We start from the raw sequence: 55,309 nt of genomic DNA on the forward strand, positions 1-55,309 counted from the left end.
GACGTCGAACGGGTGGCCGTTGGTGGAGGCGCGGGCCTTCTCGCGGATGGCCGCGTAGTTCGCCTTGATCTCGCGCTGGACCTCCGGGCTCATCGGGCCGTTGCGGGCCGGCACGCTGTAATTGGCCGTGCGCTGGAAGACCGTGAGGTGCGCCGCCTGGGCGGCGATCACCGGGGTCGCCTGGATGCCGGTGGAGCCGGTGCCGATCAGGCCGACGCGCTTGCCCGCGAAGTCCACGCCCTCGTGGGGCCAGCGGCCGGTGTGGTACCACTCGCCCGCGAAGCGCTCGAGGCCCTCGATCGCCGGCACGTTCGCGGCCGAGAGGCAGCCCACGGCGGTGATGAGGAACGGAGCCTCGAACCGCTCGCCCGACGCCGTGGTCACGCTCCAGCGGTCGCGCGCCTCGTCGAACGCGGCCCCGGTCACCCGGGTCTCGAACTGGATGTCGCGCAGGAGGTCGAAGCGCTCGGCCACGTGGTTGAGGTAGCGCAGGATCTCCGAATGCTCGGGGTAGCGCTCGGTCCACTCCCAGTCCTGCTCCAGCTCGGGCGAGAACGAGTAGGAGTAGTAGTAGCTCTCGGAATCGCAGCGCGCCCCCGGGTAGCGGTTCCAGTACCACGTGCCCCCGACCCCGTCGGCGGCCTCCAGCACCCGCACCGAGAGCCCGAGCCGGTCGCGCAGGCAGTGGAGCTGGTAGAGGCCCGAGAAGCCGGCCCCGACGATGATCGCGTCGTAGGTCCGGGCGGGACGGGACTCGGAGGTCGGCTGCTGCGCGCGCGTCTGCGCCATGGCGTCTCGTCTCCCTGCGCAGCATGGGCCCGGGGGTCGGCCCGGGATGCCGCATCGCTCTGTCGGCGTTCTTCTCTGGCCGCCTCGCGCCGGGAATCCGGTGCGCGCCGCGACGCCCCGACGCTAACCCGTTGCTCGGGCCGCTTCCATATCCGACACTGCGCACAACATGTGAACGGAATTCACAGGTCTGAGCCGTGGATCGCTTCGGGGAGATGCTCGTCTTCGTGCGGGCGGTGGAGGATGGCGGCTTCTCGGCGGCCGGGCGCAGCCTGACCCTGACGCCCTCGGCGGTGAGCAAGCTGATCGGGCGCCTGGAGAACCGCCTCGGCGTCGCGCTCTTCCACCGCGGGCCGCGCATCCCGGCGCTCACCGCGGAGGGCGAGGCCTTCTACGCCTCGGCGCTGCGGGCGATCGAGGCGGTGGAGGAGGCGGAGGCCTCGGTGTTCGGCGGCAGCGCCGCGAAGGGCACGCTGCGCATCCGCTCGATGCCGACCTTCGCCACGCACCAGCTCGCGCCGCTGGTGCCCGCCTTCCGGCGCCTGCACCCGGCGCTGCGGCTCGACTTCGTGCTCAGCATGGAGCCGGGGAACCTGCTCGACGGGGGCGTCGACGTGGCGATCCATGTCGGCGACCTCGCCGATTCCTCGCTCGTCGCCCACCGCTTCACCTCGACCCGCTGGATCATCTGCGCGGCGCCCGCCTACCTCGCCGAGCGCGGCACGCCGCAGAGCCCGGCGGACCTCGCCGGCCACGAATGCCTGAACTTTCCCACCACCGTGCCGTGGAGCACCTGGGGCGTGCGCGGGCCCGCGGGCGCGCCCGCCCGGCTCAAGCCCGCCGGCAGCGTCGCGGCCAATACCGGGCAGATGCTGCTGGCGATGGCCCGGGCGGGCGCCGGCATCGTGCGGCTCGCCGAGTTCCACATCGTCGAGGATCTGCGGGCGGGCCGGCTGGTCGACCTGTTTCCGGATCAGCAGAGCGAGGCCGAGGACCCGATCTACGCCCTCTACGGCCGCCGCCGGCACCTGAGCCAGCGCATCCGGGTCTTCCTCGACTTCCTGGACCGGTCGTTCTCGCAGGGAACGCCGGCGTGGCGGCGCTCCGCCCAGGAACGGCGCGAGGAGCGGCGGGCGGGACCGCGCGCCGTCAGCGATCCTCCGCCGCCAGCAGCTTGAGGTAGCGGTCGACCTCGGTGTGGTCGGCCTCCTGGCCGAGCCGCGCCAGGGCCTCGCGGGCGAAGCCCACCACCGCGTGCGAGAACGGGGCCGGGCGCTCCAGGGCGTCGGCGAGGTCCACCGCGATGCCGATGTCCTTCGTCATCAGGGCGAGGCCGAAGCCGGAATCGTAGGTCTCCGGCAGGATGAAGGACTTGAGCTTGTTCTCGGTGGTGTTGTTGCGACCGGTCGAGACGTTGAGGATGTCGGTCATCACCGCCGGATCGAGGCCGAAAGCGGCCCCGACCTGCAGCGCCTCGCAGGTGGCGATCAGCCCGGCGGCGGAGACGTAGTTGTTGAGCGCCTTCATGGCGTGGGCCGAGCCGAGGGGGCCGGTCTCGAAGATCGCGCTCCCCATCGCGTCCAGCACCGGCCGGATCCGCGCCAGCAGGGAACCGCCCACCATGATCGAGAGCGTGCCGGCCTCCGCCTTCTTCACCCCGCCGGAGACCGGCGCGTCGGCAAGCGCGAGGCCGGCCTCGGCGAACCGCTCCCCGAGCCGGCGGGTGGAGAGCGGGGCGGAGGAACTCATGTCGATCAGGATCGCGCCCGGCCGCATCGCGCGGATCAGCGGCGCCTCCCCGTCCAGGGCGACGCGCGCGACGGCGGCACCGTCCGGCAGCATGGTGATGACGGCCTGCGCCTCGGCGGCGGCCTCGGCCGCCGAGACGCAGGGGATGCCGCCGGCCTCCGCGAAGGCTGCGAGCGCCCGCTCGGCCGCGTCGTAGCCGCGGACCGCGAAGCCCGCGGCGAGCAGGCGCCGGCCCATCGGCAGGCCCATCCGGCCGAGGCCGATCAGGCCGATGCGGGCCGGCGGCGCGATCGGGGCGGTGTCGGCTTCAGCCACGGGCGTCCTCCCGGATGGATCGTTCTCCCCCCATCAAACGCCGCGCGCGATTGACAGACAAGTGAGGGACGGCCGAGGCTGGTGGGCAACGGGGCATGACCCCGAGGGAGGACGCGGCATGGCCGAGAGCGAGCAATTCGAGAAGGGTCTGGAGGTGCGGCGCGCCGTGCTCGGCCCGGACTACGTCGACGGCAGCCTCGCCCGGGCCGACGAGTTCATGATGGCGTTCCAGCGCATCACCACCGAGTGGTGCTGGGGCTATGCCTGGACCCGGGAGGGCCTCGACCGGCGCACCCGCAGCATGCTGAACCTCGCGATGCTGACGGCGCTGGGCCGGCCGGCCGAACTCAAGCTGCACGTGAAGGGCGCGCTCACCAACGGCGTCACCGTCGACGAGATCCGGGAGATCCTGCTGCACGCGACGGTCTATTGCGGCATTCCCGCGGGGCTCGACGCCTTCAAGGCCGCCCACGAGGTGCTGAAGGCCGAGGGCGCCGTGACGGGCGAGCCGGCCGCCCCGCGCTAAGCAGATTTCGCAAAAGTGGTCGCCGGTTTTGCGATAAAAATCTGCGAAGAAACAAGAACCTAAGCGGACGAAGCGTTGGCTTGCCAACGCAAGTCTGCTTAGACCCCGCGAGGCCCGCGTGGAGACCTACGAGATCCTGGCCCTGCGCTACGCGGTGCACGACCGCCCGGCGCGGGAGAACTTCCTGTTCTGGCCCGAGGGCGACCCGCACGCCGCGATGCCGCTCGACTACTTCGTCTGGGTGGTGCGCAACGCCGCCCGCACGGTCTTGGTCGATACCGGCTTCGGCCCCGAGGCGGCGGCCGCGCACGGCCGCACCCTGCTGGTCCACCCGGCCGAGGGCCTGCGGGCGCTCGGCGTCGACCCGGAGGCGGTGCGGGACGTGATCATCACGCACCTGCACTACGACCACGCGGGCAACCTCGCGGCCTTTCCGAACGCCACCTTCCACCTGCAGGATGCGGAGATGGCCTTCGCGACCGGGCGCTGCATGTGCCATGCCCGGCTGCGCGGCGCCTTCGCGGTGGAGGACGTGGTGGCGATGGTGCGCCACGTCTATGCCGGCCGCGTGCGCTTCACGGATGGGGATGCCGTGCTGTGTCCCGGCCTCTCGGTGCACCGCGTGCCCGGCCACACGCAGGGCCTGCAATGCGTGCGGGTGGCCACCGAGCGGGGCGCCGTGGTGCTCGCCTCCGACGCCGCGCACTACTACGCCAACCTCGAGACCCGGAACCCCTATTCCATCACGGTCGACGTGGCGGCGACGATGGAGAGCTGGGACCGCCTCGCGGCCCTGGCCGACGGCCCCGACCACGTGGTCCCGGGCCACGATCCCCTGGTGATGCAGCGCTATCCGCGCGCCGGGGTGGCCGGCCTCGACGCCGTGCGGCTCGATCTGGCGCCGACCGGGCGCTGAGGCGGGCCGGCTCAGCGCCGGCGGCGCCCCTCGCGCCGGAAGACGCCGACGAGTTCGACGTGCGGCGAGTGCCGGAACTGGTCGAGGGGCACCACCTCGGCGAGCCGGTACCCCCCGGCGAGGAGGAGGCCCGCGTCGCGCGCGAAGGTGCCCGCGTCGCAGGAGACGCCGACCACCACCGGCACCGTCGCCTCGGCGAGCCGCGCCGCCTGCGCCTCAGCCCCGGCCCGGGGCGGGTCGAACACCACGGCGTCGAAGCGGTCGAGTTCGGGCGCGAGCAGCGGGCGGCGGAAGAGGTCGCGGCGCTCGTGCGTGACCGCCCGCAGGCCCGGCGTCGCCCGCGCCGCCCGGTCGAGGGCGGCGAGCGCCCCGGCATCGCCCTCGACCGCGTGCACCGCCCGGGTCTCGGCGAGCCGCAGGCTGAAGGCGCCCGCGCCCGAGAAGAGGTCGGCGACGCGCTTGGCCTCCCCGACGCCCGCCACGACGAGGTCGGCGAGCATCGCCTCGCCGAGCCGCGTCGCCTGCAGGAAGCCGCCCGGCGGCGGCACCAGGGGCGCCCGGCCGGCCGGAACGACCGGCGGGCGGCGCTGCACCAGCACCTCGCCGTGAAGGGACAGGCGCGCGAGGTCGAGGTCGCCCGCGAGCGCCACCAGCGCCTGCCGGGCGCGCGCATCGGCCGGGCCGTGGCCGCGCACGTCCACGTCGAGGCCGCCCGCGGTCGCGGTCGCCTGCACGTCGAGGGGCTTGCCCCCGCCGCCCAGCGGCCGGGCGAGCGCCCGGGCGACCTCCGGAGCGCGGTGCAGGGGGGGCTCCGTGATCGGGCAATGGTCGATGGCGACGAGCGCGTGGCTGCGCGCCGCCATGAAACCGGCCTCGGCGCGCCCGTCGATGCGCCGCACGTGGAACGTCGCCCGCCGCCGGCCGGCCCCGTGCGCATCGCGCAACGGCGCCACCGGGGCGTCGATGCCGGCACGCGACAGCGCGGTGACGACGAGCCCGCGCTTCCAGGCCGCGTAGGGCTCCGGCGCGAGGTGCTGGATGGCGCAGCCGCCGCAGGTGCCGAAATAGGGGCAGAAGGGCGCGACCCGGTCGGGCGAGGGCGCCAGAACCGCGTCGAGCGCGGCCCGCCGCACGCCGCGGCGCTCCTCCGCCGGCCCTACCCGCACCCGCTCCCCCGGCAGCGCCCCGGGCACGTGCAGCCCGTCCGCCGCGACCCCGTCGCCGCGGGCGCCCAGGCGCAGGATCTCGATCCCGTCGCCGCTCATCGCGCCGCCTCCCGCACGGCGCCGAGCAGGAACTCGCGGTTGCCGTCCCCGCCCTCCACGGGCGAGGGGATCAGCCCCACGGGCCGAAAGCCGAGGCTCCGGGCGAGCGCGCGCACCTCCTCGCACACCTCGGCCCGGACCGCCTCGTCGCGCACGATGCCGCCGCGGCCGACCCGCGCCCGCCCGGCCTCGAATTGCGGCTTGATCAGCGCCACGAGGCGGGCGTCGGGCGCCGTGAGGGCGGGCAGCACCGGCAGGACGTGGGCGAGCGAGATGAAGCTCACGTCGACCACCGCGAGGGCGGGCGGGCCGTCGAGGAGGCCGGGGTCGAGGGCGCGCACGTCGGTGGCCTCGTGCAGGGCGACCCGGGGATCCGCCGCGAGGCCGGGGTGGAACTGCCCGCGCCCCACATCGACCGCATGGACCCGCGCCGCGCCCCGGCGCAGCAGCACGTCGGTGAAGCCGCCGGTCGAGGCGCCGATATCGAGGCAGGTGAGCCCCGCGGGATCGATGCCGAAGGCGTCGAGGGCCGCCGCGAGCTTCAGCCCGCCGCGCGAGACGTAGGGGTGGGGCGGGGCGGCCTCGATCCGGGCCGACCGCGCGAGGAGGTCGGAGGGGCGGCGCACCGGTGCGCCGTCCGCCCGCACCAGCCCGGCCGCGATCGCCGCCTGCGCCCGCGCGCGGCTCTCGAAATGGCCCGCCTCCACCAGCAGGCGGTCGGCCCGCAGCCGCTCCCCGTCCGTCATGCCCGTCGCTCTCTCGCCCCCGCTCTCGGCCGGCCGACACCATCCCCTGTCGCGGCCGGCGCACTCCCTTACCTGATGCAGGCCAGGAGAGGAGAGGCGACAGAATGAGGTTCCACCTGTCCGCGGGCGCCGCGCTCTGGACCGCCCTTGGGGCCGCCCTTGGTGCCGCGCTCCCGGCCGCCGCCCAGCCGCAGGCGGCCCTCCAGACCTACGACGCCCCGGTCGTCAACACCAAGGGCGAGCCGATCGGCCGGATCCAGATCCGCGACGGGGCCAACACCCTGGTGATGCGGGTGCTGATCGGGCCGGGCGGCCTGCCGCCGGGCTGGCACGGGATCCATTTCCACGCGGTCGGGACCTGCTCCGACACCGCGAGCTTCGAGCAGTCCAAGGCGCACGTGAACCACGACGGCAGCAAGCACGGCCTGCTCAACCCGGACGGGCCGGACGAGGGCGACCTGCCCAACGTCTACGCCAATCCGGACGGCTCGGTGAATGCCGAGGTGTCGAGCGAGACCCCGCTCACGGGGGAGGGCGGCCTGAAGGACGCGGACGGCTCGGCCCTGGTGATCCATGCCGGCGAGGACGACCACGCGACCCAGCCGATCGGCAATGCGGGCGCGCGCATCGCCTGCGCGGCGATCAAGTGAGGCCGGCGGTCATCGACGATGACCGCCGGTTCTCGATTTCTCCGTCGGATCTTTGATGTGGCATCGACACAGCGGGATGCCTGAACGGCCCGATGCGTCAGCATCCTGGGCCGTTGGGCGTCCTGGGCCGTCGGGCGTCCTGGGCCGTCGGTATGACGGTGCCTCACTTCGAGTGGAAGATCTGCACCAGCGCCGGGGTGAGGATCACCACGAACAGCACCGGCAGGAAGAACAGGATCATCGGCACGGTGAGCTTGGGCGGCAGGGCCGCGGCCTTCTTCTCCGCCTCGGTCATGCGCTGGTCGCGGCTCTCCTGCGCCAGCACCCGCAGCGCCTGGCCGATCGGGGTGCCGTAGCGCTCGGCCTGGATCAGGGCGGTGCTCACCGCCTTGACCGACTCCAGGCCGGTGCGCAGGGCGAGATTCTCGTAGGCGAGGCGCCGCTCGGTCAGGTAGGAGAGCTCCGCCGTCGTCAGCGCCAGCTCCTCGGCCAGCACGATGCACTGGTTGGCCACCTCGACGCTGACCCGCTTGAACGACTGCTCGATGGACATGCCGGATTCGACGCAGATCAGCAGCAGGTCGAGCGCGTCCGGCCAGTTGCGCTTGATCACGGCCTGGCGCTTGCTGGTCTGGTTCCTGAGGAAGATCTCCGGCGCCTTGATGCCGGCATAGACCGCCGCCACCACGATCAGGCAGCGGATGCTCAGCGGCTGATTGAGCACCTTGAGCACGAACATGTAGAAGACGGCGACCAGGAAGAAGCCGACCGGCATCACCAGCCGGAAGAACAGGAACGCCGTCTCGGCCTGCGGGCCGCGGTAGCCCGCCGTCATCAGGCGCTTCTTGGCATCCTCGGTGGCCAGCCAGTTGTCGAGCCTGAAGCGCTCGACCACGCGCTTCATGTAGGCCTTGGGCTGGTGGCGCAGGTTGCCGCGCTGGTTCAGCCGCTCGCGCTCGCGCAGCCGGATGCGGTCGCGCTCCTCGCCGACGCTCTTCATGCGCTTGGCGAGCTGGTCGGGCTCTAGGAAGGGCTGGATCAGCGTGTAGGCGGTCGCCGCCGCGGCGACCCCGGCCAGGATCGAGGCGATGAAGCGCGGGTCGGTGAGATGGGTCAGAAGCGCCAGCATCGGCCGTCTCCGGGGCGGCCCGAGGGGGCGCCCGCCAAGAGCATCCCGTTCGCCGCGGGTTTCACCGGTTCGGCGGCGAACGGGATGCGGAACCAAGAGCCTGAGCGGAACGGCCCCGGGCCGTTCCGCTCAGATGTCGAAGGTGATCATCCGGCGCATGACGACGACGCCGACGAGCATCCACAGGCCGGACAGGACCAGGGCGATCTGGCCCGTCTTCGTGGTCCAGAGCAGCGAGATGTAGGCCGGGCTCGACAGCCAGCACAGGATCGCCACCACGAAGGGCAGCGAGGCGATGATCGCCGCCGAGGCGCGCGCCTCCATGCTCATCGCCGAGACCTTCTCGGCCATCTTGTGGCGCTCGCGAAGCACGCGGGACAGGTTGCCGAGCGCCTCCGAGAGGTTGCCGCCCGCCTTCGACTGGATGCCGATGACGATGGCGAAGAAGTTCACCTCCGGCACCGGCATCCGCTCGTGGAGCTTGGCGCAGGCCTCGGGCAGGGACAGGCCGAGCGCCTGGGCCTCCACGATCTGCCGGAACTCGCTCTTGAGCGGCTCGGGCGACTCCCGGCCGATGATGCGCAGGCAGTCGCCGATCGGCAGGCCGGAGCGGATGCCGCGCACGATCACGTCCATGGCGTTGGGCAGTTCGCGGATGAACCGCGCCACCCGGCGCTTGCGCAGGTAGCCGAGCAGCCACCGCGGCACGCCGAGGCCGGTGGCGAACGCCACCGCCAGGGTGAGGAACAGGTTGCCGGACAGGACCAGCGCGGCGAACGCGCAGACCGCCGCGCCGACCGCACTGTAGATGACGAACGCCTTCTTGGAGAGCGAGAGGCCGGCCTGCACGAGGCGCAGTTCGAGGCTGAGGCGGCTCTTCTTCTTTTCCTTGTCGTCGATCTCCTTGAGGCTCCTGGCGACCTGCTCGCGGCGGTTCACCGCCTGGATTCGCTCGCTCGCCTGCCGGCGGCCGGCCACGGCCTGCTGGCGCTTGGCCACCCGCGCCTCGCTCGGCAGCAGGGGCACGATCACCGCGTAGGCCGCGCACACCGCCGTCACCGCGCACAGCCCGGCGACCATCAGGGTCTTGGGATCGGTCACGTCCGCCTCCCGCTGCAGGGCCGCGCCATCACGTCGCCTCCGCCGGTTCGGCGACCTCGGCCGCGTCGAGGGCGGCGGCGAGCGCCCGCTCCTCGCCGTAGTAGCGGGCGCGATCCCAGAAGCGCGGGCGCCCGATGCCGGTCGAGCGGTGGCGGCCGATCAGTCGGCCGTTCTGGTCCTCGCCCTGGATGTCGTAGACGAACAGGTCCTGGGTGATGATGACGTCGCCCTCCATCCCCATCACCTCGGTGACGTGGGTGATGCGGCGCGAGCCGTCGCGCAGGCGCGCGGCCTGGACGATCACGTCGATCGAGCCGGCGATCATCTCGCGGATGGTCTTGGAGGGCAGGGTGTAGCCGCCCATCGAGATCATCGACTCGATGCGCGACAGGCACTCGCGGGGGGAATTCGCGTGGAGCGTACCCATGGAGCCGTCGTGGCCGGTGTTCATGGCCTGGAGGAGGTCGAACGCCTCCGGGCCGCGCACCTCGCCGACGATGATCCGCTCCGGCCGCATGCGCAGGCAGTTCTTGATCAGGTCGCGCATGGTGATCTGGCCCTGGCCCTCGAGGTTGGGCGGGCGGGTCTCCAGGCGCACCACGTGGGGCTGCTGCAGCTGCAGCTCGGCCGCGTCCTCGCAGGTGATGATGCGCTCGTCATCCTCGATGTAGCGGGTGAGGCAGTTCAGCAGCGTGGTCTTGCCCGAGCCTGTGCCGCCCGACACCACCACGTTGCAGCGCACCCGCCCGATGATCTGCAGGATCTTGGCGCCCTCGGGCGAGATCGATCCGAAACGCACCAGCTGGTCGAGGGTGAGCTTGTCCTTGCGGAACTTGCGGATGGTGAGGGCGGGCCCGTCGATGGCGAGCGGGGGCGCGATGACGTTGACGCGCGAGCCGTCCGGCAGGCGCGCGTCGCAGATCGGCGAGGATTCGTCGACCCGCCGCCCGACCTGGCTGACGATGCGCTGGCAGATGTTCATCAGCTGCTGGTTGTCGCGGAAGCGGACGCTGGTCAGCTGGATCTTGCCCGAGACCTCGATGTAGGTGCGGTTGGCCCCGTTCACCATCACGTCCGCGATGTCGTCGCGGGCGAGCAGCGGCTCCAGGGGACCGTAGCCGAGCACGTCGTTGCAGATGTCGTCGAGCAGGTCCTCCTGCTCGGCGATCGACATCACCACGCTCTTGAGGCCGATGATCTCCGTGACGATGTCGCGGATCTCCTCGCGCGCGGCATCCGCCTCCAGGCGCGCGAGCTGGGCGAGGTCGATCGCCTCGATCAGGGCGCCGAAGATCATGCTCTTGGTGCGGTAATACTCCTCCGAGCGCCCGCTCTCCACGGCCACCGGCACCTCGCGCGCGCGGGCCGTCTCCTGGCCGGGGGCCGTGTCCTGGAACACCGGCGCGGTGGATTCCGCCTGCGGCGGGGGCGCCGGACGCGCTGCCGCGACGGTCTGGACGCTCGCTCCGGGTCTCCTGCCGAACATGGGTGCTGCCGGGCCTTCCGCGGTCGTGGCGATGGACCGCCGGTGGCGGCGGACCGCGGCCCGCCACGACCGGTGCGGGTTCGCGGCCCCGGCCGTCTCCGGCGGCCGGGGGAGGGCCGTCAGCGGACGGGCCTGGGCCGGTTCCGCTGCGGCGCTTGTCTGCGCATCCCGTCCGCCGCCGGACCGATGCGCTGAGGGCGTTGCGCTCAGGACGCCTTGCGGCGGATGAGCTTGGCGAGGAGCGGATCCAGCATGCTGCCCCGCGACCGCTTCACCTCCGTGCGCCCCAGGACGGTGGCGGCGAGGCCCGAGAGGATCTCGTTGGTCTTGTTGCCGGCCTGCACCTCCGAGAGCATCTGGCCGTTGTTGGCGGCGGCGCCGAAGAGCTGGGGCTCGAACGGCACGGCGGCGGCCGCCGTGACGTCGAGCGCCTTGCAGAACTCGGCGACCGCGATCTCGGGCCGCTTGGGCATCCCGACCTGATTGAGGACGAGGCGCGGGGCGCGGTCGTTCGGGCGGGATTGCCGCAGCAGGTCGAACAGGTTGCGGGCGTTGCGCAGCGAGGCGAGCTCGGGGATCGCCACCACCACGATCTCGTCGGCGCCGATCAGGAGCCGCCGGTTCCAGGCCGTCCAGACGTGGGGCACGTCGAGGACGATGCACGGCACCATCGCGCGCAGGATGTCGATCACCCCGTCGAAGGCGCTGTCGCCGAAATCGGCGGTGCGGTCGAGGGTGGCGGGGGCGGCGAGCAGGCTGAGGTTGTCGGTGCACTTCGAGAGCAGGCGGTCGACGAAGTTGGTGTCGATGCGCTCGGGCGCGAACACCGCCTCGGCCACGCCCTGCGGCGGGTCCTGGTTGAAGTTCAGTCCCGCCGTGCCGAAGGCGATGTCGAGGTCGGCGATCACCGTGGAGGTCGCGTGGTCGCGGGCCACCGACCAGGCGAGGTTGTGGGCGAGGGTCGAGGCGCCCACGCCGCCCTTGGCCCCCACCACCGCGACGGTCCGCCCGAGCGGCTCGGCCCCCGGCTCGGCGAAGAGGTCCGAGACCGCCGCGATCATCGCCACGGGATCGATCGGGGCGATCAGGTACTCGCTGACGCCGCGCCGGATGAAGTCGCGGTAGAGCAGCACGTCGTTGACGTGGCCGATGACCACGACCTTGGTGCCCGGGTCGCAGACCTCCGCGAGGGCGTCGAGCTGAGAGAGGGGGTTGCCCCGCCCGCCGTGCAGTTCGAGCACCAAGACGTTCGGGGTCGGCGCGGTGCGGAAGGCCTCCGCGGCGGCGGGGGCGCCCCCCATCTGCACCTTGAGGTGCGCCTTCTGCATGCGGCGGTCCTCCGCCGCGGCCTCGATCACCGCCGCCACGTCCGGGGTCTCGCAGAAGGCCTGGATGGTAATGCGCGGAACCGGGGCGATCACCCGCTCGGTCGTGTCGGTCCTGTCAGGCATGGCTGGCTCGGGCGATCCGGCTCGGGGGAGGGGACACGAGGGGGTGGCGACGACGCGCGGCGAACGCGGCGCGGATCACTGGCCGACCTCATCCTTCACGCTGGCCGAGCCATCCTGCTTCCAAGTGGTTGACGGATCCTTGCCTTTGCGCAGCTCCTGCAGGTCGCGGGTGCGCGAGACGGTGTCGACCCGGCCCTCCTGGCGGCCGCGCACGAGGTCGACCGGGTCGGCGACCTGGCTGGCAACGTTCGACTGCATGGCGCAGCCGAGGTTCCAGTGCGGCGCGTTGCCGAAGCTCGCCGCCGGGTCGCTGACGCCGAGATCGTGCGGCCACAGCCCGCAGGCGCCCGCGACCTTGGCCTGCATGCGCCGGAAGCTCAGGCGCACGGGCGCCGCCACGGACGGGTTGGCGACCGGGTAGGGGGCGACCACGATCTCGCGCGCCGCGATGCCGCGCGAGACGGCCCGCTCGCGCAGGAGCGAGGCCGTGCGGGCGACCGCGGGACCGGGCACCTGCGAGCCGCGCGGCACCTCCAGCACCAGCACGCCGCGGCCGTAGCGGCGGTATTCCAGCAGGAAGGCGTCCACGTCGTCCGCCTGGCGGGGATCGACGTGGCCGAGCCCGGTGACGAAGACGTCGAGGTTGCGCGGCGTGTCGGACAGGACGATCGGGTGGCGCCCCTCCACGGTGGCGGGCAGGGTCGAGCCGGTGGTCGAGACCCGGTTCGAGACGCAGGCGCCGAGCGAGAGGGACAGCAGCGCCAGGGCGGCGGCATGCAGGCCGGGCCGGCGGGCGGGCAGCGAGGAGCGGGCGGGCATCGCGGGAATCCGTGGGCGCGGGGGCATGGAGAGCGGAAGCCGGGTCAGTCGGTGATGAAGCCGAAGCGGCCGCGATAGGTCTTGGCGGCGAGCGGGGCGGCGCCGACCACGCCGTAGAGGCGGTTGAAGCGGCCGAGCAGCACCGCCTGCCCGTCGGTCGCCTCGACGAAGCCGTCGTCCGGCCGCTTGGCCTGCCCGGCCTCCATCGCCTTGGCGATGTAGGGCGTCACCATGATCATCAGCTCGGTCTCGTCGCGCTGGTAGTCGCGGGAGCGGAACAGGGCGCCCAGCACCGGCAGGTTGATCAGGCCGGGCAGGCCGGTGATCGCCTGACGGTTCTTCTGCTGGATCAGGCCGGCGGTCATGATCGTGGCGCCGGAGGCGAGTTCCACCGTCGTCTCCGACTTGCGGACGGTGAAGCCCGGGACCGCCGTCGCCTCGCGACCGACCACGTAGGTGAACGCGTTCTGCTGGTCGATCTCGGTGACGTCGGTGCCGACCCGGATCGAGATGCGGTTCTCGCTCAGCACCACCGGCGTGAAGCTCAGGCTGACGCCGTAGGGCTTGAAGGTGATGCCGGGCAAACAGCTGGGCGTCGCGCCCGCGCCGGAGGCCGTGCAGCTCAGGCCGCCCGGGACCGCGATCTCGCCACCCGCCGTGAACTTCGCCGCCTCGCCGGAGATCGCCGTCAGGGTCGGTTCGGCCAGGACGCGCGAGACGCCGGCCTGCTCGAACGCCTTCAGGGTCGCCTTGAGGCCGCCGCCGGTGAAGTTGCCGTTGGCGTCCACCGACCCGATCACGCCGGTGATCCCGTTGCCGAGGGGGAACCGCCCGGCGTTGAGCGCCAGCGGCGCCGTGTTGTCGAAAGCCAGCCCCGACCACGTGCCGCTGACGTTGATGCCGAACTGCTTGAGGACGGTGCGCGACACCTCGACCACGGTGACGCGCAGCATCACCTGGTCCTTGCCGCGGATCGAGATGTTGTTGATCACCGTGCCGCGGACGGCCCCGCCGGCGCCGCCGAGGCCCACGAAGGCGTTGGCGATGTCGATGGCCTGCTGCGCCTCCGCGGCGGCGTTCACCGTGCCGGTGAGGAGCACGGATTCGCCCGCCGGGCGCACGTCGAAGCGCCCGCCGGGCAGGCTGGTGGCGAGCGTCTGGCGCAGGACGTTGAGGTCGCGCCCGACCGTCACGTCCAGGGCGGCGATCTGCCGGCCCTCGGCATCCATCACGAAGATGGAGGTGGCGCCGTTCTCCACCCCGATGACGAACACCTTGCGGGTGGAGCGCACCACCGCGTTGGCCACCTTGGGATTGGCGACGAACACCTCCTTGGCGTCCCGCGGCAGGTCGATGACCAGCGAGCGGCCCTGCGTCAGGTCGACGCGGCGCGAGACCTCGGCCTCGTTGGGACCGACGGCGAGGATCGGGGCCGGCGTCACCGCGGCGCCCGGCCCCGCGCGGACCGGAGCGGGACCGAGGAGGCCGCCGGCCAGGAAGAGGCCGGCGGCGAGGCCGGAGAGGAGCGGCCGGGAGGCGGGAGCGAGGGTCATGAACGCGGGTGTCCTGGGCGCGGTCGTCGCGAGGGCGGACGGCATCAGCGGCGGGGGGCCTGACGGGCGACGCCGTAGCGCACGACCGTGACCGCGGATTCGGCCTGCGGCTCGGGCGCCTCGGGCTGGGCGCGCCCGGCATCCGCGAGGCTGCGCAGGGCCAGCGAGAGCTGCCCGACCTTCTGGGCCAGGGTGATCTGCTCGGTCTGGGCGGGGCTGAGTTCGAGCGTCGCGGTGTCGCCCGTGACGACGCGCTCGCCGTTGCGCTCCTGCACCGTCTGGCCCACCGCCAGCACCCGCACGTTCGTCAGGATGGTCTCGGAGACCTGCACGTCCGTGCTGGTGGCGCGGGACGCCTCCTCGTCGCGGTAGGTGCGCAGCACATCCACGCGGTCGTTGGGCAGGATGAAGCCGCCGGCGGTGTTGCTGCCGCGGGCATCGATCGAGATCGCCACGGCGCGCATGCCGGTGGGCAGGATCGCCGACAGGAAGCCCGATCCGTTGGCACGGATCAGCTTCTCGCGCCGCATCGGCTCGCCGCCGAGGAAGGGGGAGCGCACGAAGGAGCCGACCGTGTCCTCCAGGGCGTTCGGCGCCTGGGACCGCTGCAGGAAGCCCTCGTTCACCGCCCCCTTGGGCCACGCGAGCCAGCGCATGTCCGCGGCCCGGAGCGTCTGGCCCATCGGCAGGTCGGCGGCGGCGACGAGGACGTCCACCGTGTCGGCCGCGACCGGGGCCGCCGCGACGGGGGCCGGCGGCGGGGGGGGAGGCGAGCCGCTCATCATGTAGAAGGCCAGCAGGCCGGTGACGCCGGCGACGCCGAACAGGAGGGCGCGGGAGGACTTCATGGACGGACCGGTCCGGGCATGACGGCATCGCGCCGCCGACCCGCCGAGATCACCATCCATTCCTCAAATTAAGGTTAACCGTTTCCTGATCGCGACTTGAAGACGCGATCCGGGCGCGCGACTTGGGGGGCGTTCTGGGGGCGTGACTTTGGGCTCGTCGTTCCCGGCCCGGCCGCCCGGGCGGATCGACCCCGGCTCCGCCTGGGTCAGGCCGGAAGGGCGGCGCGCCAGAGGGGCGCCATCGGGCAGACGACGAGCGCGGCCGCGGCGAGCGCGATGCCGTAGGGGATTCCGGTCCGCCGGTCGAGGAGGCGCTGCGCGAAGGGCCAGCCGAGGGCGAAGCCCGGCAGCGGATAGGTCCGGGCGTAGACGATCAGCAGGGTGAGCAGCCCGCCCGCCAGCGAGGCGAGCAGCACGTAATCGGCCAGGACCTCGAAGCCGAGCCACAGGGCGGTCGCCGCCGCGAGTTTGGCGTCGCCTCCGCCGATCCAGCCGAAGGAGAACATCGCGAAGGTGATCAGCAGCGTCAGGGCGCCGGCCGCGACATGGCTGCCCGCCTCGGCCCAGCCCAGGCCGAGCGCGAGCGCGGCGACCGGGAAGGCGGCGACGAGCGCGAGCGACAGGCGGTTGGGGATCGTCATCGTCAGGAGGTCGCTCGCGGCCGCGTAGGCCATGAGGAACGGGAAGACGACGAGGAGCGCGATGCTGGCCATGGGGGCCTCCGGGGCAGGCACGGCACGCGCCGCCACCGCCGAGGGTGCGAAGGAGCGCGGCGGCGGGGCGGCCGAGCGCGCACAGGGTCGGACCGGTCCGGGGCGACCCGGACCGGTCCGACACCTTGGTCGACGAGATCAGCCGCCCGCCGCCGGCGTCCCCGCCCCGATCTTCTCGGCCACAGCGGTGAACATCGCGCTGATGTTGGTGCCGACGCTCGTGGCCGCCGTGATCAGAGCGACCGCGATCAGGGTCGCGAGCAGCCCGTACTCGATCGCAGTGGCGCCGCTCTCGTCCGAGACAAAGCGCTTCATCAGTGTCGTCATCGATCCCCATCCTCGACTGATTGGCCGCATACAATTCCGTCGACATTCGAATACCGTCGTCCGGAACTGTCGTCAGACTAGGCCGGGCGAATTGAGGTTGGGTTAAAGCGACGCTCGAATGTCCGGCGGCACGAGGGAAAGCGGCGCGTGGTTAACGATCCCCAATGGTCGGACGAAGCGACTCCCCTGACCCTGGGGCATGCGGACCGTGCCCGGCCCGGGGCGGGCAGGACGGCGGCCGCGTGTTAGGAGTTCCTCAACCATCCTGCCCTCTTGATGCGGGTCGACCGTATCCTTCGTCGCCCGGGACCCGAGACGATGTGCCCGCAGCCCCGCCGCCCTCGCCGCCACGCCTTGCGCGGCCTCGCCCTGCTTCTCGCCGTGTGGGCGCCGACGAGCGCGGTCGCGCGCGACGAGGCGGGCGCCGCCGGCGCCGTGGTCTCGGTGTCGGTGGACAACGCCAAGATCATCCGCCTGCCCGAGCGGACCGCCACCGTGGTGGTGGGCAACCCGATCATCGCCGACGTCTCGCTGCAGCGGAACGGCATCGTCGTGCTCACCGGCAAGAGCTTCGGCAGCACCAACCTGATCGCCCTCGACGGGACCGGCACCATGCTGGCCGAATCCTTCATCACCGTGCAGGCGGCGGGCTCCTCGGTGGTGACGGTGCAGCGGGGGCTGGAGCGCGAATCCTATTCCTGCACGCCGGCCTGCCAGCCCGCCGTCCAGCTCGGCGACGCGCAGCGCTACTTCAACGAGGTCAGCGGCCAGGCCGGTCAGCGCAACACCATGGCGCAGCAGCGCTGAGCCGGGCGCCCCGGCGCACGCGGCGCCATCCGGGCGTGGACGACCCCGCCCGAGGGCGCGCTGCGCGATCGTGGCAACGCTTCCGCAAGGCTTTGCGCCTAAGCCTCGAAGCCGAGCGGCGCCGATGGATCTGCCGCGCGAGTACCCCCGCATGATTCGGTCCTTCGTGCATCGCCTGCCCGCCCTCGCGCTTCGCCAGGTGCGGCGCTTCGGTCCGGCCCGGAACGGCGTCGTGGCGGTGGAGTTCGGGCTCGTCGCGCTCCCCTTCGTGGGGCTGCTCGCGGCCATCACCGAGACGGCGCTCGCCTTCTTCGCCGCGCAGATGCTCGATGCCACCGTGTCCGACGCCGCCCGCCAGATCTATACCGGGCAGTTCCAGAACTCGCTCAAATCCAATTCGCCGGCCCTGAGCGCCGATGAGACGCTGAAGAAGTTCCGCAAGCTGGTCTGCACCGGCCGGGTGACGATCTTCGATTGCGACAAGCTGAAGATCGACATCCTGCCGGTGTCGAACGATGACAGCTTCAAGCCGAAGAGCCCGATCGACGCGCAGAACAAGACATGGCGCAAGGATTTCGGCACCAACTACACGAAGCCCGAGGCGAGCCAGATCGTCCTGGTGCAGGCGGCGGTGGAATTCCCGGTGTTCTTCAGCGCGATGAACCCGATGACCCTCACCAACGGCATGCGGGTGCTGCAGACGACGGTGGCGTTCAGGACGGAGCCCTACCAGTGATCCTCGGGCGGATGAAGGGACCCCGCGGGAGGGGCGTGGCGGGGATGCGGCGGTCGTTCCCGCGGGCCGCCGACGGCGTGGCGGCGGTGGAATTCGCCATCGTGCTGCCGGTGCTGCTGTGGCTGTACTTCGGGGCGAGCGAACTCGCCCAGTACATCAGCAACAGCCGCAAGGTGACGCTCGCGGCCCGCACCATGGCCGATCTCGTGGCCCGCGACTCCGGCACCATGACGGTCGCGACCCTCGACACGATCATCCGGGCGAGCCGGGCCGTGCTCGCCCCGTTCGATCCGGCGACCGCGACATTCGTGATCAAGGCCGTCGGGGTCTACGGCGCGAACGGGTCGCAGGCCAAGGTCTGCTCCAGCATCGAGAGCGCCGGCACCGACGCCAACCCGCTCTACAAGGCTCCGGCCACGTCGACCGCCCTGCCGCCGGTGCCGGACGCCTACAAGGCCAACGGCGCCCGCTACATCCTCGTCGAGATGACGATGACCTACACCAAGATGCTCGGCCCGTTCTTCGCCCCGGTGCCGCTCAATGCCCTGGAGGAGCGGATCACCTGGCCGGTCCGCGGCGGCACGGCGTTCAACAGCGCCACCGGGAGCCCCGAGATCGTGCTTCCGGGCGGCGCCCCTTGCTCCAAGAACTTCTGAGATCCGCATAGAGCCGCCCGGGCGGAGCCGGCCCCCGGCCGGCCGCTCGCCCGTGATGCCGCCTCGTGCCCGCGGCCGAATCATGGGATCCTCATCATCGGACCCTCGGCGCACGAGGCCTTGCCGGGCGGATGCGCCCGACGGCGTCTCGGCCTTGATGCCCCGCGTGTCCGGGCGGACAACCGGATCCGCGTCCGGACGGAGTCGCGCCACGCCCGGTGGAGGCCTCCTTGCTGCTCTACGAGCATCCCCTCTCGTCCTACGCGCAGAAGGTCAAGATCGTCCTGCGCGAGAAGGGCCTTCCGTTCACGCCCGAACTGCCCGAGAGCTTCGGGACCGGCCGCACCGACGGTCCCTTCGCGGCCGCCAACCCGCGCACCGAGGTCCCGGTGCTGATCGACGGCGGGATCTCGATCTTCGACTCCACGGTAATCCTGGACTACGTCGAGGAGCGCTGGCCCGAGCCTCCGCTGCTGCCGCGCGACCCCGCCGCCCGCGCCGTCGCGCGCCTGACCGAGGAGATCTGCGACACGCAGTACGAGGCGGTGAACTGGGGCTTTGGCGAGGTGCTCTGGTTCCGCCGTGCGACCGGTGCGCTGGCCGACCACCTGAGGGCGGAGGCGGCGGCGCAGACGCGGGTGCTGCAGGCATGGCTCTCCGACCGACTCGGCGCCGCGGAGTGGTTCGGCGGCGACCGCTTCGGCCGGGCGGATGCGGCGGTCGCCCCGATGGTCAACCGCTCGGTGCATTACGGCCTGGGGCCGGCCGCGGGCGGCACGCTCGCCCGCTGGCACGCGCGGGTGCGCGAGCGGCCGTCCGTGGCCGCGACCTTCGCCGAGTTCGACGCGGCGGCGGCCCGCATGGCCGAGGCCGCCGCCCTCTACACCACCGGCGGACGCCGCCGCGAGTATCGCGACCACCGGCTGGAATGGATGATCAAGTCCGGGGGCGTCGAGGTGGTGCTGGCCGGCCTGCGCGACGACACCATCCGCTTCCCCTGGCCGGAGGCCGTGGGCGGGCAGGACTGACCGCGCGGCCCGGAACCCGGGATCGCGGTGTCGCCTCGTGCAAAGCGCAAAAGGGGTAGGCCTTTCGAATCCCGCCGCGCGAACGGCCGGATTCCGCTCTCGCCGCGGCACGGCCACGCAGCCCGGCCGCCGCAGCGGACCGATGGAGGCGGAGACGGGGGCACTCCATCCTGCCCGGATGCGACTGTCGCTCCGCCGGAATGCCTTGATCCGAACGCAATCTTCCGGTTCGCGCGACAACGGCCCGTGCCGGTCGGGAGAAAGACCCTCGATCCCAGCGCGGGATGCCCTCTATTGCCCTGTATCGTTCGGTTAATACATTATTAATCAAAATAAACTGATTTTTCTCACCCAAATATTGACCAGCGCACCCGGGAGTCTCCGTCCAGGCACGCTGACCGGCACGATGAACATCGTCCCTCATCGGATGAATGCGGCATCACAGTCTTGCATCCGTCAGGCGGCGCAGCGAAGCGGTGTTGATCTAGTCGTCGCAATACGTTCCAAGATCATCACCTCATCGTCATACCCAAGCTGGATAGGCTGTTACTTGACAAACCCGATCACAGGCACAATCCTTGCCCGCAATGAGAACAGTCCTGGGGAATTGTCGCTCGCAGCCAAGGCAATTCGACGTCTTGCACCCCTCGCCTGGGCGGGGTGGACCGGGCAGACAGGAACAGCTCGACTTGAGGGCATTCAGATCGATGGCGGATGTCGGCGGCTGCGTTCCACCGGCACGACGATAACAAATGTCCTTGCACAGGGAGTTGGGTGAATGTCGAGCGTGATCGAGCCTCAGTTCGGATTGAACGCGACCGGTGCGGCAAATCCGGGACTGCGGATCCGGTTCAGACCGGCGGCCCTCCCGCGCGTCGCCACCGTGCTGATCGGACCGAGCGGCCTGTACCAGGACGGGCTGATCAGCATCCTCGAAGAGAACGGCTACCTGGCGGTGGACGCGCTCGGCAGCGTCGAGGAGTTCGACCCGGATTCGCAGCCGGAACTCATCCTGCTGACCGAGTTCGCGTGGAGCGAGGAGATGCGGGAGGCGATCCCGCAGCTGCGGCGCATGGCGCCGAAGGCGCGCATCGCGATCCTGGCGGAACCCTCGGACGGGACGATGCTGCGCTCGCTGCTCGATCTGGGCGTGCAGGCCTGTCTCGGCTACCTGACCCAGCCGGAGACGCTGATCAAGTCGCTGAACGTGATCATGAGCGGCAACATCGTGATGCCGATAGAGGTGGTGCCCTATCTCGGCCGGACCGTGCCGCGGGCGCCCGCGCCGCGGCTCCTGGCGCCCCCCGCGGTCGCGGCGCCGGCCCCCGGCACCAGCGAGACGCTGACCGGACGCGAGGTCGAGATCCTCTCCTGCCTCGCCGGCGGCCTGTCGAACAAGCTGATCGCCCGCCGCCTCGCCATCGCGGAGGCCACCGTCAAGATCCACGTCAAGAGCATCCTGCGCAAGACCGGGCTCCAGAACCGGACGCAGGCGGCGATCTGGACCCACCAGCACGGCATCACGCCGGCGGTTCCCTGTGCGGCGCGGGAGTGAGGTCCCCGCCCAAGCCCCTGCGATTCTCCATTCGAGGGCGGGTCTTGGACCGGACGAGCGGCGTCCGGGCGAGCCCCGCCCTTTCGCATGTCCGGGACGGCCCCGAGGACGCAGCGGATGCTCTCGACGCCGGGATCACCGGTTGCGGAGGGGGCCTCGTGCGGGCTCCCGCGGGACGGGCGCCTGGCCTGACCGGCTGCGTCATGCCCCGGGCGCGGGCCACGGCACGGCGCCGAGGGCGATGGCCCAAGTCCTCGTCGGCGGATGCTCTGGCGCCGCCGCAAGCTGTCCAGGAGCCTGTCGGATGCCCCGAGCCGGAGCCTCGATCCTTCGAGGGCCGCGATCCTGCGTTCTCGTGTCCTTCGCCGCGGAGCAGGCTGACGAGCATCGTCCCGCGCTGCGTGGAGACCCGGCGTCGCCGGGCCGATCGCTCCTGTGCCATCGCCGGCCGGCGTCGCATCGCCCGGGTTGCCCGGGCCAGGCGGTCCAGGCGTGCCTCGATCCGCATGGTGATGGACCGGTGATGTCCCGAAGAGACATCCCGGCCCGATCGCCGCCGACGATGGCGTCCTCTGATCCGAGGACGGGCGCGGGCCGTGCAGACCCCGCTTGCAGGGGCCTCAGCGGGCGCCCTTGGCTCCCAGAACCGCCGGCACGGTGGCGAGCAGGATGTAGAGGTCGAGCCAGAGCGACCAGTTGCGGATGTAGTAGGTGTCCTGGCTCTCCTGCACGGCGAGGTCGCCGTCGCTGCGGGCCGAGACCTGCCACAGCCCGGTGAGCCCCGGCGGCACGCTGGTGCGCAGGCGCCGGAAGGCGGGGCCGAAGCTGTCGAGGTGGTAGGACGGGAACGGGCGCGGGCCGACGAGGCTCATGTCGCCGCGCAGCACGTTCCAGAGCTGGGGCAGCTCGTCCAGGCTGCTGCGCCGGATGAAGTGCCCGACCCGGGGCAGGATGCGCGGATCCTGCGCCAGCTTGAAGAAGCGCTGCCACTCGGCGCGCGCCTCCGGGTTGGCGTCGAGGTGGTGGCGCAGCTTCTCGTCGGCGTCGCGGTACATCGTGCGCAGCTTGAGCACGCGGATCGGGCGCCCGTTCCGGCCGACCCGGACCTGCGCGTAGAACGGGCTGCCCGGATCGGCGAGCCAGATCAGCCCGGCCAGGAGCAGGATGAGCGGCGCGACGAGCACGAGGCCGAGACCCGCCGCCGTGACGTCGAGCACCCGCTTCAGCATCAGGTTGCGCGTCCGGTAGAGTTCGCGCCGGATCTCGATCCCGACCGCGCCGCCGAGCGGGCGCACCTGCAGCCACATGGCCTGGAGGTCCTGGATCTGCTGAGCGAGCACCACGCGCATGTCCGGCAGGGCGCCGACCCGGAGTCCGTCGTGGCGCACGAGATCGGCGCAGGAGGAGAAGACCGCCACCTCCGCGGCGGACAGGCCCGCCCCGTCGAGGGATTCGAGCACCGGCAGCCGCTCGGTGCGCAGTCCCGGATCCTGCGAGCGGTCGAGGACGAAGCCGATCGGCCGCAGGCCGAGTTCGGGATGGGCCAGAAGGGCATCCGCGAGGGCGCGCCCGGCGGGGTCCGCCCCGACGATCACCGTCGGCGCCCCCCAGAGGCCGGCCCGGACCAGGATCCGCTGCGCCGCCCATTCGCCGTAGAAGCCGAGGACGAGCAGAAGCGCGGTGACGAGCACGACCGCGCCGAGGAGGCCGGTCGTGACGCTTCCGCCGACCAGCAGGCAGCCTGCGGCGTAGAGGGTGAGGCCGATCGCCCGCAGCCGCAGCCGCTCGGGCGGGCTCGGCCCGTCCCCCGCATAGAGGCCGAGGGCCGCGAAGACCGCGAGCACGGCGATGACCGGGCACGGCAGAGGCCCCAACAGGAGCATACCCGGGAGTGCCCCCAGGAGCGCCCCCGGCGCCGGCACGCCGTGCAGCGCGAGGCTGGCGAGGCACCCGGCCGCGAGCGCGGCCGCAAGGTCGCCGAGCATCAGCGTCGCGGCGACGAGCCCCTGCCGCAACCGGCGCGCCGGGACCCGCTCGGCGCGGGAGGGCTGCCCGACGGTGGCGACGGAGGGAAGCACCGTGTTGCCATTCGACATGGACCCGCACCTCGCCATCAGCGTCGGGCGTGGACACCCGATCGGGAAAAGCTCGCCATCGGCGCCGGGCGCGGACGCCCGACCGCAAGAACCTGCCGGCGGCACGGCCGCGCGGCCGCGCCGCATCGGCTCAGCCGCTGTCGGCCACGCGCCGCGCCGCGCCCGGCGCGCCGTCGCGCGCCAGGAGCTGGCCGGCCGCCAGGACGAGGAAGTGCGGCACGATCCGCGCGTAGCGCCCGACGAGGCGCCGCGGCTCGCTGCAGAGGCGGTAGAACCATTCGAGGCCCGACCGCTGCATCCAGCCGGGCGCCTGCCGCTTCGTCCCGGCCAGGAAGTCGAACGCCGCCCCGACCCCCACCATCACCGGGGCCTCGATGCGCCCGCGATGGGCCGCCATCCAGCGCTCCTGCTTGGGCGTGCTCAGGCCCACCCAGACGATGTCGGGTCGGGCGGCGTTGATCTGCGCCACGATCGCCGCGTCCTCCTCCGCGGTCAGCGGCCGGAACGGCGGGCAGTACACCCCGACCACGTCGAGGCCCGGATGCTCGGCGCAGAGCCGCTCCCGGAGCCGCTCCGCCACGCCGGGGGCGCCGCCATAATAGAAGTGGCGCAGGCGCCGCTCCGGCGAGCGGCGCGTCACCGCGCGCATCAGGTCCGGCCCGTAGACCCGCCCGATCGGGCCGTAGCCGAGCAGGCGCGACATCCAGACGAGCGGCATCCCGTCCGGCGTGACGAGATCCGCCGCGGCGTGGATCCGGCGCAGCTCGGGATCCTTGCGGCACTCGATCACCCCGTGCGCCCCGGTGATGCAGACGTAATGGGGGCGCCGCGCCCGCACGAAGGCCTCGACGGCCGCGACCGCGTCCTCGAGCGTGATGACGCTGACGCCCACGCCGAGCACCGGTGCCCGCTCCTGCTCCCACGGGCGGGGGGCCTCGCCCGCGGCGGCTTCGACGGCGGTCCTCATCACGCGCTCATCTGCGGCGCGGGCTGGCGCAGGGAGCGCACCGGGGCGGCGCTGCGGGCGAGCTGCGCCTCGAAATACGCGATGGTGCGGGTGAGCCCGACGTCGAGGTCGACCCGCGGCGACCAGTGCAGCAGGTCGCGGGCGCGCGAGATGTCGGGGCAGCGCCGCCGCGGATCGTCCTGCGGCAGCGGGTGGAGGGTGATCGTCGAGCGCGAGTTGCACAGCGCGACGACGCGCTCGGCGAGCGCCAGGACGGTGGTCTCGACCGGGTTGCCGAGGTTGACCGCGCCGATCGGGCCGCCGTCGACGGCCATCAGGCGCATCAGCCCCTCCACGAGGTCGTCGACGTAGCAGAAGGAGCGGGTCTGCGAGCCGTCGCCGTAGATGGTGATCGGCTGGTTGGTGAGCGCCTGGATGATGAAGTTCGAGACCACGCGCCCGTCCTGCGGATGCATGTGCGGGCCGTAGGTGTTGAAGATCCGCGCCACCCGCACCGACATCCGGTGCTGGCGCTCGTAGTCGTAGAACAGGGTCTCGGCGCAGCGCTTGCCCTCGTCGTAGCAGGCGCGCGGCCCGGCGATGTTGACGTGGCCGCAATAGCCCTCCGCCTGCGGGTGGACGTCGGGATCGCCGTAGACCTCGCTCGTCGAGGCCTGCAGGATCCGCACGCGCAGCCGCTTGGCGAGGCCGAGCATGTTGATGGCGCCCATCACGCTGGTCTTGGTCGTCTGGACCGGATCGCGCTGGTAGTGGATCGGCGAGGCCGGGCAGGCCAGGTTGTAGATCTCGTCCACCTCGACGTAGAGCGGGAAGGTCACGTCGTGGCGCAGTAGCTCGAACGACGGGTCGGCGAGCAGGCTCTCGCAATTGGCGCGGGTGCCGGTGAAGAAGTTGTCGACGCAGAGCACCTCGTTGCCCTGCCGCAGCAGCCTCTCGCACAGGTGCGAGCCGATGAAGCCGGCACCGCCGGTCACGAGAATGCGCTTCATGTCCACGATCTCCGCTGCCGGACGCGACGTTTCAGGGCCGAACCGCGGCCGGGCGGAAGTCCCGACGTGAGATTCGGAAACACAGGCACGCCGCGGCTTCGCCTTGGTCACAGACCGAGCATGACGTTGCGCTGCACCGTCGGACAACTGGCGCATCGGGTGGATCGACCATCCGAAAGAAATGCCCCCGAGGTCATCCGATCGGGACGGGACAAGATCTTGGCCTGATCCTCGGATGGCCGGCTCGAACGGCCGAGGCGTGGTCCGGCGGCGTACCAAGACTTCGCCCGGGGCGCCGGACAAGGGCCGGGGAGGGGTGCGAGGCGCCCCCCTGCGCGTCGGACTAGCCCCAAGGGGCAGGGCGGCTCGTCCGAAGGGCGCTGCCGGCCCGTCGCGGCGTCCGGCTAGGATTCCGGCCATCCTGGGGACCCGGCGATCGGGCCTCCCCGCCGTCGACCGCGAGCGATCGTCCCATGGCCATCCTCCCGCCTCGTCCGTCCCGCGCGCGTCCGGCGCTGGTGCTGGCCGCACTCCTGGCGCTCGCCGGCCAGCCGCTCGCCCAGGAGGCAGGCTACCGCCTCGCGCCCGGAGACCGGGTGGCCCTCTCGGTCTACGGCCAGGCGGAGCTGTCGGGCGAGTTCACGGTCGGCAGCGACGGCGCGCTGTTCCTGCCGCTGATCGGCGAGGTCCCGGTCTCCGGCTCCACGCTGCCGGAGGCGCAGAAGCAGGTCGTCGCCCGGCTCGCCGAGGGCTACTTGCAGCAGCCGGTGGTGAACCTGCGCGTCACCGAGATGCGGCCGATCTTCGTCCTCGGCGACGTGCGCAGCCCGGGCAGCTTCGGCTTCCGGCCCGGCCTGACGGTGCTGAGCGGCGTGGCGCTGGCGGGCGGCTACGCGAGACCGGAAGCGGTCCAGATCGCGCAGCAGACCGACTACCTGCAGGCCGACGAGCGCGTCAGGGTGCTCGAAGCCAACCGGCGGCTCTACCGCATCCGGCGGGCGCGGCTCGACGCGCAGCGGCGCAACGACGACACCTTCACCCCGCCCGCCGATCTCGGCACCGATGCCGGCACGGAGGCGCTGATTGCGGAGGAGCGCCAGATCCTGACCGCGCAGCGCGGCGCCCTGCTGCAGTCGATCCAGCTGCTCCAGGCGCAGAAGCCCCGCATCGAGGCCGAGATCGTCGGCGTGCAGGCCCAGCGCACCGCCGAGGAGACGCAGCTGCGCCTGATCCAGGCCCACATGGAGGATTACGAGAAGCTGATGGCGAGCGGGCTGGCCCGGCGCTACCAGGGCATCGAGTTCCAGCGCGAGGAGGCCCGCAACAAGGGCTCGATCGCCCGGCTCACCTCCGACCTCGCGCGGCTCGACCTGTCCCTCGGCGATCTCGCCCTGCGGCTGCAGGAGATGAAGGACGCCTACCAGCGGCGGATCCTGACCGAGCTGCAGGACGCGACCACGCGGCTGACCGAGACGGAGACGCAGCTGTCGAGCGCCCGCGAGATCCGCGCGGCGCGGCTGCAGGCCGCCGGCTTCGCGCCGGCGGCCAAGACGGGCGAACCGGTCCGCCGGATCGTCGTCACCCGCGTCCAGGACGGCCGCAGCGAGATCATCGCGGCCGACGAGCGCACGGCCCTGCTGCCGGGCGACATCGTCGACGTGCGCCGCGACCCCGAGGACACGGCCGTGCGGACCAGCGCGGCCGCGTCGGGCCGGGAGCTGCGCTGAGCCGGGCGGGCCTGTTCCGCCTCACGTACCACCAAATCTCGATTTCAACCCGGTCGGCAATCCATAAGCATATCCGCAGGTCACGACCGAACATCGTATCGATCTTCGGGCAGGAGAGACAGCATGACCGAGATCAGGCCGCTCATCATGTGCGGAGGCAACGGGACGCGGCTGTGGCCGGTGTCGCGCGCCGCGCTCCCCAAGCAGTTCGCGAGCCTGATGGGCGAGCGATCGACCTTCCAGCAGACGGTCCTGCGGTCCGCCCGTTTCGGGACCACGCAGCGCCCCCTGATCGTCACCAACGCCCTGCACCGCTACCTCGTCGAGGAGCAGCTCGCGGAGCTCGGCCTGAAGGCCGACGTGCTGGTCGAGCCCGACCGGCGAGATTCCGGACCCGCGATCCTGGCGGGCGCCCGCGAGATCGCCCGGGAGGAGCCCGACACCCTCGTGCTGGTGCTCGCCTCCGACCACGTGATCCGGGACGAGGCCGCGTTCCGGGACGCGGTCGCGGCCGGGCTCGCGCCCGCCCTGTCGGACCATCTCGTGACCTTCGGGGTCACGCCGACCCATCCGGCCACCGCCTACGGCTACATCCAGCCCGGGGCGCCCCTGGACGAGGGGTCCTGGGCGGTGGCGCGCTTCGCCGAGAAGCCGGACGCGATGCGGGCGGCGGGCTACGTCCTCGACGGCTACCTGTGGAACGCCGGCATCTTCCTGTTCCGGGCCGGTGCGCTCATCGCCGAGTACGAGCGCCACGATCCGGAGACGGTGGCGGCGGTGGACGGCGCGGTAACGCAGGCCAAGCGCGACCTCGACGTGGTCTGCCTGGAGCCCGGCGCCTTCGCGCGGGCGCGGCGCCAGTCGATCGACTACGCGGTGTTCGAGCACACCGCGCGGGCCGCGGTGGTGCCGATGGCCTGCGGCTGGTCCGACATCGGCAACTGGGACGCGCTCTGGAGCCTCGGGGCGGGCGATCCCGACGGCAACGTGGTGCAGGGCGAGGTGGTGATGCGCGACGCCCGCGGCTGCTACGTGGCGAGCGACGGCCCGCTCACCTCGGTGCTCGGCCTGTCGGACATCGTGGTGGTGGCGAGCAGCGACTCGATCCTGGTCGCCGACCGGCGCCGGGCGGGCGAGGTCAAGGAGATCGTCGCCAGCCTCCAGAGCCAGGGCCGGCCGCAGGCCGACACCCATCCGCGCGTCCACCGCCCCTGGGGCTGGTACGAGGTGATCGATTCGGGGACGGGCTTCCAGGTCAAGCGGATCGTCGTGCGGCCGAGCGGCCGGCTGTCGCTGCAGAAGCATCACCACCGGGCGGAGCACTGGGTGGTGGTGACCGGGCACGCGCGCGTGACGATCGGGGACGACGTCCACGAGCTGGGGCCGAACCAGCACGCCCACATCCCGCTCGGGGCCGTCCACCGCCTGGAGAACTTCGGCAACACCCCGGTCGAGATCATCGAGGTGCAGCACGGGGACTACCTCGGCGAGGACGACATCGTCCGCATCGAGGACATCTACGCCCGCGCCTGAGCGCCCCGCGCCGGACCGGTCACCGGTCCGGCGGCGAGCACGCTGCGGACCCGACACCGCGGGCGGGCCGGACCGGAGCCGTTCCGCCGAGCGTCACGGCGCGCCCGGCGGCGGCGGTGCCCCGCCGCCCCCCCCAGGAGACAGCCATGACCCGCGTCCTCTCCGCCATCGTGGTGCCGCCCCACCTCTCGGTCAGCGGGGGGGCGCGGGCGGGCGCGGCGCTGAGCGCCGCCCTGTCGGCGCATTGCACCGTGACGGTGGCCAGCATGATGGGCGGCTCCGCCCCGCCGGGCTGCCGCTGGCTCCCGGTGCGCACCGGGCTGCCCCCGGGCCTGCCCTGGTCGCGCCTCTCGCAGCGTCACCGCACGCCGTTCTACCGCTCGGACATCCCGCGCGCGATCCGGCCGGGCGCCTACGACCTCGTCCACCTCCACAACCCGATGCCGGGGCTGGAGATGGGGCGGATCGCCCGGGCCTGCCGCGCCGCCGGCATCCCGTACGTGATCTCCACGCACGGCTTCAACGAGGTCGCCCGCGGCACGGAGATCTACGGCTTCGGGGCGCTGCGGCGGGCCGCGTGGCGCCACCTCGTCCAGGCGCCGGTCGCCGAGGCGGTGCGGGGGGCCGACGCGATCATGGCCCTGTCGCCGGCGGATTTCGAGATCGTCCGGGCCATGGGCTTCCGGGGCGAGACGATCGACGTGGTGCCCAACGGCGTCGACCTGCCGCCGCCCGCGTCCCCCGAGGCGGACCGGGCGGTCTGGGAGCGGTTCGGGCTCGACGCGCCCGGCGAGGGCGCGCCGATCACCTGCCTGTTCCTGGCCAACCACACGCCCAACAAGGGCCTGCCGGTGCTGCTGGCCGGCTTCCTCGGGCTCGCGCGGCCGTTCACCCTGATCGTCGGCGGCGAGACGCGGCCGGAGATCGACTATGCGGGGGCGGTCGCGGCGGTGAAGCCCGGGCAGCGGATCGTGGTGACCGGCCGGCTGTCCGACGCGGAGGTCGGCGCCCTGATGCGGCGCTCCGACCTGTTCGTCTTCCCGACGCTGGCGGACACGCTGCCGCTGGTGGTGTTCGAGGCGATGGCGCACGGGCGGCCGGTGCTGGCCTCCGAGGTCGGCGGCATCCCGCACCAGATCGACGCGGCGTGCGGCCGGCTCGTCCCGGCGGGCGATCCGGAGGCCCTGCGGAACGCGGTGGCGGATCTCGCCGGCGACCGCGCGGCGCTGCGCCGGATGGGCGAGCGCGCCCGCGCGCGCGTCGCGGCGGATTTTTCCTGGGCGGGCGCCGCCGCGACGGCGTTCGGCGTCTACAGGCGCGTGCTGGCGGCTGGGGCCGAACGCGCCCGCGACGGGGCGGGCGCGTCCCGCCTCGCTGTGGACGGCCGGGCGGCCGGGCGCATCCCCGGATGAGCGGGCGGCCGGCATGCGGGCGCTGCCCGGGACGCCCGTCCGCACGCGGACGGCCCGCCGGCGGAACGGCGGGTCGGCAGACAGGCGCGCAGCGCCGCGGCGCGTGCCCGGAGAGGAGCTGATGTTGGCCTGGTCTCTCCCCCTGCAGGCGCCCGATGTGCGGAACCGGTTGCTGCTGGCGCTGCCCGTCGAGAGCTTCGAGCAGATGCGGCCGCTGTTCGAGTCGGTCGATCTCGACGTGGGCCAGCGGATCGTCACGGCCAACGAGCCGATCAGCCACGTCTACTTCCCGGAGAGCGGGCTGATCTCGGTCATCCTCAACGTGGGCGGACGCAGCGTGCTCGATACGCTCGTGGTGGGGCGGGAGGGCATGGTGAGCACCGCGCTGGTGCTCGGGGTCGAGAGCACGCCCCACGACGTGCGGGTGCGCGCGCCGGGCAGCGCGCTCCGCATCGGGGCCGGCGCGCTGCACCACCTGCTCGGCCAGAGCCCCTTCCTGCACGAGATCCTGATGCGCTACGTCCAGGTGACGATGATCTGGACGGGCCAGGCCGCCCTGGCGATCCGCCGCAACAAGCTGGAGGAGCGCTTGGCACTCTGGCTGCTCCAGGCGACCGACCGGCTGGACGAGAACGAACTCGCGATGACCCACGAGACGCTGGCGCTGATCCTCGGCACGCACCGGCCCGGCATCACGGCGGCCCTGCGCAACCTGGAGCGCGAGAGCGCCATCGCGACGAGCCGCGGGCGGATCGCGGTGATCGACCGGGCCAAGATCGTGGCGGCGGCGGGCGAGAGCTACGGCACCGCCGAGGCCGAGTATCGCCGCCTGATCGGCCCCTTCGCCTGACCGCGAACGCGTCCCGGCCGCATTACACCGCGCGGGATTCGTGCGGCGAGGCGGCGCCGGTCCCGGCCATGATCTCGCGAATGGCCTGTCCGTAGACGCTCGAGAGCCCGAACCTGATGCGGTAGCCCTCCCGCTTCAGCTTGTCGGACGAGAAGTGCATCTGTCCGAACGAATAGCGCAGCGGGAGGACGCCGAGCCGCATCGCGGTCGCGAGGCGGTCCACGACGCCCGGCGCCGGCCACATCTGGAACGCCCCCTGGGATGTGCTCGCGTACAGCGTCCTGAAGATCTTCTCGTAGGAACTGTCCGGAAACTCATCCTCGGCGATGTTGTAGACGGACACCTCGCCCGGCGCCCCGCCGCCGCTCAATCCGCGCTCCGTCAGCCAGACGAGGGCGTGGGCCACGTCCCGGACGCCGACGTGGTGCGCGTGGCGCCGGGCGATCAGCGCCTTGCGGAGCGTGCCGAGCTGTCCCAGCCTGACGATGTCCTCGACGTCGATGACGACGGTCGGCCGGGCGACGACGTACCGGACCGCGCGCGCCTCGCCGCGCAAGGCGGCCTCCCCGAGCAGCTTGGTGCGGCCGTAGGCGCGCAGGAACTCGGGCGCGATGTATTCCGGCCTGACATCCTTGTCGGCCGTCAGCGTCGGGCTGTCCTCCGTCACGTGGCGCGAGAGGCTGCTGCCGTACACGGAGACCGAACTGGTGTAGCAGAAGACCGTGACGCCCGCCCGCTCGCTCGCCGCGGCCAGCGCCCGCGTGGCCTCGACGTTCACCCGATGCATCCGGGACATGTCGGCGATCTCGGCGGCGAGGTGGATCACGGCCGCGCACCCGGCGACCTCCGCGTCGAGATCGAGCGATTCGAGGAAGTTCTTCATGCGCCACTCGACGCCCTCGGGCGCCCCGTCGGGGACGCGGTTCCGGGAGGTGAGGGCGCGGACCCTGTGGCCGCGCTGGACGAGTTCCGCGACGACGAAGCGTCCGATCTTGCCGGACGCTCCCGTCACCAGGACCGGCCCCGGCGCGGCGGCGTCGATGCGGTCAGACATGAGCCACCTCGCGGGCCGGGCTGTCGTGGCGGGCGGCCGGCGCAAGGGCGCGGTGCCGCTCCTTCAGGATGTCCGCCGTCCTGATCGCCATGGCGACGATCATCTGCGTCGGGTTCGCGTGTCCGGCCGTCGGGAAGACCGAGCTGCCGGCGACGAAGAGGCCGTCCACGCCGTGCACTTGGCCCTGCGCATCGACGACACCCTCGGCGGGGTCGTCCGCCATGCGTGTCGTCCCGGTGGGATGGGCGACATCGCGGAAGGAGGCGGGGAAGCCCTCGTTCCGCTCCACCCACGCGTCCAGCCGCGGCGCCGCGTAGCCCATGCGGGCGACCTCGGCGGCGACGAGGCCGGCGAGGCGCCGCAGGCTCCGCTCCTCCATCGCGTTGACCCTCCAGTCGATCCGCGAGAGCGGCATGCCCAGGCGATCGGTCCGGTCCGACAGGGTGATGCGGCTCTCCCGGTCCGGCACCTGCTCGGTCATGCCCACGAGGTGGAGCGCCCTCAGGCGGCGGGTCAGCCCGCGCTTGCGAAGGACCAGATCCGCCGCGCCCCTGATCAGCACGTCGGCATGGCTGAGCACGGCACGGACGTCCTTCATCCGGCGCGATCCGCCGCGGAGCAGGCCGTTCAGGGCTCTCCAGGGATCGTCGGGCATCACCTCCTCGTCGAGCCACGCCGTGCAGTTCAGAAGCCGCTCGCGTCGCTGGAGCTTCGGGCTCAACCGGAATCCGTGCCGGAAGCGGTAGCTGTGCGGCCCGAAGCGCACGTGGTGGAGGCCGAATCGCCGCCGGATCTCGGTCGAGGCCGCGGGGTCGAAATGGCCCAGGATGCCGCGGGGATGATCCATCAGGTAGCGGCCGACCAGATCCCGCCTGTTGCCGATGCCGCAGCGCTCGACGTCGTTCGAGCAGAGCAGCAGCCGGGCATTCTCGATCCCGCCGGCGCAGAGCACGAAGGACCGCGCCGTGACGGTGCGGCGGCTGCCGTCGCGCGCCGCGACCTCGGCCGACCGGACCTTGCGGCCGTGGGGATCGAGCTGGAGCCGCACCAGCGTGGCGTTCGTGAGCAGCCGGACGGTGTCGGGAAGGTGGGCGAGCAGGTCGGGACCCCACCGCATCAGGTCGAAGCGATTGAGGCCGTCCTTGCTGTACTGCCAGAAGAACGGCGTCAGCAGGTCCTCGTTCAGCGCAGGCTGCGGCGCCGGGCGCTTGGCGGCCGCCCAGAAGCGGTCGTCCGAATAATCGGCGCCGATGCCGAGGCCGACATACGGGGCCGTTCGCACGAGATACGGCTGCATCTGGTCGTGCGTGAGGGGCCACCCGGAACCGGGAACCCAGTCGCGCGCCTCGAAATCGATCGGATCGAACGGCGCGCAGCGGCCGGCCCAGGTGTGGGAGCTGCCCCCGAGGATCCGGTTGCGCACCAGCCACTGGTCCGTCTCCCGGGGCCAGCCGATGCTCTCGATCTCGTTCAGCGCGTCGACGGCGGGCTGGCGCTCCTCCCCGCCGCTCTCCAGCAGGATCACGCGCAGCGAACCTCCCGCCAGTTCCCGGGCGATCGTCGCGCCCGCAGGCCCGCTCCCGATCACGCAGACGTCGCAGGCCAGTTCGGTCTCAGGCGCGAGGTCGTGAAGATTCGCTTTCGGCAAAGGAAACCTCCGACGCCTGAGCCTGATGACCGCCATGAAGGACGCCGACGCTCGCCGCGCGGTCCGTCATGTCGGCATGTCAGGAGTACAGCAGTGGGAATCGGCTTCCAGTGGCGCCGAAGGATTACCTCCATGGGTGGAAGGCGGATGCGGCCGCCGCGGGGCGGCGGCCGCGAAGCCGCGCCCGGTCGCGGTGCGACCGGGCGCGGCGCTCAGGTCCGGGCTTGGCGTTCACCGCCGAAGCGGCGTTCGCCGGTGAACGCTCCGGCTCCCGGTCAGGACCAGGAGAAGGTGTTGTGCCAGGCGGCCATCGGGCTCTGCCCGGAGATCTCGGTCGCCTGGTAGGTGCCGCCGAAGGCGTCGTCCTGAATGCCGCCGCCGTAGACGACGTTCCCGGGCTGCGCCGGGTTCTGGTAGGCGCCGTTGATGAGGGTGGTGTCGTCCGCCAGCCCGAAGATCAGCGAGCCCGACAGCGGCGTGCCGCGGCCGGCTTGGCTCTCGGCGAAGTTGTCGAACGAGCGCACATCGTCGAACAGGTTGTTGCTGCCGATGTCCGTGAAGGCGCCGTTGCCCATGCGCACGGTGTCGACGTTGCGGACCGTGGTGTTCTGGGCGCCCTCCAGCATCACGCCGACCCCGCTCGGCGAGTTGTTGCCGTCGATGAGGCCGTTGGTGATCGTGACCCCGTCGCTGCCCTCGCCGACGTGGATGTTGTCCTCGGTCCAGGCCGTGTCGAGGTCGTTGACGACCGAGAAATTGTTGAGGCTGCTGTTGCCGGAGCGGTTGAACTGCACCAGCTGGCCGCGCGGGAACGGCCCGCGCATGTTGTAGCCTTCGATCCCCTCCAGGGCGGCGTTGGGCGAGTCCTGCAGGTAGATGCCCGTCGAGGCGTCGCGCACGGTGGCGCCGGTGACGCTGGCGCCCGGGCTCTGGAACAGGCTGACGCCGAACTCCCCGCCGTCGCTGTTGGGGCCGGAGGCCGGCGCGCCGGCATTGATCATCTCCACGCCCTGGATCGCCAAGCCGTCGGCGCCGACCGCGTCGATGCCGGCACTGCCCTGGTTGGCGCCGTTGTAGTGGATGCGGACGTTGCGGATGGTGACGTTGTCGTCGTCCTCGAGTTCGATGCCGACCCCGTCGGAGTAGATGTCGAGGTTCTCGATGACGTCGCCGCTGTTGGGGTAGATCGTCCCGTCGTAGCGGGTGAGGGCGGCCGAGGACGCGGCCGCGCTCTGCGCCGCCGGAGCCGTCGGCAGGTCGGCCGTCTCCGAGACGGTGGTCACCACCGGGTCGGCGACCGCCGCGGCGCCCTCTTCGGTCACCGGGGCGGCGGACGCCGTCTCGGCCTGCGTCTCCACCGCCGCGTCGGTGGTCGGGCTGACGTCCGTCGCCGCTGCGGCTGCGTCCGTGGCCGGTGTGGTGGAGGCGTCGGGCAGATCGCCGCCCGACTGCTGAGAGCCGTCGGCGGAGTCCCGCCAGCTGTTGCTCAGCTCGTTCCAGAATCCGTCGAGCGCATCCGTGTTGTTGCGAGGCGTAAACCGCATCGTATCTCCTGGCAGGTTGATGGGCCCCGGCCGGCCGGCCGCGGGCGTTCATCCCGGCCGCCGCAGGCAGCCGGGCGCAGAGCCGTGCTGGGCGCACGGCGTTCCGACACGCGCTCTCCCGCGGAGGAGAGAGGCGTCGCGTCGAACTCGGTGAGGCGGCGAGGCGCAGCCCCTGGGACGGGGCGGCTGTAATGTACCTACTAGTACAAACTCAGATGATATGTACGATTGCGTACATATTCGAGCGTATTCGCCGACGATTTGTTAAAATCATTTGATTAATCTGAAATGCCCAAATGGGGCCAGAATGAGGCGTGGCCGCGAATGCTTTCGGTTGACTTGCCTATGCTGGCAGTGCATGCGGGCACGCGAGACGGCCCCGGTGGCAGCGCTGCCATCCGCGGCGCCGGCCGGCGGCGGCGCGAGGCCGGCAGCCGGATCACCGGCCCGCTTTCGCACCCGGCTCGATCGGCAGCAGACGTCCGTTGGTGTCCTGACCGGCCTTCCGGAAGGTCTCGAACGACATTTCCGGTCCCCACAGGAACAGGGGCTCGTAACCCGGCCGGTAGACGTAGGTGTTGCGGTCGAAGCGGTTGCCGCCCGACTGGATGATGCCGGCCATCGGCTCCCCCGGCTCGACGTCCGAGGTGCCGCCCGCGCGCCCGGCCGCGTCGAAGGTCGTCCTGTTGTCGTGCACGGTGTTGTCGCGGGTCGCGTAGTAGCCGTCGCCGCGCGCGGTCGGGCGCCCCTGGTCGACCAGGATGACGCCGTGACCGCCGGGCGCGACCGTGATGTCGTTGCCGGCCACCTCGACCTCCGCCGAGCTGGCCACCGTGATCTCGGCACCCCAGACCCAGCTGCGCGGGCCGGCGCCGTTCCGGCGCAGGACGTTGTTGCGGATCGTCGCCCCGCGCGAGATCTCGAAGGCGATCCCCGAATGCGTGTTGCGTTCGACGAGGTTGGCGTCGAACAGGATCCGGTTGCAGTCGATGTCGCACCAGAGACCCGACCCGCCGTTCTCGTAGACGTGGTTGGCGCGCAGCACGACGTTGCGGGCGAGCGCGAGCTTGACGCCGCCGGCCTCCCAGTCCGGGTTGTAGCCGTGGGTGTTGTTGGCCCAGATCCGGTTGCCGAGGATCGCGAAATCCGCCCCCGTGCCGCCGACGCCGAGCTGGCCGTTGTGATGGATGTCGCTGTGGGAGAGGCTTCCGCCCGGGCTGACGACCACGCCGGCCCCGCTGTTGAAGCGCACCTCGCAATGCGTGACCTGCCAGTTGCGGCCCGCCGCGCCCTGGATCACGCCGTGCTGCGGCAGGCTGTTGTACTTCTCGATGGTGAGGCCGGCGATGCGCACGTTCTCGGCCGGGCCGATGAACGCCACGGCCGCGCGCGCCGATTCGACCACCCGCCCGGCCGGATCCATCGCGAGCGACAGGGTCCCGGCCGCCGGATCGAACAGGAAGGTGTCGGGTCCCATCTCGGCCGGGGTCGCCACCTGCCGCAACGGCACCCCGTCCACGAACAGCCCCGCCCGGCGGGTGCAGGGCCGGCCGGCCATGCACTCGCCCGTCACCCGGAGCGGCGCGGGCTGGCCGCCGGCGACCCAGAGACCGCCGAGGCGGGAGAACGCCGTGATGCGGCGCGACCCGTCGAGCACCGCGCCCGTCTCGCCGAAGAACGACTGCCCGTTGAGGGGCGTCACGACCTGCGCCCGGTGGATGCCGGCGCCGAGGCAGAAGCTGGCGCCGGGCCCTGCGCGGGTCACCGCATCCTGGATCGAGTCGCCGGGCGCGACCCGGATCGCGCCCGCCGGGCAGGACGGCCGTCCCGGCGCGGCGGGTCCCGCGTCGAGCGCGAGGGCGCCGGTCGCCCCGAGCAGGACCGCGAGCGTCAGCATCCATCCGTGCGGCAGCACCATGGTCGGGCTCCTCTGCGCGCCGCGCCCGCGCCCCGGCCGCGTCAGACGCCGGCGCGCTTGCGCAGGATGCGTCGCGTGTAATGCGTCGGTTCGAGCGCGATCGCCGTCGCGAGATGATAGAGGAACGGCGCCCATCGCCGCTTGCTGAAGTACAGCGTGGATTTCCGGAAGGCGATCCCGGCCTTGTTCTTCCGGCTGCGCGCGAGCCGCTGCATCGCGGGCTGCGCCGCCATGATGGCCCGGAAGGCCTCGAGCGAAACCTCCTGCTCGCCCCGCAGCCGCCGCAGCACGTTGAAGTCGACGTACTCGCCGAACTCGAACAGCCGCCGCAGGTTGCTCGTCATCAGGCTGCTGTGCCGGCGATGCCGCATGACGAAGTCCGGCAGGACCGAGATCCTGTAGCCCGAGGTCACCATCCGGCCCCAGAGATCCCGGTCCTCCAGCAGCACGTCCCGATAGCCTCCGACCGCCAGGACGTCGCGCCTCCTGAACATGACGGTGGGGTGGATCAGTTCGAGAAACAGCGACGGATCGTGCTCCCGGCGGCCCCGCTCGCTGTCCACCCGCGGGATGCTGACCCCGATGGTCTCGCCGAACTCGTCGATGATGTAGGCGGCGGAGGTGATCACGCTCACCTCGGGATGATCGCGCATGAAGCCGACCTGGAGGGCGAGCCGGGTCGGCAGCATGATGTCGTCATCGTCCATGCAGGCGACGAGGTCGTGCCGGGCCAGGGACAGGGCGAGGTTGCGCCCGGGCGCCAAGCCCCGGTTCTGCGGCTGGTGAACCACCCGTACCCGGGCATCCCTGGCGGCGATGCGATCGAGGATGGCGGGCGTGCGGTCGCGCGATGCGTCGTCGATGATGATCAGTTCGAAATCGTCGTACGTCTGTGTCAGCACGCTTTCGACCGATTCTTCTACATATCTTTCCCGATTATAGGCCGACATAATCACTGAGACCGACATGTCGATTTCCCTCTCTCGGAGAGATCGTCCCCGCGTGACCGCGCGGCCCGAGGGCGCCGCAACGCTCGCCGCGCGGAAACCACGAAGCCCGGCACTCCGCCGCATCGGGCCGGGGTGCCGGCGCACGCTCACCCCCTTGCATCCGCCGTCATATCAATTACAGGTTGCATAAGACTACAATTGTAACCTTCAGGCGCAGCCGTGCCGGGACATCTGATCCTGCATCACGGCCGCCTGCGCACCCACGACCGCTTCGGCACACGCGGCCCGGCGCGCCCTCGACGTCATGGCGGCATCTTTCCAGAAACCCGTCGCGGGGGCGCGGACGGAAAGGGATTACGACGAAAGATGCCGGCCGGCGGAGGAGGAGAGATCCGCCGTGCCCGGGCCGCGCGCGGGTGGCCCGAGCGAACCCGCGGCATCGGCGGACGGCGGCCCTGCCGCACGAGACCACTCTGGGCCGCACACCGCGCCGCGGCGCGGCCGCATCAGGAGGAGAACCGGTCGATTCCGTCGTAACCCGCAAGCGAAATGGCGCGATCGGCGATGGTCATGTCACGAACGTCCTGTGCTGCAATGCAGGAGAGGACCGACCGCCATGAAGACTGTTCTGGTAACTGGTGCCGGCGGATTTATCGGACACCATCTGGTCAACTTCCTCGTGGGACGCGGCTACTGGGTTCGCGGCGTCGACCTCAAGGATCCCGAATACGCGGCGACCGCGGCGCACGAATTCATCCGGGGCGACCTGCGCCTGCACGACACCTGCCAAGCCGTCACCCAGGGGATGGAGGAGGTCTACCACCTCGCCGCCGACATGGGCGGGATCGGCTTCATCAGCGGCTCCCACGCCGAGATCACGCTCAACAACACGCTGATCAGCGCGCACATGGCCAAGGCGGCCCGCGACCGCGGCGTCGGGCGCTTCCTGTTCTCGTCCTCGGCCTGCATCTACCCGACCAACCTGCAGACCTCGCCGGACGTGACGCCGCTCAGCGAGGACATGGCCTGGCCGGCCTTCCCCGAGGAGGGCTACGGGCTGGAGAAGATCTACATGGAGAAGCTCTGTCAGTACATGACGGAGGACTGGCGGATCCCGACCCGCGTGGTGCGGTTCCACAACGTCTACGGCCCGCTCGGCACCTACAAGGGCGGGCGCGAGAAGGCGCCGGCCGCGATCTGCCGCAAGGTCGCGCTGTGCCCGGACGGCGGCGAGGTCGAGGTCTGGGGCGACGGCCTGCAGACGCGCTCGTTCATGTACATCGACGATTGCGTGGAGGGGCTGTTCCGCCTGATGCAGTCGGAGTACAGCGCGCCGCTCAACCTCGGCACCGACGAGATGATCAGCATCAACGAGCTCGTCGACATCGCCGCCGAGATCTCGGGCAAGCGGGTGACGAAGCGTCACGACACCTCCAAGCCGCAGGGCGTGCGCGGCCGCAACAGCGACAACACCCTGATCCGGCAGGTGCTGGGCTGGGAGCCGCGGATCATGATCCGCGAGGGCCTCGTGCCGACCTACCGCTGGATCGAGGGCGAACTCGCCCGGTCGCAGGACGAGGGCGTCCTGGCCGCCGCCGAGTGACTCGAAGCCGAGCGAGCCGCCCCGCGTGAACCGACACGGCGGCGCGCTCCCGCGCCGCCGTCCCGCCCCTGCCGCAGGAGCCCGACGCCCGATGGCCGCAGACGCGCTGCCGCTCGACATCCGCCACCTCGTGTTCGAGGAGGCCGAGGACTCGCGCACCAACGGCGTGCACCACGTCGCCAACCGGCTCGCCCGCGAGCAGGTGCGGATGGGCGACGCGGCCCGGATCGTGCTGCTGCACCGCACCGCGGCGGGCATCGACCTCGCGCCGCAGCACTGGGCCGCGCCGGTCCAGCCGCTGCGCCTCGACGGGCCCCGTCTGTTCGGCCACGTGGTCCAGGCGGCGCCCGGCGTGTGCGACGCGCTCCTCGACGGCACCGGCCCGGCCAGCATCGTCCATGTGCACGGCGGCCGCCGGCCGGTGCTGCCGATGATCGGGCGCGAACTGATGCGCCGCGGCGTACGCTACGTCGTGACCATCCACGGGCGCTACGCCCACGTGTACGACGAGGCCCTGCGGCCGGTCCGGCCCACCGTGTCGCTGTACCTCTCGGTGTTCGAGCGCCGCTTCCTGGAGAACGCGGCCTTCGTCCATGCCCTGACGACGCAGGAGGCGGCGACGATCCGCCGGATCGCCCCCCGCGCCCGCGTGGTGATCGTCGAGAATGCGAGCTATTCGAGCGCCTTCGACGCGCGGCCGGTCTGGCCGGCCCGGCTGCGCGGCTCGGCGGCCTACCCGACCTTCGGCTTCTGCGGGCGCTACGCGACGTGGCACAAGGGGCTCGACCTCCTCATCGAGGGGTTCGCCCGCCACGGCGGCGCGGGCGGGCCCGGGCGCCTCGCGCTCGCCGGGATCGGGCCGGCCGGGACGGAGGGGGACGAGCTGCGCGCCCTCGCGGCGCGCCAGGGCGTCGCCGACACGGTGTCGGTGGGCGGCCCGGCCTTCGGGGAGGACAAGATCCGCACCCTGCGCGGCTGGGACTACTTCGTGCAATCCTCGCGCTTCGACGGCCAGCCGGTCGGCGCCCTGGAGGCGGCGCTGAACGGCCTGCCCCTGATCGTCTCGCGGGCCACCGGCCTCGGCGAGGCGGTGGAGCGCTTCGGCGCCGGATTCGTGATCGGGGACCTCTCGCCGGCGGGCGTCGCGGAGGCGCTGGGCGCCGCCGCGCGGGTGACGCCGGAGGAGTGGGTGCGGCTGTCGCGCGCCGCGCACGGCATGGCGATCGAGATCGGCGACTGGACACGCTCGGCGCACCGTCTCCGGGACCTCTACGCCGCCCCCTGGAGCGGTCTGGCACGCGTCGTCTGACCGCGCCGCAAGCCGGCACCGCCGCCGCTGCGCGAGCGGCGTGCAGGCTCGCCCGGCCTCGGCCATCCCGGCTGCGCCGGCATCGGCCGATCCGCCGAGCCCTTCTCCGCCACGCCCTTGCGGCCTCATCCCGCAAAACCCGGCACCGACGCCCCGGGACCCCGGATCGGCGAGGTCCGGAAAGTGTCCCGCCAGAACAGCCGATGATCGGGCCAGAGGGATGCCGGCCCTTTCGGGCTAGTGCCGGGGAGTGGACCCGCATCCGCTGAAAGCGCTGCCAATCCGGCCCGCACCCTGATTATACTGCGGGAAGTCTATCGTTTGTCTCAGCGACGCCATCAGTCACCCGACTTGAGCCGGCTGGGCGCAGGCCCTGGAGAGCGAACGCATGTCCGAGCGTCGTGGGGAGATCCAGTGGCTCAGGGCCGTGGCCGCGTTCGAGGTGGTGATCGTCCACTCCGATCTCGCGACGAAGCATCTCGGCGATCCGGCCGTGGTCCAGGGTTGGTACGGGCGCGTCGCCGGCATCGGGGTCGAGCTGTTCTTCGTCGTCTCGGGCTTCATCATCTGCCTGGTCGCGCCGCGGGCGCAGGGCGGCGTGAGCTTCATGCTCGGCCGGATCCGCCGCATCATCCCGCTCTGCGTGATCTTCACCTCGCTCGCGGCGGCCATCCACCTCTCGGCCGGCCGCTACCTCATCGCGCCGGCGCCGATCACGCCGGAACGCCTGCTCCGCTCCTACCTGACGCTGCCGCAATGGTCCTATCCGGTCCTGGGTCCGACCTGGACCCTGGAGCACGAGATGATGTTCTATCTCGTCGTCGCGGGGGCGCTCCTGCTCGGCGCCCCGACGCACCGGCGCAAGCTCGCGCTCGGGGCCGTGGTCGTGGCGCTCGGCTGCCTCGGCTGCTGGCTCGGGCCGTATCCGAACGTCTCGGTCTGGACCTTCCACCTGGCGAGCCCCTACATGCTGGCCTTCGGCTTCGGCTGGCTCCTGTGCTGCTGCGAGGAGGCGGGCGGACGCGAGCGCGCGGCGATCGGCGTCCTCTGCGCGGCGGCGGTCCTCCTGGCCTTCGCGGTCGGGCAGGACTGGAGCCACCGCCTCGTCCTGCGGATCGGCGTGGTCACCCTCCTGTGCGCGGCCGCGCTCCGGGCGCGCGCCGTGCTGTCGGCGGATGGCGCGCTCAACCGGATGGCGTGGCGGCTCGGCGACGCCTCGTTCAGCCTCTACCTGTCGCATTGGTTCGTGCTGTCGGCGGTCGGCAAGCTCGCGGCCGCCGCGGGCGTGCCGCATGACCTCGCGCTCCCGGTGCGGATCGCCGGCATCCTCCTGGCGATGGCGGTGGGACTCCTGACCTACCGGCTGATCGAGATGCCGATCGACCGGTTCCTGCGCGGCATGACCCCGGGCCGGCGGCGGGCCGCCCTGGCGATCCCGCCCCGCTGGGCGGCAGGCGACCTCCCCATCCCCGAGCGGGTCGCCCCCGTCATCCCGGCACGCCCGCCCGGGGGCGTCCTCGACGGGAGGGTAGGACCGTGACGGGGCGGGCCGCCGGAGACGGCGCGCCCCTGGGAACTGACGACACCCCGCCCAGACCTTGTACCGACGGTCGTTGAAGACGACCTTTGGTTCCGGTCTCGACGTGTCGCCCAGCCTCTGGCTTGGCATCGACACGTCGCGATGGCTCAACGGCCCCGTCGATCCCGGGCTTGCCCGGGATCGAGAGCGATGCGTCAGCATCCCGGGGCGATGGTGTTACGGCATCCCGCCGACGGCGTCCGCCGGCCGATCCGGTCCTTGTCGGGCGGAGAGGACCGGAGCGCCGGCGGGAGCGGATCCGCAGGCGCGGCCGTGACACACCCGCCTACCTGCACCGGCGCCGCGGCGGAGCCGCTTCGCCGCACAGCTCGTCCGGCTCCCGGATCCGCGTCTGCCGGCGCTCCACTCGTCCGGGACAGGAGGAGCGCGGGTGAGGCGATCGGGCAAGAATCGCATCGGGGACGAGCAGGACCGGCGCCGGGGAGAGCGGCCGGACGGCCGCGCCGCCCGCGGGCAGCACCGCCTGGGGCGGCTCCGCGCGCTTCCTTCCGCATGACCGTCACCGCCGAACCGGCACCCGACCGGCGGACGGGGCCGATCCGCCGTCAGGCCCGGCCGGGCTCGGCCGCATCCTGCGCGATCAGCCGGCCGAGCATCCATTGCGCGAGGGCGAGGCGGGCGATCCCGGCGAGGCACAGGGCGAGGCAGGCGCCCGCGAGGCCGAAGCCCGCCACGAGCGGCACGGCCGCCGCCAGGGTCGCGGCCGCGCCCGTGGCGTTGACGACGAGCGCCAGCCGGGCGGCCTCGACCCCGTGGAAGTACGAGCAGATCATGTCCGTGGTGTAGTTGGTGAGCGCCCACACGGCGAGGAGGCGCACCGGCAGCGTCAGGTCCCGGTAGGGCGACTCGGCCCCGTAGACGAGCGTCAGCAGCAGCTCCGGCACCAGCACGAGGACGAGGAAGAACAGCACCGCCACGGGGGCGCCCGCCAGCGCGAAGGGCCGGGCCGCCCGCCACGCCGCCGCCTTGCCGCCCGCATGGGCCAGCGCCGCAGTCTGCGGGATGATGTTGCACAGCCCGATCACCAGGGGGTTCATCAGGTTCACGAGGTTCAGCCCGGCCTGCAGGAAGGCCGCCGTCGCGGCGCCCGCGAAGGTCGCGAGGCCCCACAGCAGCAGCTGCACCCGCATGATCGCCAGGACGTTGTTGGCCAGCGACCAGCGGCCGAGGTCCCAGAAGTCCCGGGCCACCGCCGCGAGCGGGCGCCCGGCCCGGGCTCGCCGGAGGAAGCCGGCCGCCGCCGCCTGGCGCAGGGCCGCGAGGCCCGAGGTCGCCGCCATCGCCAGGAGGGCGGTCGCGAGCGACAGGCGGCCGGCCTGGGCGAGGGCGAGCACCGCGGCGACCTGCCCGAGGTAGCTCACGATGTCGCCCGGGATCGCCGCCGCGAAGCGCAGCCGCGCGAACAGGGCGCGCCGAAAGACCTCCTGCACCTGCCAGAGGGCGAAGTAGGCCCAGGCCGGCAGGACGAGGTCGGCCCGCCCCGCCAGCACGAGGCCGACCGCGATGGCGGCCATCGCCGGCAGGGCGAGGGCGGCCAGCAGCGCGAGGCTCGCCCGCAGCAGCCCCGATTCCTCGGCCGCCGCCGCGGGGGCGTGGCGGATCGAGAGCGGATAGAACACCAGCGACGCCGTCACCATGTGCAGGATCATCAGGCCGCCGAGCAGCAGCGCGAAGGTCCCGTATTCCTGCGGCGCCAGCGTCCGGGCGAGCGCGACCGTCAGCCCGAACGTGCCGATGCTCACGATGGCTTGGTCGACGAGCGGCCAGCCGAGCCGCGTCGCCTGCGCGCCGGCCGCGGCGGCCAGCCGCCGGATCGCGGCGGAGCGGGGCTGGGGCGCGAGGCTCGTCTCCCCGCCGACCGGCTCAGCGCGCATCGGCGATCCCGGGGGCGAGCGGGGCGGGCGGCGGCTCGGAGGTGCCGGCGGCGCGCCGGGCCGCCCGGCGCAGGTCCGCGAAGGCCCATTCGAGGTAGGGCCGCGTCGCCTGCATGCCGGCCGCGAAGCCGTGGCGGGGCGCGTAGCCGAGCAGGCGCTGCGCCTTGCCGCTGTCGGCGACGCCGCGGGTGAGGTAGAGGGCGGTCTTCTGCGGATCGGGCACGAACACCTCGCCGAAGACGCGCCCGCCGCGGCCGAAATAGGAGCGGTCCACCAGCGCCCGGAGGGGCTTGGGGCACGCGTCGAGCGCCGCCTGCAGCGCCTGCCGGGCCGGCGGCCAGCGCACGATGATCTGCATGACGCGCTTGGGATTGCGCGCCACGCGCGTGAGGTCGCGCATCAGACCGTGATTGGCGCGCGCGATATGGTCGAGGGGCCAGAAGCTCGGGCCGCGCACGCCGAGCGCGCGGGCGAACTCGCCGTAGAAGGTCGCCCAGGTGACGTGGTCGGGGCCCGACAGGATGAAGCGCTCGCCCACCGCCTCGGGGCGCGTGGCGGCGAGCAGCATCCCGTCGACGAGATCGTCGATGTAGACCGCGCTGCACACCCCCTCGCCCTGGTCGGGCAGCACCACCTCGCCGGTGATCAGCATCTCGGCGGGGGCGTTCGTCCAGGGCTTGCAGAACGGGCCGTACACGATGCTGGGCTGCACGATCGTGGCCGGGACGCGGCGCTCGCGCGCGGCCGCCAGCACCTCGGCCTCCATGGCGAGCTTGTCGCGCACGTAGACCCAGGACGGGTCGCCGTCGCGGGTCTCCTCGGTGAGCACGCCGTCCGGGAAGGGCTCGTAGACCGAGAAGGTGCTGACATAGACGAGGCGGCGCACGCCGTGCGCCTCGCAGGCCCGCACGATGTGGCGCGTGCCGTCGAGGTTCTGCCTGCGCGAACGCGGGTCGTAGGCGCAGTGGAAGACCACGTCGGCGCCCTCGATCGCCGCCGCGACCTGCCCGGCCTCGGCGAGGTCGGTGCGCACGAGGCGCACCGGCAGGCGCGCGAGGCGGGCGGCGCTGCCGATCTCGCGGATCAGGCAGGTGACCTCGGCGCCCGCCCGCACCAGCCGCTCGACGAGGCGCCCGCCGACGAAGCCGCTCGCGCCCGTCACCGCCACCCGCGTGCCCGGCCCGATCGTGCCGGCGGGCAGGGCGGGCGCCGCGTCCCAGGGCCGTTCGAGCGGCTGGCGGATGGCGTAGCAGGCCTCGATCGCCCGGACCGCGGCGAGCCCGGCGCCGGCGGGCAGGGAGGGCCGCTCCGGCCCCGTGACGCTGCGCAGGAAGTCGCGCATCTCGGCGTCGAACAGGGCGGGGACGAGCTGCGGCGTCAGGGTGGCGGGCGACAGGCCCTCATGCGTGAAGGCGAGCGCGTTCTCGGAGCCGGCCAGCACCTCGTTGCGGGCGAGCGCCACCTCGATGAAGCCGCGCGCGCCCTCGATCCGGGCGGTGTTGCTGAGGTCGCGGGTGCGGCTCAGCTCCAGCCGTCCGCGCCCGCCGGCGGGAAGCGCGAAGTCGAGCAGGCAATCGGCCTCCACGCCGCCATCCCCGTCGTCCAGGTAGGTCACGGGCGTGAGATCGCCGAGCCAGTGGCCGAGGAGGTCGAGGGTGTGGGCGCCGGTGTCCATCAGCACGCCGCCGCCCGAGAGGTCGCGGCGCAGGAGCGCGTCGGACCGCGTCGCCCCATCGAACACGGCGCCCTCGCGCGCCTCGACCCGCCGGATCGGCCCCAGTGTGCCGGACTCGATCAGGGCCTTGGTCCAGCGGGCGACGTGCAGGTAGCGCCGCAGCAGGCCCACGGTCAGGACGCGCCTCTGCGCCCGGGCCGCGGCCTCCATCGCCATCGCCGCGGCGGTGGTCGTGGCGAGCGGCTGTTCCATGAACACGTGCTTGCCGGCCTGCAGCAGCGCGAGCCCGAGCGGGCCGTGCGTGGCGTGCGGGGTGGCCACCACCGCCGCGTCGAAGCGGTCGGCCACCTCGGTCCAGTCGGGCGCCGTGACGGTGGCCGAGCGCCGCCGCCCGGAGCGGCCCGCCAGCAGGGCGGCCCGGTCGGCGGAGCGGTCGACGAACACCTCCGGCGCCCAGCCCTGCCGCCTGAGCGCCGGGAGCAGGTGGTGCTCGACCACCGCGCCGCAGCCGATGATGGCGAGACGTGGCGTGGCGGAGGAGGGACGCTGCGGCATGACCTGGACCTTCTGGTGAGGGAGCCGTCGCGGAGCCGGGGGCGTGCCGGACGGCGCGGATGCGGCCGGGGTGCGGGCGCCTCAGGAGGCCGCGGCGAGGCCGGCCGGGGCCGCGGCGCGGGGCGGCGGGGCGACCGGCAGCGGCGGCGCGAGCTGGTACTTGCGCGTGAGATGCGCCGAGAGGTCGGGATGCGCCCACAGGTCCGCCAGCGCCTCGTCGATGGCGATCTCGGGCTGCCAGCCGAACCGGTCGCGCATGCGCCCGATCCCGGCCGCCAGGACGGGCCGGTCCACGGCGCGGATGCGGCCCGGATCCGCCTCGACCGTGAAGTCCCGGCGCGCGATGCGGCGCAGCCTCTGGAGGATCTCCTCCACCGAGTAGGCCTGGGAGGTGCCGAGATTGACGGTGGCGCAGGTCCCCGCCGGCACCTCGCCCGCGAGCGCGGCCGCCATGAAGCCGCGCGCGGCATCGTCCACGTGGACGTAGTCGCGCCGAGGCGTGAGGTTGCCGAGGCTGATGCGGGTGTGGCCGGCCTTCAGCTGCGCGACGATCTCGGGCAGCAGGTGCGGGCTGGTCTCGCCGGGGCCGATCACGTTGAACAGGCGCACCACCACCGCCGCGAGGCCGCGCAGGCGCGCCATGTGGCGCACGTAGTGCTCGCCGTGCAGCTTGGTGAACCCGTAGATGTCGCTCGGCCCCAGCGCCGAGTCCTCCTCGTCGTGCGGGCGGGTGTCGGGGCTGTAGACGGCGCCGCTGCTGGCGAAGACGAAGCGGCAGCCGGGCGGGCAGGCCGCCAGCAGGTTGACGGTGCCGGTGACGTTGACCCGCACGGCGAGCCCCGGATCGCCCTCGCATTCCGGGATGTAGTGGATCGCCGCCAGATGGATGACCGCCTCGGGCCGGAAGGCCGCGAAGGCCGCCTCGACCTCCGCCGGATCGGTGATGTCGCCCGCGATCACGCGCAGCCGGGAGAGGTCGTCGCCGGAGAAGCGCAGGCTGCCGTAGCGCAGCGCGTCGAGGACGCAGACCTCGTGCCGCTCGGCCAGCAACCGCGACAGCGGCCGCCCGACGAACCCGTTCCCGCCGATCACCATGATCCTCATCGCAGCGTCTCCTGTGTTGGCTGTGGCGGACGGGGCCGCCCCGGGCGGCGCGGTCAGACGGAGGCCTGCGGCCGGATCTCGGGCGACTCGCCGCGCGGCCGCTCCTCGGGACCCCGCAGGGCCGCCGACCGGGCGGCGGGGGCCGCCTCCTGTCCGGGGCCGAGCCGGGGACGGGCGGAGCCGGCCTCGTAGAAGGGCCGGTAGGCCGCGAAGTGCGAGCACTGGTCGGCGAAGCGCTCGTGCCGGTGCTGGTCGAGGTCGACCTGGGTCAGCACGATCCCGCGCACCCGGATGGAGAGGTCGCGCAGGCGCTGCAGCGTGGCGGCCACCGTGCGGCGCGGCGTGCGGCCCCAGCGCACCGCGAGCACCGCCGCATCGGAGAGGCGCGCCAGCGGCAGCACGTCGAGGACCAGCATCGCGGGCGGCGCCTCGATCAGGACCACGTCGAAGCGGTCGCGGGCGAGCGCCAGGAAGGTCTCGAAGCGCTCGCCGAGGAGGTGGTCGGCCCATTCCGTCCCGGTGCCGGCGCGCAGGATCGCCACCGGGCGGACCGCGAGGTCGTCGAGGATCTCCGCCTGCTGGCCCGCCACGGCCGCCTCCAGGCTGCGCACGTCCTTGCCCGGCCGCGCCGGCTGCGTGCCGGTGGCGTCGATCACCAGGGTGCGCCTGCCGCGCCCCGCCAGGAGCTTGGCCAGCGCCATGCACAGCAGGGACTTGCCCTCGTGCGGCACGCAGGAGGTGACGAGGAGCACCTGAGGGGAGACCTGGGCGTGAGGCCAGCCGAGGGTGGCGCCCACCATCCGGACCGCCTCGTCGAACATCCGCACGGCGGCGGGATCGGAGCCGGTGGTGATCTGCGGGATCATGCTGAGGCAGCGCACGCCGGTCTCGCCCGCGATCTCGTGGCTGGAGCGGAAGCCCGTGTCGCGTCGGGCGAGCAGGATCGAGAGGGCGACCCCGAACCCCGCCGCGCCGGCGGTCGACAGGGCGACGATCAGGGGACGCTTCGGCCCGGAGGGCGCCGGCACCGGCTGGGCGCGCATCACCACCTGGGCCGACGAGGACTTCATCCCGGCCAGCGCGAGGGCCTGGGCGTGGCCGTCGCTCAGGAGCTTGAGCCGGTCGCGGATCGCCGCCGCGTTGGCCTGGAGGCTGCGCAGCTTCGCCTCCTGGCCCATCGCGCCGATCACCGCGCCCTTCAGGGCCTCGACGCGGGAGGTGAGCGCGGCCTCCTCGGCCGTCGCCGTCCTGACCTCGCTCTCCAGGTTGCCGATCGCGCGGTCGAGTTCCTGGCGCAGGCGCTGCTCGGCGTCCTGGACGGCGACCTGGGCCTGGAGCAGACGGGGATGGCGCGGCCCGGTGAGCATCAGCCCGGCGACCTCGCGCTTGGCCGTCTCGACGTTCTCCAGCATGCGCTGGATGACGGGGGCGCCGGTGAGGTCCTGGGCGGAGGGCACCCCGCCCGCCGCGAGCACCTCCCTGGCCCGGGTCAGGCGGGCCTCGGCGGCCTGCCGGGTCTGGCCGGCGGCCACGAGCTGCAGCTGGGCGTCGCGCAGCTCCTGCTGGGGCAGGTTGGAGGCCGTGCCGCTCTCGACGAAGTTCGCCTCCTGGCGGTAGCGCTCGATTGCGGTCTCGGCCTGCTCCAGCTCCCGGCGGGTCGCGCCGATCCGGCTCTCCAGCCACGCGCTCGCCCGCTCGGCCTCGGCGATGCCCATCTCCAGGCGGTTGCGCTGGTAGGCCTCCACGAAGGCGTTGGCGAGCCGCGCCGCGCGCGCCGGATCCGGCGCCGTGTAGGCCACCGTGATGAGGTAGGCGCGGGCATCGTTGGTCACCGAGAGATTCTGGGAGATCGCGGCGGCGATCCGCTCGACCTCGATCGCCGCCGCGTCCGCCGCCGGCTCGTCGTCGCGCAAGGCCAGGATCGCGTTCCGCAGATGCGACAGGAGGCCGGGCTTGGGGGCGAAGTCCGGGTCGTCCTGCAGCCGCAGGTCGGTCACGACCCGGCGCGCGACCGCCCGGGACCGGATCACCCGCGCCTCGCTCTCGACGATCGCACCGGCATCCAGGGAGGCCGCGGCCGTCTGACCCGGCTGCCCCGCCTGGACGGTCGTGGGCCGGCCGAGATCGACCTGGATCATCGCCTCCGAGGTGTAGCGGTTCGGCAGCAGCGCGCAGACGATCAGCGCGGCGACCAGCCCGCCGATCGCCAAGCCGGCGATCATCCGGCGCTGGCGCCAGATGCCCGTCAACAGGCCGAGGTTCTGGGCCTCGTAATGCTGCCTCAGATGGAGGCCAGCCTCCGTGTTCTCCTGCTCCGGAACACAGTTCATCCCGCCCTCGCGTTCGCCTTGGGGCCGATGAGGGCCGCGTGCCTGCGCGCCGCCGCCTCGGAATCGGACGTGTGGTGGACGGCCCGGGAAAGGTCGTCCGGCAGACGGATTGGACCGTGAGGCGGCCGGCCGTGGAACGTCCTATCCGGGACTACCCCGTTGGTGCCGGAGCGAACCTGTGGTTGATCCTCCGCGGTGCTGCGGTGCGAAACCGAGCCGCGCCGGGCCGGCCGCGGCGGGCCGGACGCCGTGGGGCCGAGCCCTGGCGGAGGGGTCCGGCGGCGCTCCCGCACAGGCTCTTCGGCAAAGGCTCTTCTGGAGGAGGCGGCAGCGGTGCCGGTGCCGCCGCGATCGCGCCCGGCACGTCCGCGCCGGCGGTCCGGGATGCGTCATAGCCCGGACGTCCGGCCGGAAACGCCGCGCCGCGCGGCGGTCGCGAAGGACCACCGCGCGGCGTTCGATCCGGGCGAAAACGGAGTCGTCGGAGGAGGCCGGTCCGGTGGCGGTCAGCGGATCCCGGCCTGGAGGCGGTGCGGCGCCTCCAGGGTGAGCGCGACGAGGCCCGGGTCACCCTCCTCGGCATCGGATTCGTCCTCGGCGGCGAGGGCGCCCTCGCCGCCGAGCCGGTTCTTCATGCCCCACACGGCCGCCTGGGTCCGGTTCTGGACCCGCATCTTGCGCAGGATGGCCTTGACGTGCCCCTTCACGCGCCCCACCGGGATGGCGAGCTGGCGGGCGATGTCACGGTTCGATTCCCCCCGCACCAGGCAGGCGATGATCCTGACCTCGCGCGGCGAGGGCCGAAAGGACGAGGACGGCGATGCGTCCGGCCCGGCCTCCTCGGGATCGTCGGCCTCCGGCGCCGCCGTCTCGGCCGGGGAGGGCGGCAGACAGGGCACGACCCGGTGCCCCATGAGCGCCAGTTCCACCGCCTGCACCAGGGTATCGACGCCGGTCGTGCGCGTCAGGATCGCCGAGACCCCGCATTCCAGCAACGGCACGACCTGCTCCTCGTCGAAATCGGAGCAGACGCAGATCAGGGCGCTGCACGGGAATCGCTCCCGCACCGCACGCACTTCATCGACCGTGAGTGCAACCCTGGGTTCTGACGACAGGATGACGATGGCGGGCGGTGCGGGCGGCCCGCCGCTGCGGGACGCCTCGGCCAGCCGCGACTCGGCGAACACGACCTCGAACCCTTTCGGCGCCAGCAGGCGCCGCAGCCCTTCTCGGAACAACTCGGTTCCACCGACGATCACGGTCTCCAACCGAGCGTCCCCCGCCTGCACACACGGATCGACGCTGCTCTGATGTCCATGGATCATGACAGATCTCTATGCTCTGGAGCGCTGCGAGGCGGGACTGAGTACGAATGCGTACAGATACGCCCTCTCTTGTAAGCTTCTTGACAGTCAATGCATTGACTAATGTCAAAACATGCGGAATTTGAGCGGCCAAAACCGCCAACGCCCGTAGGGCACAGGCAAAATCATATCATCCTATATTTATGCGCATTTTCATTTGCAATGTTTTATCTCTGACTTAAAGTTTTCGAAGAAAATGTTCTGTACGATCTACAACAATCGCACCACAAATAAGCAAATTCAAAGCAGTTGTTGCGTGAATTCCATACCCTCATATATCAACATTGAAGATTCTCGGAAAGACACGCACTGGTGGTATTTCTTTGCCTAATTCGGCGCGTGCTACAACCCAGCCGATGAGGGCGAGCCCCGGCGGCGCGGGACGGCCCGGGCCATCACGATCTCACGATCGGATCGTCTTGCGGTGGGATGATGAACCGGATCGTCCGGCAACCAAGCGGGCAACACCGCGCCACGATCATCGATGCCCGCCCATCGGATCGTCCCGAAACCGTGCCAGATGCAGGCGTCGATGCGTGGGAGACGCGGACATGCCGGGCGGTGAGCGTATCGGAGCCGGGGCCGTGCCGCGGCCTGCGGGCTCACGCCTCGACGGGCCGGGGCGAGAGAGCGGGCGCGGCGCCGTTGAGATAATGGGGAGCGAAGGCGGCGAAGGCCTTGAGGCGGCCGATATCCGGGATCTCGACCCGGCGGCTGCGCCACTCGACCAGCTTCTTGCGGCCGAGAAGCTTCAGCACCCGGTTGGTGTGAACGGGCGAGATCCCGATCATGTCCGCCAAGTCCGTCTGCGTGATGTCGAGTTCGAAGCCGGTCTCATCGGCGAAGCCGATGGCCTGCAGACGCACGAACAGCTCGCAGAAGAGATGGGCCAGTTGCCGGTCTGAGCCGCGCCCGACGTTGCAGAGCCATTCCTGCATGGTGTTCATGCGCAGGAAGACGTCGCGCTGGAGCGCCTCGGCGACCTTGGGATTCCATTCGGCGAGCGGCGAACCCGGCCGCGGGAAGACCCGCATGACGCGACAGGTCGTGAGGGCGCCGACCGAGTAGCCCTGCCGGCGGCTGTCGGGGATCTGGCCGCAGAACGATTCGCCCGGCAGAATCAGGGAGACGATCCGGCGCGACCCGTCCGGCAGGATCCGGTACACGCAGGCCAAGCCCTCGAGCAGGATGATGACGCTCTCCGCGCCGCACTCGTCGTAGATGTCCGCCCGGGCCGGGATGGTGAGGGAGCGCGGCGCCGGAGGGGAGGTCGAGCGCACGTCGTCGGCGGCCGCCCCCTGGCTGTCCCGCTGCCCGTGTCGAGAGTTGTGCATCGCGCGATTCCTCGGCTTGGCGCCTAGCGTGCGAACCGGTGCCCGCCCCGACGCAGGCGGGGCGACCGCCGTCGCATCAGGCCCGGCCTCGGGGTCGCGCGGCAGTATCGGAGGGTCGGACAGCCGGCGGACCGAGCGGTGCGGACGACGGCGGCGCCTGAACGCCGCGTCGGCCCGGCGGCCGGGGTGGAACGGTCCCGCTCATGCGAAGTCGGACATCCGTTGCTTCCGGGCCGAGACGGCTTCGAACGCCGCAGCATCTTCCCACTCGCCGACATATCCGCAAACTCAGTGCCACTCGCCGGACACGACAACATCAAATGTTACTCCCAGGCGATCTTACGGTTATACACTGATTGTTTAGGACCGATAGAGCGATTCCATACTTTACAGAGTGCGAACTGGACCGGAATCGACGCGTGCGCGCGGCATCGGGCCGGTCGGCGCGGGCCTTCCGGGGCTCCCGCAAGCCCCAGGAGCCATGGATCACCGGGCCGCGCCTCCGGCCTGCCCCGGGATGTCGGCCGGCCTCGGCGGCGGCCGGACGGGGGCGGGCTTCCTCGCCTGGCCGGCCGGGATGCGGCCCTTGGCCGCCGTTTCCGGGATAGCCGGGCGGGCACCGGGCGGGAGCGGAACCGGCACGTCGCCGGGCGTGACAGGCGACGCGACGGCCTGCAGTGCCAGCCCCGCGCGGGGCAGGTTCTGCGTCTCGTGCAGGGTCACGAAGCGGGGCAGGGCGGGTGCCGGCGGCGTCTCGGCCGAAGCAGCGAGGGCCGTCCCTTCGGGGTCGGCGGGCTGCGGCGCGGGAGCGATGCCCGCGGGCTCGATCGGCCGCCTGAGTTCCCCTGCCAGCACGGCCTCGGCCAGGGCCGCCTCGGCGGCCGCGCGGCCGGCCTGCGCCTGGGCCATGCTCTCATCGGCGGCGGCGAGGCGGGCAGTGGCTTCGCCGAGCGACCGGCGCAGGTCCGCGGCCTCGGTCCGGGCGGCGGCCAGGGCGGTCTCGGCCGCCTCGGCCGCGCGGGCGCGGTCGTCCGCACGGGCCTCGGCACCGAGGCGCTGCTCGCGCATCTGGCCCAGGGCCGCCGCGTCGGCCGCCGCGCGCCGCTCGGCCTCCTGCCGCGCCCGGGCGACCTGCGCCTGGGCGGCGGTCTCCGCGTTCCGCGCACGCTCGATCTCGGCGCCGAGGGCGGTCGCGCGCGCCTCGGCCGCGGCGAGGCGCTGGGCCGCCTCCTCCTGGCCCGCCCCGAGCAGGGCGGGCGGGCGGAGGGCGGGGTGCAGCACCGAGGCCAGAAAGCCCGCCAGGGCACCGGTCACGAGAGCCGCCGCCACCAGGAGGACGGCGAGACCGCGCCCGATCCGCGCCCCCGGGCGCCCCCCGCGGCGGGATGCGCGCCCGGTCTCGAAGAGATCCGGATGCTCGCGCAGGAAGGCTTCGGCCCAAGTCGCGGCCTGTCCGGTCGAGGCCTGTCCGGCGGCCTCCGGGAGCGGGAAGGCCGCGCCCGCCCGCGCAGCCCGTCCCCCGAGCGGCGCCGGACGGGCTGCGGACGCGACTCCGCCGGGCGCGAGACCGGCGGGAGAGGGGGGCTTGCCGAAGGCGGGCGTGAGCGGTCGGTGGAGCATGGTGTCCTGTGCCCTTCTGGTGCGTGGCGTCCGCCCCGCCGGCCGCGTCGGCGCGGTCCGGCCAAGCGGCCCCGGCAAGCGGCCCCGGCAAGCGGTCCCCGGAAGCCGCCGCGTCAGGCTCCGGGCGGGCACGGCGGGTCGCGCCGGCGCGCCGCCTGCAGCCCCGGCCCGCCCCTCGCGCCGACGCCGGCGTCGCCTCCCGCCGTGACATCCCTTCCGACCCCGCACTCGGCCATCATCGCCTCCGCTGCCGCGCATCGCGTCCGTGGCTCGACACGACCTTGCCAGAGCCGGGCTCGAGCCGGACGCGATCTTTCGGGGTAGACGGTCAGAAAAGACGGCCGAACGAGTGGTCGATGCTCTCAAGAAGGCCGTCTGCGCCGCCCATGACGAGGGCAAGGCGGAATTTCGAACCGGCTAATCCTGAATCGAACCACATTCGGGCGATCCGTATTCTACGCTCGACTGCCGAGATCGAAACCGCATGCAACGGCAGCCCCGGTGGCGACCGGGGCGCGGTGCCGATCCGGCGTGCCTGCGACACCCGCGGGCGCACGACCGAGCAGACCGACCCCGGCTCCGCCCCGCGGCGCCGGCGGCCGGCAGGAGGCGGCGGCCCGCCGCGGATCAGGAAGCGGAGTGCAGGATGCGCGTCGTCATGGTGGGATCCGGCTATGTCGGTCTGGTGTCGGGAGCGTGCTTTGCGGATTTCGGGCACGACGTGGTCTGCGTCGACACCGATCCGGCCAAGATCGCGGCGCTCAAGGCCGGCCGCATCCCCATCTTCGAGCCCGGCCTCGACGCGCTCGTCGCCGAGAACACCCGCCAGGGCCGCCTCACCTTCACCACCGACCTTGGCCCCGCCGTCGCGAGCGCCGACGCCGTCTTCATCGCCGTCGGCACGCCGTCGCGCCGCGGCGACGGCTTTGCCGACCTCTCCTTCGTCTTCCAGGCCGCCCGCGACATCGCCCGGGCCCTCGCCCGCCCCACGGTGGTGGTCACCAAGTCCACCGTCCCGGTCGGCACCGGCGACGAGGTCGAGCGCATCATCCGCGAGACCAACCCCGCAGCCGAGGTCGCCGTCGCCT

At 72.3% G+C, this 55,309-nt stretch carries 44 protein-coding genes and 1 pseudogene (1 of these 45 cut by a window edge); 17 read left to right on the forward strand and 28 right to left on the reverse strand.

Annotated features, from left to right (window positions below):
- Positions 1-789, reverse strand: the start of a protein-coding gene (locus MFF61_RS01455; RefSeq protein ID WP_238233331.1) for a flavin-containing monooxygenase. It extends 852 nt beyond the left edge of the window; only the first 789 of its 1,641 coding nucleotides appear in the window; it begins with the start codon at positions 787-789; its stop codon lies beyond the left edge, outside the window.
- Positions 790-986: 197 nt separating this feature from the next.
- On the opposite strand from MFF61_RS01455, the gene MFF61_RS01460 reads away from it, so the two are divergent.
- Complete coding sequence (locus MFF61_RS01460; protein WP_238233332.1) at positions 987-1,967, forward strand: LysR family transcriptional regulator; 981 nt, start codon at positions 987-989, stop codon at positions 1,965-1,967.
- Here MFF61_RS01460 and MFF61_RS01465 read toward each other — a convergent pair.
- Positions 1,939-2,853, reverse strand: a complete 915-nt coding sequence (locus MFF61_RS01465) for an NAD(P)-dependent oxidoreductase (protein WP_238233333.1) — start codon at positions 2,851-2,853, stop codon at positions 1,939-1,941. The two genes, MFF61_RS01460 and MFF61_RS01465, sit on opposite strands and share 29 nt — an antisense overlap.
- Before the next feature lie 118 nt (positions 2,854-2,971).
- Here MFF61_RS01465 and MFF61_RS01470 point away from each other — a divergent pair, with 118 nt between their 5' ends.
- Positions 2,972-3,379: a carboxymuconolactone decarboxylase family protein gene (locus tag MFF61_RS01470; protein WP_238233334.1), complete on the forward strand. Its 408-nt coding sequence runs from the start codon at positions 2,972-2,974 to the stop codon at positions 3,377-3,379.
- Positions 3,380-3,497: 118 nt separating this feature from the next.
- On the forward strand, positions 3,498-4,295 hold the full coding sequence (locus MFF61_RS01475; protein WP_238233335.1) for an N-acyl homoserine lactonase family protein: 798 nt from the start codon (positions 3,498-3,500) through the stop codon (positions 4,293-4,295).
- 11 nt (positions 4,296-4,306) lie between these two features.
- Here MFF61_RS01475 and MFF61_RS01480 read toward each other — a convergent pair whose 3' ends face one another.
- Both MFF61_RS01480 and MFF61_RS01485 read right to left on the reverse strand, forming a co-directional pair.
- Positions 4,307-5,560: a class I SAM-dependent RNA methyltransferase gene (locus MFF61_RS01480; RefSeq protein ID WP_238233336.1), complete on the reverse strand. Its 1,254-nt coding sequence runs from the start codon at positions 5,558-5,560 to the stop codon at positions 4,307-4,309.
- Positions 5,557-6,306, reverse strand: coding sequence for a TlyA family RNA methyltransferase (locus MFF61_RS01485; RefSeq protein ID WP_238233337.1), 750 nt, complete (start codon positions 6,304-6,306; stop codon positions 5,557-5,559). The genes MFF61_RS01480 and MFF61_RS01485 overlap by 4 nt, the downstream gene beginning before the upstream one ends.
- 104 nt (positions 6,307-6,410) lie before the next feature.
- On the opposite strand from MFF61_RS01485, the gene MFF61_RS01490 reads away from it, so the two are divergent.
- Positions 6,411-6,956, forward strand: a complete 546-nt coding sequence (locus tag MFF61_RS01490; protein WP_238233338.1) for a superoxide dismutase family protein — start codon at positions 6,411-6,413, stop codon at positions 6,954-6,956.
- A 163-nt stretch (positions 6,957-7,119) separates the two neighbouring features.
- Here MFF61_RS01490 and MFF61_RS01495 read toward each other — a convergent pair whose 3' ends face one another.
- The 9 genes from MFF61_RS01495 to MFF61_RS01535 form a co-directional block, all read right to left on the reverse strand.
- The gene (locus MFF61_RS01495; protein ID WP_238233339.1) at positions 7,120-8,085 is read right to left on the reverse strand and encodes a type II secretion system F family protein; all 966 of its coding nucleotides are present in this window, start codon (positions 8,083-8,085) and stop codon (positions 7,120-7,122) included.
- A 129-nt stretch (positions 8,086-8,214) separates the two neighbouring features.
- Complete coding sequence (locus MFF61_RS01500; RefSeq protein ID WP_238233379.1) at positions 8,215-9,165, reverse strand: type II secretion system F family protein; 951 nt, start codon at positions 9,163-9,165, stop codon at positions 8,215-8,217.
- Between the two features lie 49 nt (positions 9,166-9,214).
- On the reverse strand, positions 9,215-10,672 hold the full coding sequence (locus MFF61_RS01505; protein WP_238233340.1) for a TadA family conjugal transfer-associated ATPase: 1,458 nt from the start codon (positions 10,670-10,672) through the stop codon (positions 9,215-9,217).
- Between the two features lie 206 nt (positions 10,673-10,878).
- A complete protein-coding gene (locus tag MFF61_RS01510) occupies positions 10,879-12,123 on the reverse strand; it encodes a CpaE/TadZ family protein (protein ID WP_238233341.1) in 1,245 nt (414 codons plus the stop codon).
- 75 nt (positions 12,124-12,198) lie between these two features.
- Positions 12,199-12,942, reverse strand: coding sequence for a CpaD family pilus assembly protein (locus MFF61_RS01515; protein WP_238233342.1), 744 nt, complete (start codon positions 12,940-12,942; stop codon positions 12,199-12,201).
- Between the two features lie 44 nt (positions 12,943-12,986).
- Positions 12,987-14,495, reverse strand: a complete 1,509-nt coding sequence (locus tag MFF61_RS01520; protein ID WP_238233343.1) for a type II and III secretion system protein family protein — start codon at positions 14,493-14,495, stop codon at positions 12,987-12,989.
- Positions 14,496-14,539: 44 nt separating this feature from the next.
- The gene (gene cpaB / locus MFF61_RS01525) at positions 14,540-15,343 is read right to left on the reverse strand and encodes a Flp pilus assembly protein CpaB (RefSeq protein WP_238233344.1); all 804 of its coding nucleotides are present in this window, start codon (positions 15,341-15,343) and stop codon (positions 14,540-14,542) included.
- Between the two features lie 206 nt (positions 15,344-15,549).
- On the reverse strand, positions 15,550-16,056 hold the full coding sequence (locus MFF61_RS01530) for an A24 family peptidase (protein ID WP_238233345.1): 507 nt from the start codon (positions 16,054-16,056) through the stop codon (positions 15,550-15,552).
- Between the two features lie 138 nt (positions 16,057-16,194).
- Positions 16,195-16,383 (reverse strand): Flp family type IVb pilin, encoded by a 189-nt coding sequence (locus MFF61_RS01535; protein WP_238233346.1) that lies wholly within the window; start codon positions 16,381-16,383, stop codon positions 16,195-16,197.
- Between the two features lie 318 nt (positions 16,384-16,701).
- Here MFF61_RS01535 and MFF61_RS01540 point away from each other — a divergent pair, with 318 nt between their 5' ends.
- The 5 genes from MFF61_RS01540 (at position 16,702) to MFF61_RS01560 (ending at position 21,165) form a co-directional block, all read left to right on the forward strand.
- Entirely contained in the window at positions 16,702-17,190 is a 489-nt protein-coding gene (locus tag MFF61_RS01540; RefSeq protein WP_238233347.1) for a pilus assembly protein N-terminal domain-containing protein, read from the forward strand.
- Positions 17,191-17,341: 151 nt separating this feature from the next.
- Positions 17,342-17,926, forward strand: coding sequence for a TadE/TadG family type IV pilus assembly protein (locus tag MFF61_RS01545; RefSeq protein WP_238233348.1), 585 nt, complete (start codon positions 17,342-17,344; stop codon positions 17,924-17,926).
- 44 nt (positions 17,927-17,970) lie between these two features.
- Complete coding sequence (locus MFF61_RS01550; protein ID WP_238233349.1) at positions 17,971-18,582, forward strand: TadE/TadG family type IV pilus assembly protein; 612 nt, start codon at positions 17,971-17,973, stop codon at positions 18,580-18,582.
- A gap of 218 nt (positions 18,583-18,800) precedes the next feature.
- A complete protein-coding gene (locus MFF61_RS01555; RefSeq protein WP_238233350.1) occupies positions 18,801-19,610 on the forward strand; it encodes a glutathione S-transferase family protein in 810 nt (269 codons plus the stop codon).
- A gap of 778 nt (positions 19,611-20,388) precedes the next feature.
- Positions 20,389-21,165, forward strand: coding sequence for a LuxR C-terminal-related transcriptional regulator (locus MFF61_RS01560; RefSeq protein WP_238233351.1), 777 nt, complete (start codon positions 20,389-20,391; stop codon positions 21,163-21,165).
- 620 nt (positions 21,166-21,785) lie between these two features.
- On the opposite strand, the gene MFF61_RS01565 is transcribed toward MFF61_RS01560, so the two are convergent.
- The 3 genes from MFF61_RS01565 to MFF61_RS01575 form a co-directional block, all read right to left on the reverse strand.
- Positions 21,786-23,261: an exopolysaccharide biosynthesis polyprenyl glycosylphosphotransferase gene (locus MFF61_RS01565; protein WP_238233352.1), complete on the reverse strand. Its 1,476-nt coding sequence runs from the start codon at positions 23,259-23,261 to the stop codon at positions 21,786-21,788.
- Positions 23,262-23,391: 130 nt separating this feature from the next.
- Positions 23,392-24,228: a WecB/TagA/CpsF family glycosyltransferase gene (locus MFF61_RS01570; RefSeq protein WP_238233353.1), complete on the reverse strand. Its 837-nt coding sequence runs from the start codon at positions 24,226-24,228 to the stop codon at positions 23,392-23,394.
- Complete coding sequence (locus MFF61_RS01575; protein ID WP_238233354.1) at positions 24,228-25,217, reverse strand: UDP-glucuronic acid decarboxylase family protein; 990 nt, start codon at positions 25,215-25,217, stop codon at positions 24,228-24,230. Before MFF61_RS01575 ends, MFF61_RS01570 begins: the two co-directional genes overlap by 1 nt.
- Positions 25,218-25,690: 473 nt before the next feature.
- Here MFF61_RS01575 and MFF61_RS01580 point away from each other — a divergent pair, with 473 nt between their 5' ends.
- The 4 genes from MFF61_RS01580 to MFF61_RS01595 all read left to right on the forward strand — a co-directional run bounded on the left by MFF61_RS01580 (position 25,691) and on the right by MFF61_RS01595 (position 30,739).
- The gene (locus MFF61_RS01580) at positions 25,691-26,944 is read left to right on the forward strand and encodes a polysaccharide biosynthesis/export family protein (protein WP_238233355.1); all 1,254 of its coding nucleotides are present in this window, start codon (positions 25,691-25,693) and stop codon (positions 26,942-26,944) included.
- Between the two features lie 123 nt (positions 26,945-27,067).
- A complete protein-coding gene (locus MFF61_RS01585) occupies positions 27,068-28,477 on the forward strand; it encodes a mannose-1-phosphate guanylyltransferase/mannose-6-phosphate isomerase (RefSeq protein ID WP_238233356.1) in 1,410 nt (469 codons plus the stop codon).
- 146 nt (positions 28,478-28,623) lie between these two features.
- A complete protein-coding gene (locus tag MFF61_RS01590; protein ID WP_238233357.1) occupies positions 28,624-29,889 on the forward strand; it encodes a glycosyltransferase family 4 protein in 1,266 nt (421 codons plus the stop codon).
- A gap of 121 nt (positions 29,890-30,010) precedes the next feature.
- Positions 30,011-30,739: a Crp/Fnr family transcriptional regulator gene (locus MFF61_RS01595; RefSeq protein WP_238233358.1), complete on the forward strand. Its 729-nt coding sequence runs from the start codon at positions 30,011-30,013 to the stop codon at positions 30,737-30,739.
- 22 nt (positions 30,740-30,761) lie between these two features.
- Here the strand turns inward: MFF61_RS01595 and MFF61_RS01600 are convergent, their stop codons facing one another.
- The 5 genes from MFF61_RS01600 to MFF61_RS01620 all read right to left on the reverse strand — a co-directional run bounded on the left by MFF61_RS01600 (position 30,762) and on the right by MFF61_RS01620 (position 37,976).
- Positions 30,762-31,793, reverse strand: coding sequence for an NAD-dependent epimerase/dehydratase family protein (locus MFF61_RS01600; protein ID WP_238233359.1), 1,032 nt, complete (start codon positions 31,791-31,793; stop codon positions 30,762-30,764).
- A complete protein-coding gene (locus MFF61_RS01605) occupies positions 31,786-33,441 on the reverse strand; it encodes a GMC oxidoreductase (protein WP_238233360.1) in 1,656 nt (551 codons plus the stop codon). Before MFF61_RS01605 ends, MFF61_RS01600 begins: the two co-directional genes overlap by 8 nt.
- 275 nt (positions 33,442-33,716) lie before the next feature.
- A complete protein-coding gene (locus MFF61_RS01610) occupies positions 33,717-34,985 on the reverse strand; it encodes a right-handed parallel beta-helix repeat-containing protein (RefSeq protein ID WP_238233361.1) in 1,269 nt (422 codons plus the stop codon).
- Positions 34,986-35,424: 439 nt separating this feature from the next.
- Entirely contained in the window at positions 35,425-36,903 is a 1,479-nt protein-coding gene (locus tag MFF61_RS01615; RefSeq protein WP_238233362.1) for a right-handed parallel beta-helix repeat-containing protein, read from the reverse strand.
- Positions 36,904-36,944: 41 nt separating this feature from the next.
- Complete coding sequence (locus tag MFF61_RS01620) at positions 36,945-37,976, reverse strand: glycosyltransferase family 2 protein (protein WP_306423371.1); 1,032 nt, start codon at positions 37,974-37,976, stop codon at positions 36,945-36,947.
- 493 nt (positions 37,977-38,469) lie between these two features.
- Between MFF61_RS01620 and MFF61_RS01625 the strand changes: the two genes are divergently transcribed.
- From MFF61_RS01625 to MFF61_RS01635, 3 genes are all read left to right on the forward strand, one after another.
- Positions 38,470-39,456, forward strand: coding sequence for an NAD-dependent epimerase/dehydratase family protein (locus MFF61_RS01625; RefSeq protein ID WP_238233364.1), 987 nt, complete (start codon positions 38,470-38,472; stop codon positions 39,454-39,456).
- Positions 39,457-39,547: 91 nt separating this feature from the next.
- Positions 39,548-40,765 carry a glycosyltransferase family 4 protein gene (locus tag MFF61_RS01630; protein ID WP_238233365.1) on the forward strand — a complete coding sequence of 406 codons (1,218 nt, stop codon included), beginning with the start codon at positions 39,548-39,550 and terminating at the stop codon, positions 40,763-40,765.
- A gap of 388 nt (positions 40,766-41,153) precedes the next feature.
- Complete coding sequence (locus MFF61_RS01635) at positions 41,154-42,305, forward strand: acyltransferase family protein (protein ID WP_238233366.1); 1,152 nt, start codon at positions 41,154-41,156, stop codon at positions 42,303-42,305.
- Between the two features lie 605 nt (positions 42,306-42,910).
- Here the strand turns inward: MFF61_RS01635 and MFF61_RS01640 are convergent.
- The 7 genes from MFF61_RS01640 to MFF61_RS01670 all read right to left on the reverse strand — a co-directional run bounded on the left by MFF61_RS01640 (position 42,911) and on the right by MFF61_RS01670 (position 54,221).
- A complete protein-coding gene (locus MFF61_RS01640; protein ID WP_238233367.1) occupies positions 42,911-44,239 on the reverse strand; it encodes an MATE family efflux transporter in 1,329 nt (442 codons plus the stop codon).
- The gene (locus tag MFF61_RS01645; RefSeq protein WP_238233368.1) at positions 44,229-46,469 is read right to left on the reverse strand and encodes an NAD-dependent epimerase/dehydratase family protein; all 2,241 of its coding nucleotides are present in this window, start codon (positions 46,467-46,469) and stop codon (positions 44,229-44,231) included. Before MFF61_RS01645 ends, MFF61_RS01640 begins: the two co-directional genes overlap by 11 nt.
- 81 nt (positions 46,470-46,550) lie before the next feature.
- Complete coding sequence (locus tag MFF61_RS01650; protein WP_238233369.1) at positions 46,551-47,573, reverse strand: NAD-dependent epimerase/dehydratase family protein; 1,023 nt, start codon at positions 47,571-47,573, stop codon at positions 46,551-46,553.
- Between the two features lie 53 nt (positions 47,574-47,626).
- Positions 47,627-49,903: a GumC family protein gene (locus MFF61_RS01655; RefSeq protein WP_238233370.1), complete on the reverse strand. Its 2,277-nt coding sequence runs from the start codon at positions 49,901-49,903 to the stop codon at positions 47,627-47,629.
- A gap of 506 nt (positions 49,904-50,409) precedes the next feature.
- Positions 50,410-51,228 carry a response regulator transcription factor gene (locus tag MFF61_RS01660; protein ID WP_238233371.1) on the reverse strand — a complete coding sequence of 273 codons (819 nt, stop codon included), beginning with the start codon at positions 51,226-51,228 and terminating at the stop codon, positions 50,410-50,412.
- Between the two features lie 641 nt (positions 51,229-51,869).
- Positions 51,870-52,601, reverse strand: coding sequence for a Crp/Fnr family transcriptional regulator (locus MFF61_RS01665; RefSeq protein ID WP_238233372.1), 732 nt, complete (start codon positions 52,599-52,601; stop codon positions 51,870-51,872).
- A 486-nt stretch (positions 52,602-53,087) separates the two neighbouring features.
- Positions 53,088-54,221, reverse strand: a complete 1,134-nt coding sequence (locus tag MFF61_RS01670) for a hypothetical protein (protein ID WP_238233373.1) — start codon at positions 54,219-54,221, stop codon at positions 53,088-53,090.
- Positions 54,222-54,867: 646 nt separating this feature from the next.
- Here MFF61_RS01670 and MFF61_RS01675 point away from each other — a divergent pair.
- Positions 54,868-55,309, forward strand: a pseudogene (locus tag MFF61_RS01675) (UDP-glucose 6-dehydrogenase); the annotation flags it as partial.

It is taken from the genome of Methylobacterium isbiliense, assembly GCF_022179325.1.
GTDB lineage: Bacteria > Pseudomonadota > Alphaproteobacteria > Rhizobiales > Beijerinckiaceae > Methylobacterium > Methylobacterium isbiliense.

Bases quoted from the DNA above. Each gene is read 5' to 3' on its own strand.
- MFF61_RS01650 (WP_238233369.1), bottom strand. From the start codon at position 47,573: ATGAGGATCATGGTGATCGGCGGGAACGGGTTCGTCGGGCGGCCGCTG.
- MFF61_RS01630 (WP_238233365.1), top strand. From the start codon at position 39,548: ATGGCCGCAGACGCGCTGCCGCTCGACATCCGCCACCTCGTGTTCGAG.
- MFF61_RS01655 (WP_238233370.1), bottom strand. From the start codon at position 49,903: ATGAACTGTGTTCCGGAGCAGGAGAACACGGAGGCTGGCCTCCATCTG.
- MFF61_RS01600 (WP_238233359.1), bottom strand. From the start codon at position 31,793: ATGTCTGACCGCATCGACGCCGCCGCGCCGGGGCCGGTCCTGGTGACG.
- MFF61_RS01545 (WP_238233348.1), top strand. From the start codon at position 17,342: ATGATTCGGTCCTTCGTGCATCGCCTGCCCGCCCTCGCGCTTCGCCAG.
- MFF61_RS01550 (WP_238233349.1), top strand. From the start codon at position 17,971: ATGCGGCGGTCGTTCCCGCGGGCCGCCGACGGCGTGGCGGCGGTGGAA.
- MFF61_RS01480 (WP_238233336.1), bottom strand. From the start codon at position 5,560: ATGAGCGGCGACGGGATCGAGATCCTGCGCCTGGGCGCCCGCGGCGAC.
- cpaB (WP_238233344.1), bottom strand. From the start codon at position 15,343: ATGAAGTCCTCCCGCGCCCTCCTGTTCGGCGTCGCCGGCGTCACCGGC.
- MFF61_RS01670 (WP_238233373.1), bottom strand. From the start codon at position 54,221: ATGCTCCACCGACCGCTCACGCCCGCCTTCGGCAAGCCCCCCTCTCCC.
- MFF61_RS01620 (WP_306423371.1), bottom strand. From the start codon at position 37,976: ATGCGGCGGAGTGCCGGGCTTCGTGGTTTCCGCGCGGCGAGCGTTGCG.
- MFF61_RS01470 (WP_238233334.1), top strand. From the start codon at position 2,972: ATGGCCGAGAGCGAGCAATTCGAGAAGGGTCTGGAGGTGCGGCGCGCC.
- MFF61_RS01660 (WP_238233371.1), bottom strand. From the start codon at position 51,228: ATGATCCATGGACATCAGAGCAGCGTCGATCCGTGTGTGCAGGCGGGG.
- MFF61_RS01665 (WP_238233372.1), bottom strand. From the start codon at position 52,601: ATGCACAACTCTCGACACGGGCAGCGGGACAGCCAGGGGGCGGCCGCC.
- MFF61_RS01505 (WP_238233340.1), bottom strand. From the start codon at position 10,672: ATGTTCGGCAGGAGACCCGGAGCGAGCGTCCAGACCGTCGCGGCAGCG.
- MFF61_RS01495 (WP_238233339.1), bottom strand. From the start codon at position 8,085: ATGCTGGCGCTTCTGACCCATCTCACCGACCCGCGCTTCATCGCCTCG.
- MFF61_RS01610 (WP_238233361.1), bottom strand. From the start codon at position 34,985: ATGCGGTTTACGCCTCGCAACAACACGGATGCGCTCGACGGATTCTGG.
- MFF61_RS01575 (WP_238233354.1), bottom strand. From the start codon at position 25,217: ATGAAGCGCATTCTCGTGACCGGCGGTGCCGGCTTCATCGGCTCGCAC.
- MFF61_RS01500 (WP_238233379.1), bottom strand. From the start codon at position 9,165: ATGGTCGCCGGGCTGTGCGCGGTGACGGCGGTGTGCGCGGCCTACGCG.
- MFF61_RS01570 (WP_238233353.1), bottom strand. From the start codon at position 24,228: ATGAGGACCGCCGTCGAAGCCGCCGCGGGCGAGGCCCCCCGCCCGTGG.
- MFF61_RS01565 (WP_238233352.1), bottom strand. From the start codon at position 23,261: ATGTCGAATGGCAACACGGTGCTTCCCTCCGTCGCCACCGTCGGGCAG.
- MFF61_RS01585 (WP_238233356.1), top strand. From the start codon at position 27,068: ATGACCGAGATCAGGCCGCTCATCATGTGCGGAGGCAACGGGACGCGG.
- MFF61_RS01515 (WP_238233342.1), bottom strand. From the start codon at position 12,942: ATGCCCGCCCGCTCCTCGCTGCCCGCCCGCCGGCCCGGCCTGCATGCC.
- MFF61_RS01645 (WP_238233368.1), bottom strand. From the start codon at position 46,469: ATGCCGCAGCGTCCCTCCTCCGCCACGCCACGTCTCGCCATCATCGGC.
- MFF61_RS01490 (WP_238233338.1), top strand. From the start codon at position 6,411: ATGAGGTTCCACCTGTCCGCGGGCGCCGCGCTCTGGACCGCCCTTGGG.
- MFF61_RS01530 (WP_238233345.1), bottom strand. From the start codon at position 16,056: ATGGCCAGCATCGCGCTCCTCGTCGTCTTCCCGTTCCTCATGGCCTAC.
- MFF61_RS01520 (WP_238233343.1), bottom strand. From the start codon at position 14,495: ATGACCCTCGCTCCCGCCTCCCGGCCGCTCCTCTCCGGCCTCGCCGCC.
- MFF61_RS01510 (WP_238233341.1), bottom strand. From the start codon at position 12,123: ATGCCTGACAGGACCGACACGACCGAGCGGGTGATCGCCCCGGTTCCG.
- MFF61_RS01485 (WP_238233337.1), bottom strand. From the start codon at position 6,306: ATGACGGACGGGGAGCGGCTGCGGGCCGACCGCCTGCTGGTGGAGGCG.
- MFF61_RS01590 (WP_238233357.1), top strand. From the start codon at position 28,624: ATGACCCGCGTCCTCTCCGCCATCGTGGTGCCGCCCCACCTCTCGGTC.
- MFF61_RS01540 (WP_238233347.1), top strand. From the start codon at position 16,702: ATGTGCCCGCAGCCCCGCCGCCCTCGCCGCCACGCCTTGCGCGGCCTC.
- MFF61_RS01640 (WP_238233367.1), bottom strand. From the start codon at position 44,239: ATGCGCGCTGAGCCGGTCGGCGGGGAGACGAGCCTCGCGCCCCAGCCC.
- MFF61_RS01560 (WP_238233351.1), top strand. From the start codon at position 20,389: ATGTCGAGCGTGATCGAGCCTCAGTTCGGATTGAACGCGACCGGTGCG.
- MFF61_RS01595 (WP_238233358.1), top strand. From the start codon at position 30,011: ATGTTGGCCTGGTCTCTCCCCCTGCAGGCGCCCGATGTGCGGAACCGG.
- MFF61_RS01625 (WP_238233364.1), top strand. From the start codon at position 38,470: ATGAAGACTGTTCTGGTAACTGGTGCCGGCGGATTTATCGGACACCAT.
- MFF61_RS01535 (WP_238233346.1), bottom strand. From the start codon at position 16,383: ATGACGACACTGATGAAGCGCTTTGTCTCGGACGAGAGCGGCGCCACT.
- MFF61_RS01635 (WP_238233366.1), top strand. From the start codon at position 41,154: ATGTCCGAGCGTCGTGGGGAGATCCAGTGGCTCAGGGCCGTGGCCGCG.
- MFF61_RS01580 (WP_238233355.1), top strand. From the start codon at position 25,691: ATGGCCATCCTCCCGCCTCGTCCGTCCCGCGCGCGTCCGGCGCTGGTG.
- MFF61_RS01615 (WP_238233362.1), bottom strand. From the start codon at position 36,903: ATGGTGCTGCCGCACGGATGGATGCTGACGCTCGCGGTCCTGCTCGGG.